The organism is Saccharopolyspora elongata (genome assembly GCF_004348985.1).
GTDB lineage: Bacteria > Actinomycetota > Actinomycetes > Mycobacteriales > Pseudonocardiaceae > Saccharopolyspora > Saccharopolyspora elongata.
The window spans coordinates 57,672-110,885 of record NZ_SMKW01000031.1 but is presented as its reverse complement, the minus strand read 5'-3'; the positions used below and the strand labels follow the sequence as shown (position 1 = coordinate 110,885).

Genomic DNA, 53,214 nt, shown 5'->3' with positions numbered 1-53,214 from the left:
CGGCGGCGCCCCCGACCAGGCCCGGGAGGTGGCCCGCCTGGCCGGAGGCGCCGCCGCGCTCGCCGCCCGTGCACGGGAGCTGGTCGCCGAGGACCTGCGGCTGGCCTGCCACCTCGCAGAGTGGGCTTTCCTGGCTGACCCGCAGGACGAGGCCGCGCAGGAGACCTACCGGGAGGTATTCGCCGCCCGGGCGGACGTCGAACCCTCGCTGATGGCGAAGGTGGCCTTCGGCGAGCCGGAATCGACGGTGGCCGCGGTCCGCGCCGCGGCCACTGCGGAGAAGGGCTGACGGAGTGTCCACGGGTGGCCGGAGCGAACCCGGCGGACAACCCGCGGACCGCCGGCAGCGCAGCGCCGCGCCGGCCACTCCAGACCCGTCTGGGGTTCCGGACGAGGAGCGCCCGCTGGCGAACGCGTCGGTGCGCCGCATGGTCGGGGTCCTGATCCCGCTAGTGCTGTTGAGCGAGATCGTGCCGCTCGAGATGTCGCTGGTCTACCCGGCGCTGGCGAACATCCGGTCGGCATTCGACACCCAAGCGGTGGGCTGGACCGTCACCGTGGTCAGTCTGGTCGCGTTGGCCACCCAGCCGTTGCTGGCCAAGGTCGCCGACATGTTCGGCCGGAAACGCACCATCGCCGTTGCCGCTGCGGTCTTCGCGATCGGCTCGATGATCGCCGCGCTGGCCCCGAACTTCGGGGTTCTGCTCGTCGGCCGTGCGTTGCAGGCGCCGGGCATGGCCATCGTGCCTGCCGCCTACGGACTGATCCGGGACGGCTTCCCACGCCGCTACGTGCCCATCGCGGTCGGAGCGGTCAACACCGGTTTCGGGATGAGCGCCATCATCGGCCCCTTCGTCGGCGGTTTCCTCGTGCAGCGCTTCGACTTCCGCGCGGTGTTCTGGTTCTGCCTGGTCTTCGTCGTGGTGCTCGCACCCCTGGCGCTGTGGCTGGTGCCGGAGCGCCGGAGGCCGGTACGCCGGCGCCTGGACATCACCGGCTCGCTGCTGTTCGGCGCCGGGGTCGGCATCTTGCTACTGGCCATCAGCCAGGCAAGCGCCTGGGGCTTGGTCTCGCTCGGCACGCTGGGCTGCGTACTGGCCGCTGCGCTGCTGCTGTGGTTGTTCATCGTGCACGAAAAGCGCACTGCTGAGCCGCTGATCGCGCCGAAACTGCTGACCGGGCCCGCAGTGCGCTGGACCCTGCTGGCCACCGCCGGCGGCGGCTTCGTGCTCGGTGGCCACGGCTACCTGATGCCACTGCTGGTGCAGGCCCCGCTCGTCGCCGGCGGGCTGGCGTTGGGCCCGATGGCGGTCGCGATGCTGCTGCTGCCGCAGGGTGTGCTCGGCGCGGTCGCGGGTCCGCTCGGTGGCGCGCTGGCGCGCCGTCGTGGACCGCGGCTGACCATGCTGGTCTCGCTCGGCGCGTTCACCGTCGGTACCGCGCTGGCCGCGCTGCTGCACGACCACGCCGGACAGCTCGTGCTCGCCTCGATCGCCATGGGCTGCGGCTTCGGGCTGTACTTCGTCTCCGCGTCCAACCTGATCATCGAGGCGGTGCCGGCGACCCATACTTCGCTGGGAACCGGGTTCATGAGCATCGCCAACAACCTCGGCAACGCGCTGGGTGTGACGGTGCTGGGCGCGGTGCTATCCGCCGGGTTCACCCCGGCCTACCTGGTCGCTGTCGTCGTCGGTCTGCTCTCCCTGGCAGTCGTCCTGGGAATGCAACACGGCCGGTCGCCGATGAGTGGCCCGCCGGCTCCGCACTGACGACTCCGGCGAGCTTCCTCGCCGACCCGAAGGGGGTCCCATGTCCGCCACGCCGATCGACGACCGCGTCTTTCCTGACATCTTCTCCCCGGGCAAGATCGGTCCGCTGACGCTGCGAAACCGCACGATCAAGGCCGCAACGTTCGAGGGACGCAGCGACGGCGCGCTGGTCACCGACTCGCTCATCGAGTTCCACCGGCGTCACGCGGCCGGTGGCGTCGGCATGACGACCGTCGCTTACTGCGCGGTTTCCCCGGAGGGGCGCACCCAATTCGACCAGATCTGGATGCGATCTGAGGCCGTCCCAGGGCTGCGCCGCCTCACCGATGCCGTGCACGCCGAGGGAGCCGCGGTGTCAGCGCAGATCGGGCACGCCGGGCCGGTCGCCAATGGCAGGTCGAACGGGATGCCCGCGCTCGGCCCGAGCCCGCGGTTCAACCCGCTGAGCATGCGGATGACCCGGGCAGCCACCCGCCAGGACATCGACCGGATCGTCGAGGCCTACGGCACGGCCGCCGAGCTCGCCGTGGAGTCAGGTTTCGACGCGGTCGAAGTCCACCTCGGACACAACTACTTCGCCAGTTCGTTCCTCAGCCCGAAGGTCAACAGGCGCAAGGACCGCTTCGGCGGCTCGCTGGAGAACCGCGCAAAGGTCGCGCGCGCCGCCGTCCGGGCGGTCCGCGACGCGGTCGGCGACCGGATCGCGATCCTGGCCAAGCTCAACATGGACGACGGCGTCCCGGGAGGTTTCTGGCTGGACGAGTCGCTCCAGGTCGCCGCCTGGTTGGAGGCGGACGGCGCGGTCGACGCACTGGAGCTGACCGCGGGCAGTTCACTGCTCAACCCGATGTACCTGTTCAAGGGGGACGTCCCGGTCCGGGAGTTCGCGGCGGCCCTGCCGCAGCCACAGCGGTTCGGTGTGCGGATGGCCGGCCGAGCCCTGCTCAAGGATTATCCCTATCGGGACGCCTACCTCATCGAGGACGCCCGCCAGTTCCGCGCCGCCCTCGAACTTCCGCTGGTGCTGCTGGGCGGCATCACCGACCGCCCGAGCATGGATCTGGCCATGTCCGAGGGTTTTCAGTTCGTCGCCATGGCCCGCGCGCTTCTGCGCGAGCCGGACCTGATCAACCGCGTCCAGCAGGAACCCTCGATCCGCTCGTTGTGCATCCATTGCAACAAGTGCATGCCGACGAACTTCACCGGCGCACGCTGCGTCCTGGCGTGATCCCGAACCCCGCACCTCGCCAAGGAGGTTTTCATGACCGCATTCGCTCCCGTCGAGGGCCGCTTCGCCGGCCGGGTCGTCGTGCTCACCGGTGCCGCCTCCGGCATCGGTCGGGCCACGGCGCTGCGGCTGGCCGCCGAGAGCGCCACTGTGCACGGTCTCGACATCAACGCCGCAGGCCTGCAGGAGACCGCTGACCTCGCGGCCGGTCTGCCCGGAACCGTGCGCACCCGGGTCACAGATGTCACCGACCGCACCGACTGCTTCACCGCGGTCGCGGACGCAGTGGCAAGTTCTGGGCGGCTGGACGTGCTCGGCAACGTCGCGGGCATCGCCCGCTACGAGCACGCCACGCAGGTGAGCGAGGCGGACTACCGGACGATGATGGCGGTCAACCTCGACGGACCGTTCTTCATGTGCCAGGCCGCCATCCCGCACCTGGTGCGCAACGACGGGAACATCGTCAACCTGGCCTCCACCGGCGGGCTCATCGGGCAGGCGTACACCGCTGTCTACACCATGAGCAAGGGCGCTCTCGTGCAGCTCACCCGTTCCCTGGCCGTCGAGTTCGTGAAGCAGAGCCTGCGGGTCAACGCCATCGCGCCGGGAGCGGTGGAGACCCCGCTGGTCACCGGCTTCACCATGCCGGCGGGGGTGGACCTGTCGCTGACCGTCAACACCCGTACACCGCGTCCGATGGCCACCGTGGACGACGTCGCGGCCCTGTTCTGCTTCGTCGCCTCACCCGAGGCCCGCAACATCAACGGTGCCGTGCTCTCCACCGACAGCGGCGTCACCGCCGCCTGAACATTCGCCGCCAGGGCGAGCCGACTCCGGCGACGCGCAGGCCGCCGCCGACGAACCGGGGTTGCTGGTCGGGGCGGGACGTTCACAGCGGTGGGCCCATTCCCTTTGCCGGCCATCGTTTCCAGCCTCGGCCCCTGCGCACTGCCCAACACACTCGCTGAGGTCAAGCGGTCGCACAGTGGGCCGGGGCCGGCGGTAGATCAGTGCTCGAGGGCTTTCCTGGACAGTTCGTCCCATTCAGGGCGGACTGCGGTGAAGTCCGGGCCGCAGCCTCGCTTGTAGACCATCAGCGTCCGTTCGAAGATGATGACGACTTCGGAGCGCTGGTTGAAGCCGGTGGTGCGTACCGTCACGATGCCGATCTCGGGCCGGGACTTGGATTCCCGGATGGAGAGGACTTCGGATTCGGAGTAGAGGGTGTCGCCTTCGAAGACCGGGTGCGGCAGGCGGACCTTGTCCCATCCGAGGTTGGCGAACACGTGCTGCGACAGGTCGGTCACCGACTGGCCCGTGATCAGCGCGAGGGTGAACGTCGAGTCGACCAGCGGGCGCTCGAACTCGGTCTGCGCCGCGTAGTGGGCGTCGAAGTGGATGGGGGAGGTGTTCTGCGTGAGCAGGGTGGTCCAGATGTTGTCGGTTCGCGTGATGGTGCGCCCCAAGGGGTGGCGATAGGCGTCCCCGACCTGGAAATCCTCGAAGTAGCGGCCGGTCCAGCCCGGCACGTAGTTCTTGTCAGTCGTCATGGCGGTCAGTTTGCCGGTCCGGAGACGCCACTGACTACTTCGGACCGATGGCCGTTCGTCATGGCTTCCATACGCGTTGCGTATGCATGGCTCAGCGTTTGATCAGCGGGTGATCGTGGACGAACTCGATGAAGCGCGCGACAGGTGGGGACTGCCGGCGGGTGCGCAGCGTGGCGAAACCGGCGGTCCGCACGGCGCCGGAATCCTTGATGAACAACTGCTTCGTCCCTTTCGGCAGGGGGCCGGGGGTCGGCACGGGCAATACCGCTACACCCGCACCGGAGGCGACCAGGCCCCAGAGGGTGGGGATTTCCGTCGCCTCTACGACGATCGCAGGAGCGAAACCGGCCTTCGCGCAGAGCGCATCGAATATCTGGCGCAGGCCGAATTCCGGGCGCAATGCAACGAAGTCCTCATCCGAAACCTGCGCCAGGTCGATCCTCTTCGCGGTCGCCAGCGGGTGCTGGTCGCCGACCACGAGACGCAGCGGTTCCTCAGCGATCGGGTGCCAGTGGATGTCCTCGTCCCGCGGCTTCGGGCTGCAGATGGCCACATCCACCGACCCTTGGCGCAACATCTCCAGCACGGCATCGGCGGGGCCGCCTTCGAGCAGGAACTGAGCGGAGGCGGCTTGCTGCCGGTATTCCTGCATGAGGCGGGGCACCAGCCAGGAGCCGAAGGAGGTGACAAATCCCAGCGACACGACGCCGCTCTGCGGGTCGAGCATCGCGCCGACCCGCTGCTCGGCCGCGTCGATCTCCCCCAGGACGCGCGCGGCGTGGGCCCGGACGACCTCGCCGTACCGGTTGAGCCGGAGGCGCTTGCCGGTGCGGTCGAAGAGGCTGGTGCCGAAGTGCTTCTCCAGCCGGTTGACGGCACGCGACAGGGTGGGCTGCGTGATGTGCAGCCCTTCGGCGGTGCGGGTGACCTGTTCGGTTTCGGCGAGCGCGACGAACCACTCCAGGTCTCGAATCTCCATGCCGGAATGATGCGCGCGACGCATGGTTCTGGCAAGAATCCGTCATTGGACTTGTCCGCGCAGCCTTCCGCAGCATGTTCGTCATGCCACACACCCACTCTTCTGCGCAGGCATCCGGCGTGCTGTCCGGTGTCGTCGTCGTGTCGTTGGAACAAGCAGTCGCCGCGCCGTTCGCCACCCGGCAGCTCGCGGATCTCGGTGCTCGGGTGATCAAGGTCGAGCGCCCCGGAGCGGGCGACCTGGCCCGCGGCTACGACACGACGGTCAAGGGGATGGCCAGTCACTTCGTGTGGCTCAACCGGGGCAAGGAGAGCATCGAACTCGACGTCAAGTCGGCAGCCGGCCGGGAGGTCCTCGGCAAGCTGATCGACCGGGCGGACGTGGTCGTGCAGAACCTCGCGCCCGGAGCGGCCGAACGACTCGGTGTCGGGGCTGCGGACCTGCGGCAGGCGCGACCCGAGCTGATCACCTGCGACATCTCCGGGTACGGGGCGGGCGGACCCTACTCCAAGCAGAAGGCCTACGACCTGCTCATCCAGTGCGAAGCCGGCTTGGTCTCCATCACCGGTACCGAGGAGACCCCGTCCAAGGTCGGCCTCTCCATCGCCGACATCGCGACCGGCATGTACGCCTACACCGGCATCCTCACCGCACTGCTCGAGCGGCAGCGGTCGGGGCGAGGAGCGGCGCTGGAGGTGTCGATGCTGGAGGCGCTGGGGGAGTGGATGGGCTATCCACTGCACTACACGTGCTACGGCGGCACGGCGCCTGCGCGGGCCGGTGCCAGTCACGCCACGATCGCGCCCTACGGTCCGTTCACCGCAGGGGACGGCGTGACCATCAACCTCGGCCTGCAGAACGAGCGCGAGTGGAAGCGGTTCTGCGACGTGGTGCTGGAAAATCCGGATCTGGTTTCTGATCCGCGGTTCGCGGACAACAGCTCCCGCGTGGCCAACCGAGCCGAGCTCGACGGCATCATCGCGGGCATCTTCGCGACCTTCAGCTCGGACGAGGCCCTTCGCCGCTTGGATGCGGCCCCGATCGCCTACGCCCGCCAGCGCACCGTGGCGGAGTTCGCCGAGCATCCGCAGCTGCGCGCCCGCGACCGCTGGCGTCCCGTGCGGACACCGGTCGGCGAGATCGAAGCGCTCGTGCCACCGGTCACCGTCGCTGGCAACGAGGCGTTGATGCGCCCGGTGCCCGCGCTCGGCGAGCACACCGAATCCGTCCTCACCTGGCTCGACGAGCAGTAGCCGACACCGGAACTCAGCCTGGGCGGGCCCGTGCCTGCCTTGCGACAAGGAGGCTCAGCAATGGTGCTGACCACGGCCTTGGCCGGATTGATCATGGTTTTTCTCCTGGGGTCGCTGCGGCCGGTGAACATGGGGGCGATCGCGCTCGTCGCGGCATTCCTGCTGTGTTCGCTGAACGGCATCGCTACCGGCGACGTCCTCGACGAGTTTCCGGTGTCGTTGCTGATCACCCTGGTCGGGGTGACGTTCCTGTTCGGCATCGCCAAGTCCAACGGCACGATCGACTGGCTGGTGAGGCTGGCCATGTCCGCCGTTCGCGGCCGCAAGCAGCTCATGCCCTGGATCGTGTTCCTCACGGCTACCGCGCTCGCCGCGATCGGTGCGGCATCACCGGCCGCCGTGGCGATCGTGGCGCCGATCGGGATCGCCTTCGCCGTCAAACACGGCACCAGCCCCTTGCTCAACGGGCTGATGGCCGTCAACGGCGCGGCGGCCGGCAGCTTCTCCCCGGTCGGAGTGCTCGGCACGATCGCGCTCGGTGCGGCCGCCGCGCACGGGTTGACGATCGATCCGCTCGTGCTTTTCGGCGCTACCTTCGGCTTCAACGCGATCGTCGCGCTCGGCACCGTCGTGGTCTTCCGGAACCACGGGATCAGTGCCCTCGAGCAAACTGATGCTCCCCCGGATGGAGCTGGCATCGGCGGGGCGGTCGCGACGAGGACGCGGCCGGAGACCCGCGTCCGGGTGGAGCAGGTTGTGACGCTGACCGGGATCCTGTCGATGGTCGTTGCCGTCACCGGTTTCGGTGTCGACACGGGCGTGGCTTCATTGAGCGTGGCGGTGCTGCTCGCTTTGCTGTTCGGCAAGACAGCGCAGTCCGGGGCCACCAGCATCGCGTGGCCGGTCGTCCTGCTGGTGTGCGGCATCGTCACCTACATCTCCGTCATGGAGCAGCTCGGCGTGGTGGAAGCGTTGGGGCAGGGTGTGACGGCGGTAGGGGCCCCGCTGGTGGCTGCCTTGGTGCTCTGTCTCATCGGTGGCGTGGTGTCGGCGTTCGCTTCGACCACCGGCATCCTGGGAGCACTCGTACCACTGAGCGCTCCGTTGCTCCTCAGTGGACATATCGATGCGACTGCACTGCTCGCGGCGCTGTGCGTGTCGTCTTCAGTGGTCGACGCAAGCCCGTTCTCCACCAACGGAGCCTTGATCGTGGCCAACGTGCCTGAGCACCAGCGCACCGCGACCTACCGGGTGTTGCTGTTGTGGGGTGCCGCTCTGATCATCGTGGCGCCGCTCGCCGGCTGGGGGATGCTCGTCGTGCTCTTCTGACCGGCCCGTTCGCGATCGCCGGAGCGGATAGCTTCGGCGATCGCCTCGCGCTCGACGAAGATCTGGTCCTCACCGACGGATTCTCCTGCCACGCACACAGATTGCCTCCCAGGGACCGATCACGGACTGAACATGCGCCGGAAGGGGAGGGAGAGGAATTTCGCCATCAGCTCGCCGTGATCGGACGGCTCCACCATCGACTCGAAGATTCCGCGCACCGCCTCCGGGCGTACCTTCTGGAGCAAGCTTGCCGCGTAGAGCGCGCTGGAGTAGGCGGGGGTCCGGCGGTTTCGTTCGATGAAGTCGTCGGCGTCCCCTGCATGTCCCGTGACTTTGGCAGAAGCAACGGCCCATGCCGCACGTTTCGACAGCACGGCCCGCCGATCGATCATCCCGCCTCCGCGCTGCGCTACGTGGTTTCCTCCGTGCCTCCGCGGCGCTCGCTTGAGACGCGCTTGCGCAGCAAGGCGAGGGCGGCAGCTGGGAACAGGAGAACCGACAAGAGACCCGCGCAGATCAGCGCCGCCGCAGTCACCGGAGTCATCAGGCCGAGCGCGACGCCGATCTGTGTTGCGGCAACCAGGAACGGCAGCGACGTCGCCTGCAGTAGCCCGGCCGCGACCGAGGAACGTGTGCCGAGCGAGCGCTGGTAGAGCAGCGCTGGAGCGCCGCGCACGAGCAGCAGCGCGAGCAGGAATAGCGGCACTCGCAGCCATGCGGATGGAGTCGCGATCAATCCTCCGAGGTCTAGCTGCACACCGCTGGCGACGAAGAACACCGGAATCAGGAACCCGTACCCAATCGCCTCCAGCTTCGTCCGGAAATGCGGATGCGTAGCCGAGTCACGATCGACCAAGCCCACGACCGCACCAGCCAGAAACGCGCCCAGGATGCTCTCGAGGCCAAATCCCTCGGCGAGCACAACGAAGGCCACGAGCAGCACGACCGCTGCACGGACCCGGATCTCCGCGGTGGTGTCCTGCAACCGCAGGAAGAGATCTCCCAGACGCATTGACTGCCCTGCTAGAGCCACCGCCATTCCAATGGCGGCCACGAAGGCGACGAAGACGATCAGCGACACGAGCCGGCCTCCGGGGCTGCCGCCGGACGTGGAGAAGAGCAGCGACAGCAGGACCACCGCGGCGAAGTCGGCCACGGAGGACGCTGTGATCGTCGTTTGTCCCATCGCCTGGTCCGCACGCCCCGCGTCCTTGAGCACCGGGACGACCAGACCGAGCGATGTCGCGGACAGCGCCACCGCGATCAGCATCGGGTCACGCACCCAGCCCGCCGCGCCGAACGAGAAGCCCACCGCCACGCCGATCGCCAAGCTCACCACGTAGCCGATCAAGGCCACCCGCAGCAGCGGCCCGCGCAGGCGATGGAAGTCAACCTCGAGCCCCGCGAGAAACAGGAGAAACGCCAGCCCCAGCAACGCGACGACCTGCACCGCCTGATCCACGCGCACGAGTCCCAGTACCGATGGCCCCACGATGACCCCGGCCACGATCTCCAGGACCACCGACGGGATCCGCAGCCGCGGTGCCAGCCCGAGCAACAAGGGCGCCAGCAGGGCGATGATCGTCAGTATCAGAAGGTTCCCGAAGCTCGGCATCGCTCACCCCGTTCCACCGCTGGTCCACCTCGACCAGGCACAGCCATACCTCGCTGCCTCCGGGAAGCGCAGGCACCGCATGCACGAGCTTGCTCGTACAAGTGATCTCCACACCCTGCACTCATGCCCCCGGCCCGGGGCGTCTCCGGCGCAGTATTGACGTCCGGGCAACAGGCCCCTCGAACGCGCCTGGCTTTTCCATCAGACCACGACGCACACCACGGCGCTCCCGTTGCAATCGCCCACCGTGTACAGCCACCCGCCGCCGGCCGGTTTCGGCCAGTGGGTTGTTCTCCCAGATGTCGATCTGGAGGCCGTCGGCGGCGGCGATCCTGCCTTCGCCTCGCATGCGCGCCACGTCCAACTGGCGACCCGGGGCCGTCGCGAGGCCTCACCGGAGTCGTAGAGAACTGGGTGGCCGGAACGGCATGGACGCCGGCACATGGTCATGCCGGTGGGCTGAAGGAGTGATCGGCGGCGGTCAGGGCGAGTGACGACCCGGGAATGCCCTTCCGCGACGGTCCCTCGCCGCCGGTGGGATTTCGTTGCCCACACCGGTGTACGTCGGGGAGTACCCGGTGTGGGGTGCGTCCATCGCCACGTTCACCCGGACCGACGACGGGGAGATTCGGGTCGACGAGCCGCCGGAGCCGGACAGGCAGCGGCAGGCCGAGGCGAACGAGGTGCTCGCCCAAGCCGTGATCGCATACATCTTCCACGGTGACTCGCGGCTCGGCGGGCGCGTGCCGCTGAATCAGGGCCCGAACGGTGCGCTGGCGTTTCTGGGGGCAGGCCCCCGATCGTCTTAGCGCCAGAGGTCGTCACCGAGTTCCAGGCTTGCCTGTGCTGGATGGTCCGAGGCTTGCGGGCCACCAGGAGTGCTCGACGCGTGACCGCGGGCGGGTCGGGTCGACGCGGGTGCTCCGCAGAGCAGTGCGAGGCAGAAGAACAAACCGGATCCCACTAGAGACACGAACAAGCCCTGGGCATACCAGGCCTCGGCCGCCGAGTCGGCCGGCGGTCCGTCGGTCAACGTCAACGTGATCAAGCGGAAGTTGAACCACATGCCTAATCCGAACAGCGCGATGAACGCCGCCCAGAGCGGCAGTCGCATGAGCCACGCTCTGAGATGTGATCGATCCATGCCGGGGGATCCTGTCACCGCTGCGGCTGGTCACAAGTTGCTCAACTCTTCCGGGCGACACCCGCCTGGTCGAAGGGCCCCACCATCGAGCTGTGGTACATCTCCGATCTGGCCATACCTGTTCTTCGTGGACAGCCGTTTGAAAGCGATTACTTGCCGCTGCTCGAGCGGCTCGCCGGCCCGTGCTATTCACCCTGGTCCACCTCCAGCACCGTGGCCAGGGCAGGAATGCTTCCGCGGGAACGGGGTTTGTGGCGGATCTTGTGAGCCATCGCTGTATTTCAGAGGCACATCCACGCTGTTTTGCCGGCGGTGAACACCGGGCCTGCCGGGCTCGACGATCACTACAGTCCAGTCCCATGACGGCAGTTACAACGCGCACGGTCGAGTACCCGGCCGACGGCGTAACGATGATCGGGCATCTCGCGCTCCCGGCCGGTGTCGACCGCCGGCCCGCGGTGCTGCTCGGACCAGAGGGCACGGGGCTCAGCGACGTCGAGCGCCGCCGGGCCGATGCGCTCGCCGAGCTGGGATACGTAGCGCTGGCCTTCGACCTCCACGGCGGGCGCTATTTGGGCGACCCCGAGGAGATGCTGGCCCGTTGCATGCCGCTGCTCGCCGACCCCGACCGGATGCGGGGCATCGGCCACGCGGCGCTCGACGTGTTGCGCGCCGAACCGCGGACCGACCCCGACCGGATCGCCGCTATCGGCTACGGCACCGGGGGCGCAATCGCGCTGGAACTCGGGCGTGACGGCGTCGACCTGCGGGCGATCGGGACGGTCAACGCACTGACCACGGGTCGACCGGGCGAGGCGGCGCGAATCCGTTGCCCCTTGTGGGCCGGGGTCGGATCGGAGGACCCGATCATGCCGCCCGCGCAACGGGACGCCTTCGCCGCCGAGATGCAGGCCGCGGGCGTTGACTGGCGCCTCGTGGTCTACGGCGGCGCCTTGCACGCCTTCCACCACCCGCCGGTCGACCATACTGTGGTTCCCGGCGTCGGCTACCACTCGCAGCACGCGCAGCGAGCCTGGCGCGACGTCGTCGACCTGCTCGCCGAGTGCCTGCCCGTGACGGAGTGATCTGGTCGGCAGCCGCGATTCCGGGCCTTGAACCAGGCGTCCGGCGATGAGTCCGCAGGAGGCGGCCGCGGTGCGTGCCGGGCTCGACCGGGCGCGCCGCGGACCGGCCGCGCTTCCGAGGGCAGCTGACGCGATCTCGGCCCTGCTCGGGCTCGATTCTCGCTCACTTGTCCGAAATGGACGGTGGTGGCTGCGCGAGCCCGGACTTGCGATCACCCCAGGCGGCGTTTTTCGCGGCGGCGCTCTGTGAAGTGCCGCTTCTTCGATGCCGCACCGCAGGTGCCCATGGCGCACCAGGTGCCGGAGCGGTTCTTCGACGAGTCGTAGAAGACCCAGCGGCAGGCCGGATCGCGGCAGGTCTTCAGCCGGGCGAGTGCGCCCGCGGACCGCGCCGTGAAGGTGTCCGCCAGGAGAGTGGCCAGCGCGTGCTCGATCCCCTCCTGGGCGACCGGCCGGAGAGCCAGCTCGTCGCTCTTGGCGGTGCGCACCCGCAGGGGCAGCGTCGTCGCGGCCTCGTCCAGCGCGCGGAGCGCATCGCCGTCGTCCGCCTCGCTCGCGTCGTTGTGCCGCGCGAGCAGAGCGCGAAGGCCCTCGCGGACCACGATGGCGCGCTCCAGGTCGTCCGCGTCGACCCGGGCGCGCGGTTGCAGCAATCCCTGCGCGCTCATCCAGTCTCGCAGTGCAGCGGGCGAGGACAGCTCGTCCCGGAAGTCGCCGGTCTCGCGGAAGTTGATCCGAGTGTTGACGAACTCCTGCACCCGATCCAGCGGGGCGGGCGCGGTCGGCCGGTCCTCGGGGCGCTCGTAGGGGAGGTCCACCCCCCGAAGGTTACCACCGAAGGGCATTGACCGGGCACATGTGACCACCCATAATAGATGAGTGGTCACAAAGACGACGCATTCCCAACAGGTGGATCGCCTCGCGCGCTGGCTGGTGGTCGGCGGGATCGTCGTGACCGCGCTGAGCCTGCGCTCCGCGGTCACCAGCCTGGGCGTGGTGCTCGACCAGGTGCGCGCGGCGCTGGCGATGAGCGCGGCGCTGGCCGGGGTCGTCACCGCCTTGCCCGTGATCTGCTTCGCGGCGTTCGGCGCGCTGGCGCCGGCGCTGTCCCGCCGAATCGGGGAGGCGCAGCTGGTCCTCGGCGGGGTGGCGGCTATCGTCGTCGGCCTCGCGTGGCGGGCGGTCGCGGGCGGTTCGGCGAGCTTCGTGCTCGGCAGCACGCTCGCGCTGGCCGGCATTGCGGTCGCCAACATCATGATGCCGGTGCTGATCAAGCTGTACTTCCCGCACCGTGTCGGCCTGATGACCGGGGTCTACTCCATGGGCGCGGCCGCCAGCGTCGCGCTGCCCGCCGGGGCCACCGTCGGGATCGGCGAGGCGACCGGGTACGGCTGGCGGGGCGGCCTCGGGAGCTGGGCCGTCATCGCGGCGGTCGCGTTGGTGCCGTGGGTGATCTTGCTCCGTCTGCGCCGCGCACCGGCCGGCGAGGAACCGGCCCCGCACCGGGTGCACCCGCCGACGGCCCTGCTTCGCAGCCCCACCGCGCTGGGCCTCGCCGCGTTCTTCGGACTCCAGGCGCTCAGCGCCTACGCCGTAATGGGCTGGCTCCCGGCGATCCTCATCGGCGCCGGGATCGCGGCGGACACCGCGGCCCTGATGCTGTCCGCGTCGGCCCTGGCGGCGATCCCCATCAGCCTGGTGCTTCCGCGGTTCGCCGCGAAGAGCCGCAGCCAGCGACCCTACGTCGCCGGGATCGTCCTCGGTGGACTTGCCGGATACACCGGCCTGCTACTCGCCCCGGCGGCGGCACCCTGGCTCTGGGTCGTGCTGCTGGCGTGCCTGCACGGCGCTTTCCCGCTCGCGATGACGCTCATTTCGCTGCGCACCCGCGAGGCGTCCACCGCCGCTCAGCTCTCCGGTTTCGTGCAGAGCGCCGGGTACGCGCTCGCCGCACTCGGCCCGCTGGCTATCGGTGCCCTCAACGACCTGACGAGCGGCTGGACCGCACCGCTGTTCCTGCTGATCGGCTGCCTGGTCGTCGAGCTGGTCGCCGGGTTCGTCGCCGCGCGGCCGCGGCACGTCGACGACGAGATCGCGACCGCGGCCCGCTGAGCCGGGCTGCCGGGGTGGCGGGATGGGCCCGTTGCGCTCGACCTTCCCGATCTCCTGGTGGGCGCCGTGCTCGACGACGCCACCGAAGCCTTGGCGCGCGCCCGCAATCCACCTCGAGGGCCTTCCCGCTCATCCGGTGCCGCGGGAACTGCGTTGCGCTGAGGTGATCCGCGAGGAGCTGGATGGGAGTCGCATTCGCTGATCAGCAATCCACCTTGCCGGGAAGGGCGTGCGCCCGGCGTTACTGGCGGGTCGTGGTTCGGGGCGAAAGGCGGTGGAGTTCGACGTCGTGGAGGCGGCCGCCGGAGATTTCGGCCGTTTGGTACGTGCAGTGAGGTTGGCTGCGGCGGTCGGTGGGCGAGCCCGGGTTGAGCAGGCGGAGGCCGCCGGGCGTCGTGGTGTCCCACGGGATGTGGCTGTGGCCGAACACGAGCACGTCGGTGTCGGGGAACTGCCGGTCGCACCTGGCCTCGCGGCCCTTGGCCGCCCCGGTTTCGTGGATCACTGCGAGCCGGACACCGACCAGTTCTTCCCGGGCGATCTCGGGCAGGCGCTTCCGCAGCTCCGGGCCGTCGTTGTTGCCGTACACCCCGATTAGCCGGGGGGTGCGCGCCGCCAGCTCGTCCAGCAGCGCGACCTCGACCCAGTCGCCTGCGTGGATCACCACGTCGGCAGCCGCAATCGCGTCCCAAACCTCGTCCGGCAGGGCCTTGGCGCGCTTGGGGAGGTGCGTGTCGGCGATCAGCAGCAGGCGCATGGGACAAGTCTCGACCGGTCCTGCACCGTTTCGCCAGGGCACGGCGCTCGACTGCTGGTTGGTGAAACCGGGGCCACCGTCTCGGCGAAGAGCGCGGCCTGGCCGCTTGGCGCTGCGCGCCGTCGCCGTGTGGGCGCCGGATTGAGAAATTCCAACATGCTCTTTTATCGTCTTGGGAACCGCTTACATTCGTGGGCTTTTGTGCGCCCGCTCACGTGTAGTAGTAAGGCGCGGAATCTAGGCCGATCTGCTTCGCTCCTGGCGCACAAGATCATCGAAAACTCCGGGCTTTGCATGATTCCGATCTCTCCCGTTTTCAACTCGCCTCAAGTTAGGTTAGGCTGCCCGAAATTCAGAGTCGGATCTTGAGGAGATTGGGAGCATCATGTTCCGTCCCCGTCGGCTGCTCACGGCGGTCACCACCGTGCTCGCGCTCGGCACCGCCGCCGCGTGCGGCACGTCGGCCCCCGAGCAGCCCGCCGCCCCGCAAGGTGGCGAGCGAGTCATCGCCCATGCCAAGGGCCAGACCAAGATCACCGGTACCCCGCAGCGGGTGGTCGTGCTCGACACCGGAGAACTCGATGCCGTACTGGCATTGGGCGTCAAGCCGGTCGGCACAACGCTGCCCGACGCCAACAAGTCGCTGCAGCCCTATCTGGCCGAGAAGGCGGGCAACGTCGAGGTCGTCGGCACCATCGGTTCACCGAACCTGGAGAAGATCGCCTCGCTCAAGCCGGATCTGATCCTTTCCAGCAAAGTCCGCGACGACCAGAACTACGACGCGCTGAGCAAGATCGCCCCCACCGTGTTCGCGGAAACCGTCGGCAAGCCGTGGAAGGAGAACTTCCTGCTCAACGCCGACGCGCTGGGCAAGAAAGACGAAGCGCAGCGCATCCTGGATGCCTACCAACAACGGGCCACCGAAATCGGCAAGCAGCTCGGCAACGCCGGCGCCACCCGGGTGAGCACGCTGCGGTTTCTGCCCGGCGACCTTCGGATGTACGGGACCGGCTCCTACATCGGCACAATCCTCGCCGACGTCGGCTTCAACCGGCCCGACAGCCAGCTCGTCGACAAGACGTTCGTCAAGATCAGCCGCGAACAGATCAACCAGGCCGACGGCGACCTCCTCTTCTACGCCGCCTACGGCGACAACACCAAGCAGCAGATGAACGACGTCGTCAACTCGGTGCAGTGGACCACCTTCGATGCTGTCAAGAACGGTAAGGCCATCGAGGTGCACGACGACACCTGGTTCCTCGGCCTCGGCCCGATCGCGGCCAACCTGGTCCTGGACGACCTGCAGAAGTACCTCGCCCAGAAGTAGGCGAGGTAAGGCCCGTGAGTCCGCCCGGACTCACGGGCTTTTCGCTGCCGTGGTCCGCAAACCCGGCGCTGTCGGATACCAGCGCATCCCCAGGGGCGGCGATGTCTTCGCCCTTCTTGTCTTCTCCGCTCTTGCGGTCGCTTCGTCCTTACCTCTGCCTTCCTGAGCCAGATGGATGTGACCGCCATCAGCGGCAGCCATCTTCCGCACTCGTCCACTGTGGTGGCGCTTGCCGAACGTGGGATTCGGGCGATGGCGTGCCGGTTCGTGCGATCAATGATCGGACCTCGCGGATGTGAGTTGATCGCGTTACGCCTCCGAAGAACTTTGTTGGTCCGCTGCAACCAATCTCGCCAATCCGCTCCGGCGCGTGGCTTGCGCGTCTAGGTCAGCGCGCGGTTCCGTGGGTTGCGTACCTGGCTAGACGCGCGCGAAGGTCCATTGTGGACTTGATGGCGTTGTTTCCTGTCGTCCAGGGTGGCAACCAGGTTCCGCGTGTCCACTGGGATCCGTTGCCAGGTTGGGATATTGGTACGTGCGTGCTGGTCTGATGTTCCGTGTGGGCGTTGCGCTGATCGGGTCAACTTCGCCGCTTTCGTGTGATCTGGATCTCTTGGACTCGTTCTATTAAGTTAGCCTAGCCTTTGCTAGCGTTCCGGCTGTCGCTGTGCCCGTTCCGGTCGTCGAGCTGAGGAGAAACGTGGCTGTCGACACCCTGACCGAGTCCGTCGCCGAGTCGATTTTCGAGTGCGTGGGCAACACGCCTGTGGTCGCGCTGAACCGGCTTTTCCCCGAAGCAGATGTCGAGGTGGTCGCCAAGCTCGAGCTGATGAACCCCGGTGGGAGCATGAAGGACCGCTCGGCGCGGTACATCGTCGAATGTGGACTGAGAGAAGGCTCCATCAGACCGGGAAGTCACCTGGTGGAGAGCAGTTCCGGCAACTTCGGGATCGCGCTGGCCATTGCGGCGCGCATCCACGGCCTGCGGTTCACCTGCGTGTTGGACCCGAAGGCGGCCCCGGCCAACGTTGCGATCCTGCGGCATCTGGGTGCCGAGGTCGACCTGGTGAGCGAGCCGGACGATATGGGCGGTTACCTGCACACCCGCATCCGCCGAGTGAAGGAGATCGTGGCCGGCTCGCCCGGGGCGATCTGGATCAACCAGTACGCCAACGACCGCAACTGGCAGGCGCACTACCACGGCACCGGTGCTGAGCTGACGCAGCAGCTGGTGCACCCGCCGTCGTACCTGGTCGGAGCGGTCAGCACCACCGGCAGTCTGCTCGGCTGCTCCCGCCGGTTGCGGGAGAGCTTCCCGGAGCTGCGGGTGGTCGCGGTCGACGCGGTGGGTTCGGTGATCTTCGGCGGCTCGCCCGGACGACGTGACGTCCCAGGCCTCGGCGCCAGTCGGGTGCCGGAGCTCCTGACCTCCGCCGAGATCGACGACGTGGTACACGTCAACGACTTCGAGACGGCCGTGGGCTGCCGGGACTTGCTGGCCGCCGAGGGCATTTTCGCCGGCGGGTCCACCGGTGCGGTGGTCGCGGCGATCCGGCGCATGCTGCCTCGGCTGCCGCGCCCCTGTCGGGTGGTCGCGGTGTTCCCGGACCGCGGCGACCGCTATCTCGACCTGGTGTACGACGACGACTGGTTCGCCGCCGCACGGCAGCGCTGCACGAACTGACGACGAGGAGATCTTGTGTCCACTGAGGAATCCCCGAAGATGCTCTACCTGAGCCGCAGCGATATCGCTGCGGTCGGTGGGGCCGAAGCCGAGCTGTACGTGCAGGCATTGCGCGCCGGGCTGATCGCGCACGCGGAAGGCAAGACGGTGCAGCCGCTCAAGCCGTACCTGCGTGTCACGGGCAAGGAAGGGCACATCGCGGACCGGATCATCGCGATGCCCGCTCACGTCGGCGATCCCGGGCTGTCCGGGATCAAGTGGATCGGCAGCAAGCACGACAATCCGATCCGACGCGGCCGGGAGCGGGCCAGCGCGGTGATCGTGCTCAACGACTCGGAGAGCAACTATCCGGTGGCTGTGCTGGAAGGCAGCCTGATCAGCGCATGGCGAACCGCTGGGGTGACCTGCCTGGCGGCCCAGCACCTGGCGCGCAGCGGCTTCACCGACGTCGCGCTGGTCGGCTGCGGGGTGATCGGTCGCACCCAGATCACCGCGCTGCTGCAGCAGTTCGGGCACATCGAGACGGTCCATCTCTACGACCAACGCCCCGAGGCGGCGCACGCACTCGCCGAGCAGATCAGCAGCGACCACCCGGCGGTCAAGGCGCGGGTCGCCGGCGCCGCGGAGGACGCCGTGCGAGCCGGTGATCTGGTCGTGCCGTGCACGGTCACCAGCCAGCCCTACATCCCGTTCAGCTGGCTCAAGCGCGGTGCGCTGCTGTGCAACGTGTCCATCATGGACGTGCACAAGGAGGTCTTCCTCAACGCCGACAAGGTCGTGGTCGACGACTGGGAGCAGAGCAACCGGGAGAAGAAGATCATCAACCAGCTGGTGCTGGAAGGTTCGTTCTCCCGCGAACGACTGCACGCCGAGCTCGGCGAGATCCTGGCCGGGACCAAGCCCGGGCGCACCGACGACGACGAGATCATCCTGCTCAACCCGATGGGCATGGCGGTCGAGGACATCGCCTGCGCCGGCGCGGTGTACGAGCGGGCGAAGAACCGAGGCATCGGGACCTGGCTGGACCTGTACTGATGGGTGCGGAATCGGCCGAGCTGGTGATGCGCGACCTCGTCGACGTGCTGCTGCAGGAGGACCTGGTCGGGTTCCGCACCCGCGCCGAACCCGACCAGCCGGCGGAGCTCGCGGGTGAACCCCTGGCCGCCGGAGAGCAGTGGTGCCAGGTGAAGCTGGCAACCGGGTGGGTGTGCTTCCGGGTGAGGTCCGGCGGCGCATTGCAGCGCCACCGGTACGCCCGCGGCCCGGTCTGGTTCGGCGGTGACGGCGCGAAGGTGGGGCCGCTTCGGCCGGACGAACTGGTCGTGCTGGCGTGCGGCGAGTTGGCCGGTGCCGCCCAGGTGTCCGAGGACGTGCGGGCAGCGGTGGAGCACGCGGACGTGTTGCTCCGGCAGCGTGCCGATCTCGACCTGGCACCGCAGGACGGCCGGTTGCTCGCCGGGGAACGGTTGGCCGCGACCCGCAACCGCCCGTTCCACCCCGCCGCGCGGGCCATCGCCGGCTGGAGCACCGACGAAGTGGCCCGGTACGGGCCGATGCGCGCCAAGCCGCTTGGCCTGGACTGGGTGGCGGTGCGCCGGGACCGGCTCAGCTACGGCGGTGATCCGGACTCGCAGCGCCTGCCCGAGCTGGTCCTCGACCCGGCCGCGCAGCAGTTGCTCGGCGACGTGCAGGAGTCCACCGGGGCCGTCCGCGACGAGTACCTGGCGATTCCGGTGCATTCGTGGCAGTTCGAGCACGTTCTGCCCGCGCAGTTCGGCGATGAACTGGCCACTCGACTGATGGTCCCGCTGGTGCGCGACCTCGGCCGATTCCACCCGACCTCCTCGATCCGCACCCTGACCGTTGAGCCGGAGACCCGGCACCACGTCAAGCTTCCGCTCGGGGTGGCCACGCTGGGAGCGACGAGGTTGCTTCCCCCGCGCTATCTCGCCAACGCCGAGCGGGCGCAGGAGAGCATGCGCGAGCTCGTCGACCGGGATCCTGTGCTGCGTCGCCGGGTGGCGTTGTGCGACGAGCGGATCTGGTGCGGTTGGCACGACCCGGCCGACGAGTTCGGCGACCGGCCCGGCCAGCTGGCGGCTCAGGTGCGGGTCTATCCCGAACTGGACGGTGTGATGCTGCCGATGGCCGCGTTGGCCGCGCACGAGTGGGACGTGCTCGCCCCGGCGATTTCGGACCGGTTCGAGCCGGTCGAGTTCTTCGGGGAGTTGGCGCGGTCGTTCTGCGAGTTCGGGTTCGGTTTCCTGCGCTGCGGGGTCCTGCCGGAGCTGCACGGCCAGAACGTCGTGGTCCAGCTCCGCGACGGACAGGTGGACCGGTTCGTGCTCCGCGACCACGACACGTTGCGGGTGTACCCGGGATGGATGGCGAGGGCGGGCACCCGTGATCCGGAGTACGTGATCAAGCCCGGAGCGTCGCAGTCCCTCCGGTTGGAGTCGGCCGAAGCGCTGATCGGCTACCTCCAGACGCTCGGGTTCCAGGTGAACCTCTACGGCATCGCCGATGCGTTGTGCCGCCATTTCGGCCTGGACGAAGGCGTGTTGTGGGCGCAGTTGCGCGATGCGGTGCGCGAGTGTCTGGAACCGTTGCCGACTGCGGTCGCCGAGGTCCTGCGTGCCCAGTTGCTGCACGCGGAGACGTGGACGAGCCGCGAGGTGCTGGGGCCGCTGCTGCACCAGGGCCGGTCCAGCGGTGTGAGCATGCCCGCTGGAGTCGGCGCCGTCCCGAATCCGTTCGCCTGCGGGGCGGTGGGTTGATGCGATCGTCCGTCCGGACGTTCGCCGTCCTGTGCTCGGGGCAGTTCGCGGCGACCGCGGGCCTCACGATCGTGGTGCCGCTGCTGCCCTTCTACCTGGCCCGCCTGGGTACCCCGGAATCCGAAATTCCCTGGTGGACAGCGGTTTCGCTGGCCGCCCCGGCGGTGGTGCAGCTGATCAGCGGACCGCTGTGGGGGTGGGTCGGCGACCGTTTCGGCCGCAAGGCGATGGTGGTGCGCGCGCACGTCGGCCTGGGTCTGGCCATCGGGCTCATGGCCTTGGCGAGCACCCCGGGTGAGTTCCTGGCGTGCCGACTGCTGCAGGGCGCGTGCGGCGGTGTGGTCAGCGCGACTGCCGCGTATGCGAACACCGTGGCAGCGACCAACCGCCGTGGCCGTGCACTTGGTGCCTTGTTCGGTGCGACCGCGGCAGGGTCGCTGCTCGGACCGCTGGTGGGCGGACTGCTCGCCGGACGGTTCGGGTTCGGCCCGTTGTTCGCGGTGGTAGCCGGCATGCTCGTGCTGTCCAGCGTGCTCGCTGCCGTTTTGCTGACCGAACCACCGGGCGACGCCCCGCAACGCCGATCCGCACTGGTCGTGGGTGGGATCTTGCTGCGATCGGGGGAGAGTCGTTCGATGTTGCTGGCCGGGCTCGCCGCCCAGTCCGCGATCTACGCACTGGTGGTGGTGTTCGCGCCGCACGTCGAGCGCGTGACCGGTTCGGTGGCCGGCGCGACGACCTGGGTCGGCGTGCTGCAGGCCGTGACCTGGCTGGCGTCGTGCGTCGGAAGCCCTTGGTGGGGGCGCCGCAACGACGTCCGCCCCGCTCACTCGGGTTTCGCCGCAGCTGCGGCGGTTTGCGGGCTCGCGGTGGCAGTGCAGGCGGTGGCGAGCGTGGAAATGCTGGTACCGCTGCGGGTGGTGCAGGGCTTCTGCTTCGCCGCGCTCGTGCAGTCGGTCCTGCACGTGAGCGCCCGCCAGGTCCCGGACCGGTGGTCCGGCACCGCCTTCGGCTTCAGCACCGGGTTGCTCGACCTCGGCCAGGTGCTCGGACCGCTCGCGGGCGCGGCCTTGGCGGTCCTGCTGCCGCCCGCGGCGGTGTTCTCCCTGATCGGTGCGCTGCTGGGAGTGGCCGCGCTGCTGGCCGTGGTGGGTCGTCCGAAATCCGGTGCGGAATACGTCCGGCAGTATGGAACTCGCGAAAAGGTGTTGCAGTGAACGAAGTTCTGGCACGCGCTGCAGCGCGACAGCGCCTGCTCAACGCGCTGGTGCGGGAAATCGGCGGCGAGGTGGGTCCTGAGGCGTTGCGGGTGCCCCTGCGCAGCGCCGACGGCGTGCTGCGGACCGAGGTGCGGTACCGCTCCGAAGCCGGCCACCACGCCTACGGGCCCGAGGTGTTCCGGGAACTCGCCGACGGCAGTCTCGTTCCGGTCGACCACGAGGAGCTCGTGTCGTTGATCGCCGGGGAACTCACCCAGCACGGCGTCGAGACACCACCTGGCGCGGCGGAGAAATTCTGCCGCCAGGTCGCCAACAGCGTCGCGAGGGCGGCGCGCTACCTGGCCCGTGAGCAGCGCCCGAGCCCCGTCTCCCCGGCGGAGATCACCCGAGACGCCGAGCAGTCGCTACTGCTGGGGCACCCGTTCCATCCGACGCCCAAGAGCGCGGAGGGCTTCAGCGACGACGAACTGGCCCGTTACGGTCCGGAACTCGGTGCGCGGTTCCAGCTGCACCACTGGGCGGTAGCGCCTGATCTGCTGCTGGAGGACCGGGTGGCAGACGGGCCCTGGATCCCGGCAGAGGTGGAGGAGAAGTCCCGCGCCGCGCTGGGCACCGACCAGTCCGACTACGAACTGCTCCCGGTGCACCCGTGGCAGGCGGACTACCTCCAGCGGCAGCCGCAGGTCGCCGCGCTGGTGGACGCAGGACGGATCGTGCCACTCGGCCCGCTGGGGGAGGAGGTGTACGCGACGTCCTCGGTGCGCACGGTGTGCGCACCGGGTTTCGCGACGGCGTGGAAGCTGCCGCTGCACGTGCGCATCACCAACTTCGTCCGCAACAACCCGGTCGAGCACCTGCGCCGCGCTGCCGACGCCGGTCGCCTGCTCTGCGACGCGGCGAGCCGTTGGCGGCACGAGGGGTTCGAGGTGCTACCGGAGACCGGCTACCGAACCGTCGACCCCGGGGCCGTCGGTGACCTGGCCGCGGATTTCGCGGTGCTGTTCCGGCGAAATCCGCTCGCCGGTTCGGAGGTCGCCCCGAGGGTGCTCGCCGCACTCCTGGAAGACCGGCTCGACGGGCGCGCTCCCGCGCTGGTAGATCTCGTAGCAAAGGCAGGACCACTGTCGCCCGAGCACGTCGCGGACTGGCTCCGGGAGTACCTGCGGATCTCCCTGGGGCCGCTGCTCGCGGTGTTCACCGACCACGGCATCAGTTTCGAGGCGCACGTGCAGAACACCCTGCTGCACGTCGAGGACGGCTGGCCGCGGTGGTTCTTCGTGCGCGACATGGAAGGCACCAGCGCCAGCCGCGACCGGGTGCGGGCAGGGATCGTGCCGCCGGACAGCCCGGTTCTCTACGACGATGCCGAAGCGTGGATGCGCCTGCGCTACCACTTCGTCACCAACCACCTCGGCCACCTGGTCGCGGTGCTGGGCCGCTTCACGCCAGCAGGCGAGCGGCTGTTGTGGTCGGTGGTGCGGGACTTCTTGCGCCAGTGCCCCGGCCGGTATGCCGCTGAGCTGCTGGAAGCCCCGGTGCTGCCGGCCAAGGCGAACCTGCTCAGCCGGTTCGCCGAGCGCGGCGAACGCCCGCTCTTCGTCGACGTCCCCAACCCGATTCACGAGGTGAGCTGATGACTGCGGAGCTGGTGCAGGCGGCACTGACCGCGCCGAGCTTCCGGACCGTGCGGCGCCGGGTGTTCCGCCAGCTGGTGGAGTCCCTGGTGTACGAAGGCGCGCTGAAGACCCGGCAGGACGGCGACGATCACTTCGTCGACGGCGTGGACGCGACCGGTGCCGAGGTCCGCTATTCCTTCCGCACGGTGCGCCGGTTCGGTTTCGGCCGCGTGGGCCTCGTCGCGCCGGTTCGGCGTGGCGACTGCGAGGCAGAGTCGATCACGCTGTTCCTGACCGAAGTGCGCGACTCACTGGACGCAGACGCCGAATACCTCACGGGATTCGCGCGCGAGCTGGAAGAAACCCTGTTCAAGGACGCGCTGTCGGAATACGTCCGCACCGAGCGGCGAACTGATCTGTCCACTGCGGACTACGACACCCTGGAGTCGGCCATCACCGATGGCCACCGCTACCACCCGACGTACAAGTCGCGGCTCGGGTTCGACGCGGCGGACAACATCGCCTTCGGGCCGGAGTTCGCCAATCCGGTGCGCCCGCTGTGGTTGGCCGCGCACCGCAGCATCACCGAAGTCAGCGCGTCCGCATCGGTCGACGACCAGTACGTGCCCAGGCACCTCGGTTCGGCGGCAGCGGAATTCCACCACCGCATCGAGGAGACCGGGCACGATCCGGGCGACTACGTGCTGGTCCCGGTGCACCCGTGGCAGTGGCGGGAGCGGATCGCCCGGGCATTCGCCGAACAGCTCAGCCGCGGCGACCTGATCCCGCTCGGCACCGATCCGCACGACTTCGGTGCGCAGCAGTCGATCCGCACCTTGGCCTGCTGGGACGATCCGCAGCGGCCTTACCTGAAGCTGTCGATGTCCATCGTGAACACCTCGACGAGCCGCGGGTTGGCCGCGCACACCGTGCGCAACGCGCCGCGCATCACCGACTGGCTGCGGGAGGTCGTCGCCGATGATGACTTCCTGCGCGAGGAGCTGCGCCCGATCTTGCTCGGAGAAGAGCTCGGCGTGGCGGTGATCCCGGAATCAGGGCTGCTGCAGGCGGACACCTACGGAGCATTGGCCTGCATCTGGCGGGAGAGCCTGCACTCGCACCTGGAGCCGGGGGAGCGCGCGGTGCCCTTCACCGGACTGACCGCGTGCCAAGTCGACGGCACGCCACTGATCGATCCGTGGGTACGCGCCCTCGGTGTCGAGGAATGGGTTCGGCGGATGGTCAAGGTGAGCGTCCTGCCCCTGGTACACCTGCTGTGCAGGCACGGCATCGCACTGGAATCCCACGCTCAGAACATGGTGCTGGTGCACGACAACGGTGTGCCCACCAGAGTGGCGCTGAAGGACTTCCACGACGGAGTGCGGTTCTCCCGCGCCCACCTCGCCGAGCCGCAGCGGTGCCCGGAACTGGCTGGAACACCGGCGCACCACCAGAACCGCAACTCGTTCGTCGAAACCGACGAGCTCGGCCTGGTCACCGACTTCCTGCTCGACGCGTTCTTCTTCATCAACCTCGGCGAACTCGCCATCTTCCTCGCGGACCGCTGCGAGCTCCCAGAGCGGCGCTTCTGGCAACTGGTGTGCGACGAGATCCGCGCCTACCAGCAGCGGTTCGCCGAGCTGGCCGACCGCTTCGCGCTGTTCGACGTGTTCACCCCGACCATCGAGGTGGAGAAGCTGACCACCCGCCGGCTGCTGCCGGACACCGAACTCCGGCTGCACACCGTGCCGAACCCGCTCGCGGAGGTGGACCGGTGCTGAAGCGCAACACGTTCAAGGAACGGCTCGCCGGGAGCGACCAGAGCTACGGACTGTTCTGCTCGATCCCGTCGCCGACGATGGTGGAGATGATCGGCTGCGCCGGGTACGACTTCGTCATCCTCGACACCGAGCACAGCCTCGTCGACCCGCAGCAGCTGGAGAACCTCATCCGCGCCGCCGAAGCCGTCGACCTGGTCGCCGTCGTCCGCGTCCCGGAAGCCGATCCAGGCGCGATCCTGCGCGCACTCGACGCGGGCGCGCTGGGGGTGGTCGTGCCACACGTCCGGAGCAGAGCCGACGTCGACGTGGCGATCCGCGCCGCCCGCTATGCACCGGAGGGCATGCGCAGTCTCAACGGCGGGCGGGTGCCTGGTTTCGGGCGCATCGAGCTGACCGAGTACGTCCGTCACGCCAACGAGGAGATCATGGTCATCGCGATGATCGAAGACGCCGAAGGCGTCGATGAGCTGTCCTCGATCCTCGCCGGCGGGGGAGTCGATCTGGTGCTGGAAGGCGCCGCCGACCTGTCCCAGTCCTACGGTGTGCCGTGGCAAACCCGGCACCCGAAGGTCCGCGACGCGCTCGAACGGGTGCATGCCACGTGCGAGGCGCAGGGCGTGCCGTTCTGCGCGATCCCGCGGACCCGCGAGGATCACGAGCAGTGGCAAGTCGCCGGTGTGCGCGCCTTCGTGCTCGGCGAAGAACGCGGCCTGGCCGCTCGGACGCTGCGCGCGCACCTCGATCAGCACCGGGGGAGCTCATGACTGACCAACTGGCGAAACTCGTGCAGGACCGCGTCGGTGGTGAACCGGTGTGCCTGTTCGCCTACGACCTCGATCGACTCACCGAACACGTCCGGATCGTCGTGGAATCGCTGCCGCCGCGGTGCCGGATGTTCTACGCGATGAAGGCCAACAGCGCTGCCCGGCTGTTGCGCGCCCTGGCGCCGCTGGTCGCCGGGTTCGAGGTCGCGTCCGGCGGTGAACTGGGCAAAGCGCGTGCGATCGGCTCGGAGATCCCGGTGATCTTCGGTGGCCCGGCCAAGACACCGGTGGAGATCGAGCAAGCCCTCGTCCATGACGTCACCCGCCTGCACGCGGAGAGCGTGCTGGAACTGCACCGGATCTCAGAAGCCGCAACCCGGCTCGGGCTGACCGCGGACGTGCTGCTGCGGGTCAACCTCGCCGGCCCGTTCCCGAACGCGACGCTGGCGATGGCCGGACGCCCCACCCAGTTCGGGATCTCCGAAGAGGACCTGCCCGACGCCATCGCGACGGCGCGGGCCCTACCCGGGGTGCGGATGGTCGGCTTCCACCTGCACTCGCTGTCCAACAACCTGTCCGCACCAGCACATCTGGAACTCCTGCAGTACTACCGGCGCACGGTGTCGGGGTGGGAGCGCGAGTTCGGGATGCGGTGCGAGGTGCTCAACGTCGGTGGCGGGATCGGGGTGAACTACGCCGACCTGGACGGCCAGTTCGACTGGCCGCACTTCGCCCGCGAACTGCCCGCCGTGGTCGCCGGGTTCCCGGACCACCTGCGAGAGATCGACTTCGAATGCGGCCGCTACCTGGTCGCTGAATCCGGTCGGTACGCGGTCGAAGTGCTCGACGTGAAGCGCAACCACGGCGTGGACTACGTGCTGGTGCGCGGCGGCACCCACCACTTCCGGCTCCCGGTGTCCTGGCAGCACAGCCACCCGTTCACCGTGCTGCCGGTGGAGCAGTGGTCGTCGAGCGCCCCACGCCCGGAGCTGCGTGATGCACGGGTCACCGTGGTCGGTGAGCTGTGCACCCCCAAGGACGTGCTCGCTCGCGACGTACCGGTGCCGCGAGTTCGGGTCGGCGACGTGTTGGCGTTCAGCCACGCCGGTGCGTACGGCTGGGAGATCTCGCACCACGACTTCCTCAGCCACCCGCACCCGGAACACGTCTTCTACGGCGACATCTCCTGAAACCGACGGCGCTGGCTGCACCTATTCGGCCAGCAGATCGCCGAAGATCCTCTGGCCGAGCAGTTCGGCCTCCGCGGGCGTCAGGACCTCGCCTGGAACGTGGGGGTGCGCTTGGATCCACGTGTTGGCTTGGTGTCGGTCAATGAACACGTTGAGGTAGTCGCAGCAGGTCTCGGCGGATGGGCCGTCAGCTCGCGCGCCGACGAATACCACTGCGGTGACCGGGTTCCACCGGCTGGGGAGTCAGCCCACGTCGCTCGTAGTACCGCAGGGTCTGCACGTTCACCCCGGCCACCTCTCCGCTGCGCATACCCCATCCTCAACCCTGTACCCGACTACGGGGTCAGGTCTCCTCGCGCCTGTCACGGCTTGCCGGTTTCGTTCAGCCGGGTTTGGTCGAGGTCAGCTGTCGTCGCAGGCGCGGCGGCGTTCCAGGAAGACGGAGTCGCGCCACACGCCGTGGCCCTGGTGCTGGGGTTGATCGCCGTGGTCCTCGGGGGGGTCAGGCCCGCTCCCGCCGCACCGTCTGACCGGTTCACCGCAGCGCGGTTTCTGGGGGCTGCCCGGGCTCACGGGGTGAGTTTGAGGTGGAGGCGGCAGACGGCCGCATTGGTGTGGCGGTTGACGGATCTGGCGATGACCGCGCCGCGGTGATTCGTGAGAACCCGTTGCCACCGGGGGTGGGGTCGGAGTTCGCCGATGAGCACGATGATGCGCTCTTCGTCGCGGGAGAGCACGTAGTCGACGATGCTCGGGCCGAGCTCCCGGCGCCGGGATTCCAGCACACCAACGGGACTTCGGGGCGCCACGCGTGCCATTTGCGCAGGATTTCCCGCGCTTCGTCGAGTTCGTCCGGGAAGGTCACGTGGACGGCGACGACATCGCGGCCCATGGACAGCGCGGTGGTGAGGCATTCCGAAGTCAGCCGGGACATCCCGGTGACGGGCACGATCACTGCGCTTCCGGCGCGTTGGGGCCGTTCCGGCAGGGTGTTCGTGCCGATCTTCTCGCCGATGCGGTCGTAGCCGCGGTGCACCGCGCTGAAGCCCAGCACCAGCAGGGGAATGATGAGCACGATCAACCAGGCACCGTCGAAGAACTTCTCCGCGGTGATCACGAGTGCGGCCGCAGCGGTCAGCGTCGCGCCGATCGCGGCCAGCGCGAGCCTGGCCTGCCAGCCGCGACCCTTTTCCCGCAGCCAGTGCCGCACCATTCCGGCTTGGGACAGGGTGAATCCGACGAACACGCCGATGGCGAACAGCGGAACCAGGGTGGTCACCTGCCCGCCGGAGAACACCAGCAACACCCCGGCGACCACGGACAGCGCGAGGATGCCCTGGCGGTAGACCTGTCGGTCGGCGCGCAGGCCGAAGATGTGCGGGAGCAGGCTGTCGGAGGACAACCTGGCCAGCAGGACCGGAAGCCCGCCGTAGGAGGTGTTGGCGGCCAGCGCCAGCAGCACGACGGTGAGCAACTGCACCGCGACGTACCCGAATCCGGTGCCCAGCGCGCCTTCGGTGAGCAACGACAGCAGGGTCCGCCCGTCGGTGGGCCGGGCGTCGAAGCGCTCGACCAGCGCGGCCAGCCCGATGAGCAGGATTCCAAGTACCGCTCCGAGGGCCGCTTCGGCGCGGCGGGCGCGTTTCGCCCGAGGCGCGCGGAAGGACGGGGTGGCGTTGGCGATCGCTTCGATGCCGGTCAGCGCCGCGCAGCCGTTGGCGAAGGCGGCGAGGATGAGCAGCACACCGACGGACTCGGTGATCTCCGGCTGGCTCGGGGCTGGCATTGGTGAGAGGGGCTCGCCGCGCAGGAGGCCGGCGACGATCACCGCGCCGACCGCGAGCACGAACAGCGCTGCCGGTATCGCGAAGACCCGGCCGCCGGTGGCCACCCCGCGCAGGTTCACCACGGTCACGAGCGCGAGCACGGCGAGGCCGACCTCTACCGTCCACGGCAGCAGTGCGGGAAAGGCGGACGTCAGCGCGGCGACGCCGGCGGCGACGGACACCGCGACGTTGAGGACGTAGTCGACGACGAGGGAGGCGGCGGCGATCCGGCCGGCGCGCGGACCGAGGTTGTGGGTCGCGACGGTGTACGCGCCGCCACCGTCGGGGTAGGCCCGGATCACCTGGCGGTAGCAGATCACCAGGACCACGAGCAGACCGACGATGGCGAGCGTGACCGGCAGCGTGAACCCGATGCCCGCGGCGTCGGCCACGGCCAGCGCCAACACGATCGCCTCGGGGCCGTAGGCGGTGGAAGCGAGTGCGTCCAGGCCGAGCGCGGCGATGCCGGTCGGGGCGGTCAAGCGGTGGCGGTCCGCGGCATCCTGGACGGGCGCGAGATCATCGGGTGGGCGGGACAACGTCGTGGTCACGACCGGCACTCTGCGCGCGCGATCAGGCGAGATGGACGGCCGTTGACGGTTTATTGACCCCGAACCGGGCAGCATCGACGCCGCCCATACGGCCAGTGTCCTGCATCACGCCTGGTCAGGAAGTTGTTCTGTGCTCTGACGCGTCTTCCGGTTGCTCGAACCTGACCATCCCGGTGGTAGCGCGCCGTGTCCCGTCACCACACGGCTGACGGCGGCGAGCAGGGCGGTGAGCGGTACCAAGCCCGAGGCCGGCCGAGGTGAGTACGACGCGCTGTTCCCGCTGTTCATCACAATGACCACACTGGACAAGAGGGCCCGAGGTACGCCGCGGTGCGCGACGAGTTGGTCACCGGGCACTTACCGGTCGCCGAGCACATCGCTCAGAGGTTTCGCCAGCGAGGCGGGTCCTACGAAGATCTCGTCCAGGTTGCCACCGTCGGTCTGATCCACGCCGGCCGTGTGCGGTCGCCGCGCGGTTTCTCCCGCTGCCGTGACCGGGTAGCCGAAAACGAGCTCCTACATGTGCAGAGGAGGGATCAGTGATGGCGACCCGCCATGTGGCTCCGCATCCGGACGGTGGCTGGCAGGTGACCGACCCGGCTGGGAGTGATTCGCCGGCGCGTACCACCACCCAGGACGAAGCGGTCTCGACGGCGCACGAGCAACTCGTCCGCGACGGCGGCGGTGAACTGGTCATCCACGGTACCGATGGCACCATTCGCGACAAGCGCACCGTGCCGCCAGGTCACGACCCCTACCCGCCACCCGGCTGAGAATCCGATCCAGGGCGGTGGTTCGGCGGTCCATCACACCGCGAAGGGTCTCCGGGGCCCGGTCGGGTGACGCGACTTCCTTCTGGCGATGGCACCGGTAGCTCGTTCGTACCACGATATGTCCGGCATATGCCGATCACGCGGTCGAAGCCGCACCATGGCACTCCTGTCCCCTCCGCAGACCAGTGCGGCGCGGGGACAGCGGCGGGTGGGTGACCGTGAAACGACGTGGGGGGCGCGTCATCCACCCGTCTTCAACGTGTCTGCCCGGCCCACCTCGTGCGCGGGTTTCGCGTCCCCGGCGCGCGGCCTCAAGTACAGGCCGCCTGACTGCCGATGGGGCAGGTATGAGGTACGGCGGGCAACCACGCGGGACGGTGCCGGATCCGGAACTGCTGGCGCAGGTCCGCAACCTGGCGGAGGTGGCGGCCGGTCTCGCTCCGGCGGCGGCCGCGGCCGCGTTCGAGGTGCTGGTGAACGTGCACGGAAGGGCGGACGTCGAGGCGGCTGTGCGCCAGGTGGCCGGCCTCGAGCGCGCCGATCTTGCCCTGTCGGCAGGTGAGGTGGTGGAGGGCTGCGTCGTGGCCAGCACCGACATTTCCCGTGCCTCCGCTGCCCCTGGTCAGCAGCGTGCAGGCCGGTAAGCCCGCAATATTACTATCCATAGTGGACGGTCCTGGTCGACGGGCGCGTTCCGGGGTGGCGTGCCAGCCTGGGTGGCATGGTGCGATTCGGATGCACGCTGTTGACCGAGCAGTCCGGGCCTCGGGAACTGGTGGCGCACTCCGCGGCAGCCGAGCGCGCGGGCTTCGACTTCGAGGTGATCAGCGACCACTACTTCCCCTGGCTGGACGAGCAGGGGCATTCGCCGTACGCCTGGAGCGTTCTCGGGGCGATCACGCAGGCCACCGAGCGGGTCGAGTTGATGACCTTCGTGACCGCGCCGATCATCCGCTACCACCCGGCGGTCGTCGCGCAGAAGAGCGCCACCGTCGGGCTGTTGTCCGACAACCGGTTCGTGCTCGGCGTCGGCGCCGGGGAGAACCTCAACGAGCACGTCGTCGGGCGCGGCTGGCCACCGGCCAACGTGCGGCACGAGATGCTCACCGAGGCGCTGCACATCATCGGCGCGCTCTTCGACGGTGGTTACGTCAACCACGCCGGTACGCATTACCGGGTCGATTCGGCCAAGCTGTGGGACTTGCCGTCGCAGCGGGTTCCGGTGGCCACCGCGATCTCGGGGACGCAGTCGATCCAGCAGTTCGCGCCGTTGTCCGATGCGATGATCGCCGTCGAACCGAGCAGCCGGTTGTGCCAGGAGTGGGATTCCGCCGCACCGAACGGCGCGTCCCGCAAGATCGGGCAGATTCCGGTCGCGTGGGGACCTGACCGCGACGCGGCCGTTGCGCGCGCCTGGGAGCAGTTCCGCTGGTTCGCCGGGGGTTGGAAGGTCAACGCCGAGCTGCCCGGCCCGGCCGCGTTCGCCGCCGCCACCCAGTTCGTGCGCGCCGAGGACATCACGGCCAGCATCCCGTGCGGTCCCGAGGTCGCTCCGATCGTCGAGTCCGCGGCGGCTTTCTGGGAGGCCGGCTTCACCGACATTGCGCTGGTCCAGATCGACATCGACGCGGACCCGTCCGGGTTCTTCGACTTCGCGCAGCGTCAACTCCTCCCCGCGCTGCGTGAAGCCGCGCCTTGAGCATCGGCTCGGTTCGACTGTCCTCATGGGACACATAAACGTCTCGTGCGTGGCGATTGGCGCTCGTGATTGCCGGGGTACCCGGTGCGGACAACGTGTTCGGCGCGCTGAGCAGGTGCGTTTCCGCGAGCAGGAGCCGACGGTGCCCGTGCTGCCCCTGACAGCCCTGGCGGGATACGTGCTGACGCCGCTGGTGCTGCTGCTCGGCGCGGACATGCTCGTGCACGGCCACCTCACGCCAGGCGGCGGCTTCCAGAGCGGAGTCGTGCTCGCCACCGGCGTGCACCTGCTCTACATCGCCGGTGATCTGCCCGCGCTGCGCCGGCTGCGCCCCCTGGCCTGGTGCTATTACGCCGAGGCGCTCGCGACGGCCTTCCCCGATGTCGCGGGCGCATTTGCCCTCGCTGCCGAGCAAATGCGCAACGGCGCCGCTTACTCCGCACAGGTGCTGGGCGATGGCGGAAGCGCCGTGATCCCGGTCGCGGCACCACATTGGACCGCTACCGGGATCGGGTTGTCGTTGCTGTCGACCGGATTGGCCGTCGTCCTCGCCGCAATGGCGGTTCGCCCGCCGCCCGTGCCTCGCGTGCTGCGCCCGCTCGGGCCGATTTCGCGGCGCTGCATCGACGTCCTGCACGAGGTGCACTCCGGACACGCCGGCGACTACGTCGCCTGGCTGCTGCTCGGCGTCACGGTCCTCGCTGCGCTCGTCGCCGTGCCCGTCGTGCTCGGCTGAGCACATCGACCGAAGTGTGGGCGAAAACGAAGCGGGGTAGTTCAACGAAGACGACTCCCGGCGGCTCCGGTGTGGGCGGAGCGGGGAGTTTCCCGTTCAGTGGGGGTGTACGAGGCAGGAGGGCCGCTCGCGACGGTCTACCTGGAGGCCCGGATCCTGCGCTTCCCGGTGCAGCAGTGAGCCGTTGATGCGGGTGGGGGCTTGGTATGGAGGCGTCCGGCGGACGGCCTGATCGGCACGGCAGCCGTCGTGGCGAGCCGAAAGCGACCATTGTGGACGAGCGGCAGGCGAAGCGGGCCGTCGCCGCGGCCGCCATCGGCAACACGATGGAATGGTTCGACTTCGGCGTCTACAGCTACATCGCCGTCGTCATCAGCCAGGTCTTCTTCCCGCCCACCAGCTCGACCGCACAACTGCTGTCCACCTTCGCCACGTTCGCGGTGGCGTTCCTGGTCCGGCCGCTGGGCGGGTTCTTCTTCGGGCCGCTCGGCGACCGCATCGGCCGCCGGAAGGTGCTGGCCACCACCATGGTCACGATGGCGTTGGGGACGCTGGCGATCGGGCTGATCCCGAGCTACGCCACGATCGGCATCTGGTCGCCGGCGCTGCTGCTGGTGGCCCGGCTCGTGCAGGGCTTCTCCACCGGCGGCGAGTACGGCGGCGCGGCCACGTTCGTCTCGGAGTACTCGCCGGACCGGCGGCGCGGATTCATGGCCAGCTGGCTGGAGTTCGGCACGCTCGCCGGTTATTCGCTGGGCGCCGCGCTCGTCACGGTGCTCACCGTCGCGATGACCCCGCAGGACCTCACGACCTGGGGGTGGCGGATCCCGTTCCTGGTGGCCGGCCCGCTCGGGATCATCGGGCTGTACCTGCGCTTCCGGCTGGAGGAGACGCCCGCGTACCGCAAGACCTCCGGCGACGAGCAGCCGCAGACGGCGGCGACCTGGCGCAGCCTGCGCACCATCTTCGGCGGCCACTGGCGGTCGATGCTGAAGTGCATCGGGCTGGTGTTGGTGTTCAACGTGACCAACTACCTGCTCACCGCTTACATGCCGACGTACCTCTCGGCCGTGCTCGGCTTCCAGCACACCAGCTCGTTGACCCTGGTGCTGGTGGCGATGGTGCTGGTGATGGGTCTGATCGTGGCGCTGGGCCGGTTCTCCGACCGCATTGGCCGGCTGCCCATCGCCGGGTTCGGCAGCGTCGCGCTGATCGTGCTGTCGTTCCCGGCGTTCCTGCTGATCGGCGTGGGCAGCGTGGCGGCGGTGCTGGGCGGCTTGCTGATCATCGGCCTGACGCTGGTCTGCTTCAGCAGCACGATGCCTTCGACGCTGCCTGCGCTGTTCCCGACCGAGATCCGCTATGGCGCCGTGTCGGTCGGCTTCAACATCGCGGTCGCGCTGTTCGGCGGCACCACACCGCTGGTCGCCGAAGCGCTCGTCGCGGCGACCGGCATGAAGTCCGTTCCGGCGTTCCTGCTTGTCGCCGCCGGAGCGGTGGGCCTGGTCGCGGTGCTCTTCACGCGCGAACCCGCCGGGCGCGCGCTGCCGGGGGCGCGGCCGACCGCGACCGATCGCGAGGAGGCGGAGCAGCGTTTCCGGGAGAAGCGCGACCAGGAGTGAGGTTGACCTCGCGGCTGATTCGGGCAGGCAGCAGCTGCGGCATGGCCGCGATGCGTTCCTGACTGCCGCGCGGGCGGACGGATTCAGCCAGGGTCTGTGTTTGTGTTCCCGATCTCAACGGCCGCGCCGGTGCGCTCAAATCGTCCCTGTCTCCCGCAGCGGGCCCGGATTCCTCGTCTGCGCAGGACAGGGCATGCCGAGCCTTGACGTGGGGTAGCCCCAGCAGATGGAGATGGAGCAGGAGTTCACCGACATCGGAGGAACCGTGCTGGCGTCGTGGCGCGTTGCCGGCGAATCGCCACCACTCGTGTGCCTTCATGGGGCTGGGGTGTCCAGCAGGGAGATGCTCCCCCTCCTCTCAGCACTGCACGGCAAGCGTGCGGCGTGGTCGGTGGACCTGCCAGGCTACGGGGCTAGCGAGCCGGTGCGCGCACCGATTGAGATCGGCGCGTTCGCCGACGCTCTTGTCCTGTTCCTCGGCTCCACTTTCGCTTCTGCTGTCCACCTGGTGGGTTGTTCCTCGGGCTGTCAGGTCGCCGTTGATCTGGCCGTGCGATATCCCGAACACGTTCGCGGCTTGGTGCTGGTAGGCCCCACGGTCGATGCCAGGGCCCGATCGTTCCCGCGTCAGCTTTGGCGTTGGGTGCGCAACGGCGTCCACGAGCCGCGTGGACTGGGAGCCCTGGTCCGCCGCGACTACCGGGATGCCGGGCCACGACGGGTAGCAGCAGCGTTTCGGGCAGCCCTGTGCGATCCGATCGAGGACAAGCTGCCGAAGGTTCAACAGCCAACGTTGGTCGTGCGCGGCGAGTACGACAGGATGGTTCCGAACGACTGGGCGGAGGAAGTCACCCGCCTGCTTCCCCACGGGAGACTGCGGACCTGGCCAGGAGCCGCTCACATGGTTCCCTTCGCCGACCCGTCCGGTCTGGCCGGCGCACTCGATGAATTCGTCTCGGAGGTGCAGCGGTGAAACCTGGGCGAGCGGTGGCCTCCTTCGACTCGACCACGGGTCTCCTCCGAGGTCTGTCCCACTACCTAGCCGGTAGCGATGCGCCGTTGCTCGGCCAGCTACCGGGTGCGCTCGAGCCGGTGATGAGTGCTCTGATGTCGGGCGTCAACCGGATGCCGCGTGGGATGGCTGATCGCGTGTACGCCTTGAGCGGCATTTCGGAGGCGATACCGCAGCGGCGGCTGAGCGAGGTGAGCTCTGATGCGCTGGCCGAGTGGATCGCCGAGCACTACCCCAAGCGCCAGTACCCGGTCATCTTCCTCGGATCCTCCAACGGAGCTGCGGTACATCTGGCTGCCGCGCTCGATGCTCCGTGGCTTCCGCAAACGGTCTTGCTTCCGGTGCGCAGGAGTGGGGTCGACCGAGACGCGCCCCGTGCGGAAATGGCGGCGGGCCGTGAAGCGGGGCGGCAACTGCTCGATGCGAATCCCCATCTGGGGCTGCACCACATGCACGACCCCAACCAGGACCGGCTCATGATCACCGGCATGTCCTACTTTCGCGTGAAGTGGCTGCGACTACCGGACGCGTACCGGCGCTTCATTCGCGAACGGCTAGCACCCGGCGGAGTGGTCGTCAGCGTCGAGTGCGGCCTGCAGTGGCCAGTAACCGAAGTCGCAGCACGCCACCACTTCCAGTTCGGCGCCCTCGGTGGTGCCACCGAAGACGAATACCATCACGGCGGACCGCGGGTCGCGGACTTGCTCCGGCGTTACGGTGCCGTCCGTCGTCGCTGGGCTCCGCCTCCGTGGGACGCCTACCAGCCCGAAGCCGAGTGGGGTTTCGAGGAGTCCTGGCTCGCGGACCTGGAAGGCGTGGTGCCAGAACCGCTGCGCCGGGTGCGTTTCGATCACCCCGAGCGGATGAGCCCGGTGGTCGCCGAGGTGTACCGCGCCTGGTACGAACAGAACGGGATACCTACCGAGCGGCTGTTGTTCGACTGCTTCCTCCTGGTCGAGCCGTGGTGGACGGTGCGAACGGGATCGATACCCTTCTGGCTTGCCTTCAACTCGGAGAACTCGCTCAGCGCAGCGCACTCCTACTTGGACCGAACAGGGGTACCCGACGAAATTCGCCTGATGCTCTTCTCCCACGGGACGGAGTCGATCGGACTCGCGCCGATCGACAGCTGGGAGAAGCTGAGCGCGCGCGCCCGCAAAGTCGGCGCACTCGTCGGAGTGGACCGCAAGGCATTTCCCAGGGATTTCGCGGTGTTCGCCCGAGCCCACCGTGAGCTCGCACGGACGCGACACCTGTACCCGATCCCCGCGCCGATGCCGTGGGAACGCGCTGAAGACGTGATGCGCCGGCACGTCGACCACACCTTCTCCGTCGAGCCTTAGCTCAGCGCCTTCTTCTCGCCACACAGGCTTGATCTCGCCGGGTGCGGGGAAGGACCGGTGAGGCGTGAACCCCGCGACGGTCACCCGCGGTTCAGGTGCGGCGAGAGGCCAGCAGCGGGATCACGCCGCCGGCGAGCACGGCTTCGACCTGTTGCGGCGAGAGCCGGTGGCGCACTCGGAAGGATCGGTTGCGCGTGGTGTTGCGCACGGTGATCTCGTCGCCGGACGGTAGCGCGCTGCGCAAGTCGTCGAGGCGGAGCACGTCGTCGACTCCGATGTCCGCGTAGTCGCCGGGATCGGTGAACTCCAGCGGCACGATCCCGAAGTTGGCCAGGTTCTGCCAGTGGATTCGCGCGAAGGACTTCGCGATCACGACTCGCAGGCCGAGGTAGCGGGGCGTGATCGCGGCGTGTTCTCGCGATGAACCCTGGCCGTAGTTCTGCCCCGCGATCACGATGTGGCCGTCGGGGTGCTCTCGGGCGTGGCGGGGGTACGCGGTGTCGAGTCGCGCGAACGTGTGCTCGGCGAGCGCCGGGATGTTCGAGCGCAGCGGCAGGGCGCTGGCACCCGCCGGGGAGATCTCGTCCGTCGAGACGTTGTCCCCCGCTTTGAGCAGGACCGGTGCCGCCAACTCGTCGGACATCGGCGGGAAGTCCGGTAGCGCCGAGATGTTGGTTCCCTTGATCAGCTCCACTGCCTCCGCTCGTTCCCGGGGGAGGGGCGGAACGAGCATCGCGGTGTTGACCGAAGCCCGCTCCGGCAACTCGAGCTCCGGGTAGCTCTGGCCGAGGTCGCGGGGGTCGGTGATCACGCCGGTGAGCGCCGATGCAGCCGCTGTTTCGGGGGAGCACAGCCACACCGAGTCCTCGCGCGTACCTGACCGGCCCGGGAAGTTCCGCGGGAACGTGCGCAGCGAGTTCTTGCCCACCGCGGGCGCCTGCCCCATGCCGATGCAACCCATGCAGCCGGACTGGTGGATGCGCGCCCCGGCCGCGATCAGGTCGAACGTGGCGCCCGTGCGGGTCATGTCTTCGAGGATCTCCCGGGAGGTGGGGTTGATGTCGAAGCTGACCGAGTGGTCGGTCTGGCGGCCGCGGACGATCGCGGCGGCGATGGCGAAATCTCGCAGGCCGGGATTGGCGGACGAGCCGATGACGACCTGGCTGACTTCGGTGCCGGCGACCTCGCGCACGGGCACCACGTTGTCCGGCGCCGAGGGCCGGGCGATCAGCGGCTCCAGATCGCTCAGGTCGATGTGCTCCTCGACGTCGTAGGCGGCGTCGGGGTCGGCGGCCAGGGGTGTGAAGTCGTCCTCGCGGCCTTCGGCGCGCAGGAAGGCCCGGACCGCCGAGTCGGCGGGGAACACCGTGGTGGTCGCGCCGAGTTCGGCGCCCATGTTGGCGATGACGTGCCGGTCCATCGCGGAGAGACCGGCCAGCCCGGGGCCGTAGTACTCGATGATGCGGTTGACGCCACCAGCGACCCCGTGCCGGCGCAACATCTCCAGGATCACGTCCTTCGCCGATACCCATGGCGGCAGCTCCCCGGTCAGCCGCACGCCCCAGATCTCGGGCATCCGGATCCGCAGCGGCTCGCCGGCGATCGCCAATGCCACTTCCAGGCCCCCGACGCCGATGGCGAGCATCCCCATCGAACCGGCAGCGCAGGTGTGGGAGTCGGAGCCGGCCATAGTCTTCCCCGGCACACCGAAGCGCTGCATGTGCGTGGGGTGCGAAACTCCGTTGCCGGGCTTGGAGAACCAGAGGCCGTAGCGTCGGCTGGCGGACCGGAGGAACTCGTGGTCCTCGGCGTTCTTCTCGTCCGCCTGCAGCAGGTTGTGATCCACGTACTGCACGCTGACCTCGGTGCGGGCGCGCGTCAGCCCGAGAGCTTCGAGCTCCTGCATGACCAGCGTGCCCGTGGCGTCCTGGGTCAACGTCTGGTCGACGGCGATCGCCACGTTCGATCCGGGCGACAGATCGCCGTCGACCAGGTGCGAGGCGATGAGCTTCTGGGCGAGGTTGCGGGCCACTCGACGACTCCTTCCCAGCACGGATGGGCGCAACGAACTACCCGGCGCGTCGATCTGCGAAACAACGGCTGTCGACCAGGGCTTTTCGCCCTCAGTTTGTGGTCTGTCCTCCACGGGCAGCCCTGTAGTGCGTTTCCCGGAGAGCGGACGATCGATGGCGAGGGCTTCGCGATGGCGGAATTGCCGAAGACAGCACGAGCGCAGCAGCAGCGCCCTCCCGGCACCACGCAGGCGATGCGGCCGCATCCCAGGGATGAGATGCGGGATTACGTGGGCGCGCAACACCTGATCGGCAAGCGCGCCCTCATCACCGGCGGTGATTCGGGGATCGGGCGGGCGGTGGCGATCGCGTTCGCGAAGGAAGGCGCGGATGTCGCGATCTCGTACCTCGACGAGATGGAGGACGAGGATGCCGAGCACACGGCCGAACTCGTGCGGGAACAGGGCCGGTCCTGCTACCTCCACCGGGGCGACGTCGGCAGCGAGCGGTACTGCAACGAACTGGTCGAGGACGTCGTCGCGCAGCTGGGTGGGCTGGACGTGCTGGTGAACCACGCGGGCACGCAAGCGCCGCAGGACGACCTGACCGAGATCAGCAACGACCAGTTCGACAGGACCTTCAAGGTCAACGTCTACGCGATCTTCTGGCTGTGCAAAGCCGCGTTGCGGCATCTCCCGGACGGTGCGGCGATCATCAACACCGGCTCGGTGAACGGGCTGCGCGGGAACAAGGACCTGATGGACTACTCGGCGACGAAGGGCGCCGTCCACGTGTTCACGCAGTCGCTCGCGCAGTCGCTGGTCGGCCGGCGCATCCGCGTCAACTGCGTGGCCCCCGGGCCGGTGTGGACGCCGCTCATCCCGGCGACGCTGACCGAGGACAAGGTGGAGGGGTTCGGCAAGCAGACCCCGATGGGGCGCATGGCCCATCCCGACGAGATCGCGCCATCGTACGTCTTCTTCGCAGCAGAGCGGCTTTCGAGCTACTACACCGGTGAAGTGCTGGCACCCGTCGGCGGCGAGACCCACCCCGGGTGACGCCGAATGTGGCCTGTTGAGGTGCCCGGAAGGTGTTCTTCGTGCCGTCTGCGGGTAGTCGACGTGGGTGGAAACCCTGTGAGGGGGTGCGAACGATGCCGCAGCAGGCCTGGAACAAGAAGCAAGAGCGGCAGTACGAGCACATCAAGGAACAGGCTCAGGAACGCGGGTCGAGTGCCGGGCGTGCGAAGGAGATCGCTGCGCGGACCGTGAACAAGGACCGGGCGCAGCAGGGGCAGGCGCGGCAGCGGAGCGAGACGTCGACCCAGGACATGTCGCCGCAGCGGCGAGGTGGGAAGAGGTCGGGCAAGCGGGAGGGCCCCGGTGGCCGGACCAAGCAGCAGCTGTACGACGACGCCCGCCGCCAGAACATCAAGGGCCGCTCGAAGATGACCAAGGAACAGTTGGAGCGCGCTCTCAGCCGCAGCTGACCCGGGAAGTAGGACTTGTCCGCAGGAGGGCGCGGATCACGCTTCCTCGGGGTAAGTCGACTCATAGTTGGGCCGAAGCGGGAATCTGTTTCAGAGTTTGTCGTAGTTGCATTTCGCAAGCTGCGTGCTAGTTGTTCCGCAGGAGTTCGATGCGTTCGCTGATGCGAAAGTGTCGTCGTGCGCCGTCCGATTGCCGGCGGGAATTCGACAAGCGTTTCGGCATGTCGGGGTTCGGGTAGAAAAAGCGCAGGAACTCCGGCGAAGAGCCAAGAATGTCTACATAGGACAAGGATCGCAACGAGGAGACTGTCGGCTGGACGATGAGATAGGCAGCAGTGTGACTTCCGGTGGTAGAAGGTGATCCGATGACTGTGGCGAACAGACAAGGCGGCGGGGGTTCACAGGTCCAGCGGGCCCCGGCGAGCAGCCTGTCCGAAGTGGTCGGGCAGATCTTGGACAAGGGTCTGGTCATCGACGCGTTCGTCCGCGTGTCCCTGGTCGGGATCGAGTTGGCCACGATCGACGCCCGGGTCGTAGTGGCCGGTGTCGACACTTATCTCCGGTTCGCCGAAGCGACCAACCGGCTCGACCTGTACGAGAAGGGCGGCAAGGACCTGACGGAGCTGACCCCCCAGGGCGCGACGCAGAGCGGTGTCGAGGGGAAGGCCAAGGAAATGATCGAACCCGCCAAGGACAAGTTCGACGAATTCCGCGAGGGCGGTGACCAGGAGGAGCGGGAGAAGCAACCCGCTCGGCACCGTGAATCGCGCGACCGGGGGCGTGAACGACGATGACAACGCAGGCGGAACGAGACCGGAACGCCGACGCGGCGCCTCCCGAAAGCACCCACGGGATCTACGTCTACGGAATCCTCGGGTCGTCGTACGCCCTCCCTGACGACCTCGCTTCGATCGGAGATGACGAGACACCGGTCCGCTTGGTTTCGCACGAGGGCCTCGCCGCCGCCATCAGTGAGGTGAACCTGAACCGTCCGTTGGGAACACCGGACGACTTGCGCAGCCACGAGGAAGTCCTCGACACAATCGCAGCGGAGAGGACCGTTCTCCCCATGCGGTTCGGGGCCGTCGTGAGCTCGGTCGACGCAGTCGTCGACGAGCTGCTGGCTCAACATCACGAACTCTTCGAGGCGGCGCTCGCGGAACTCGACGGAACGGTGCAGTTCACCGTTGGCGGACGCTACTTGGACTCCGCGCACATCCGTGAAGTCGTCGCGGAACAGCCGGAGGTCAGAGAGCTCAGGGAGTCGCTGCAAGGGGTGCCGCCGGAGGCCGGGTACGACGAACGGCTGCGGCTGGGGGAGATGGTCAGCAATGCCGTTGTGGCGAAACGGGAAGCGGACGCGAATCAGCTGATCGAAGCCATGTCGCCCTACGTCGCCGGGACAGCCGTGCACGAGGTGGGGGGCGAGGACGATGCGTTCGACGTGGCGATGCTCGTCGAACGCGGGCGTCGCGACGATTTCGAGAACGCGTTGGACGGACTGGGAGAACAGTGGAGCGGACGCATCCAGCTCCGCCTGGTGGGTCCGCTAGCTCCCTACGACTTCTTGCCCGAGCGGTGATCGGCCTCCACGCCGAGAGGGAGTACCGAGAACGCGCCTTGATCCGAAGGTATCCGGCGGAGATCGATTAGGAGCGCGGGCACGAAGCCCACCGGGTCCCCAACACCACGGACATCTCTCAACCTTGATCTCGGCCCGCACGGCCGCTGCTGCCGCGTGACTGATCCGCTGTTGTTCAGCCGGAGTGGCTGATCGCGAGGAGTGCGACGTCGTCGGTCGGAGGTTCGGTGCCGACGAGTTTGTTCATCACCGTGGTGCACACGGTGCCTGCCGGGGCGGGGTGGATGGCCTCGCAGAGCTGTTCCAACCCGAGGTCGATCGATCGGTGGCGGCGTTCGACCAGGCCGTCGGTGAAGAAGCAGACGACTCCGTTGGTGGGTAGCGTGAGCATGCTGGTCCGCCGTTTGCGGCGGGCGACGCCGAGGCCGACGGGGGGATCCACCGGCACTTCGGCGAGGTGGCTGCCGGAGGAGGGTGTGCCGATCACCGGCGGCAGGTGTCCGGCCATCGAGATGTGCAACGTGGTCGCGGCCGGGTCGTAGATCGAGTACGCGACGGTGGCCATGGCGTTCGGTTCGAAGTGGGTGACCTTGCGGTCCAGTTTGTGGAGGACTTGTGCGGGGTCTTCGGTTTCGAGGGCGTAGGCGCGCAGGGCGCTGCGCAGCCGGCCCATGATGATCGCCGCGGCCAGGCCGCTGCCGACCACGTCGCCGATCACGATGCCGATGTGCCCGGACGGCAGGGTGAAGACGTCGTACCAGTCGCCGCCGACACCCGGATCGACGCCGGAAACGTATCGTGCGTCGAGGGTGATCCCCGGGACCGTTGGGAGTCGCGTGGGCAGCAGGCTGCGTTGGAGTGCCTTCGTCGCGGCGCGTTCGGCGTGTGTCGTGCTGGCGTGGATCGCCAGCGCGATGCGATCGGCGACGAGCTGGAGCAGGTGCACGTCGTGTTCGGTGAAGCGGCGGGTTTCGTAAGTGCCGATGTAGAGCACGCCGATGATCTCGCCGCCGGCCAGCATCGGGGTGCCTATGAGTGTGTCGATCCCGTGCTCTTGGAAGACCGGGCGGAGGACCGAGGGGTCTTCCTGGCTGTCCAGGATCGGCGGACGGCGTCCGGAGGCGACCGCGTCGGCGAAGGCGGGGCCCACGTGAACTCGGACGTTCTGGCGGACCTCGTCCTCGATCCCGACGGCGGCGGTCGCGACCAGCAGCTCGCCGGCGGGTTCGTAGCGCATCACCGTGGCGGTGTCGACGTTGAGCAGTTTGCTGACCCGGTGCAGCATTTCGCGCAGCAGGTCGTCGGATTCGAGGTGTGCCAGCGCTGTGTCGGTGACGAGCTCGATCTGCCGTAACCGCTCCGCTGCGTCGTCGGGCGAGTTGACCGCGGGCCGCATGGGGCCATGGTAGCCTCGCCGATCCTTGATCATCTTTGCGTTCGGGCGCGGTGACGACCACCATGGGGGCATGTCCATGTCTACCGGTTCAAGTGACCCGGCAGCACCGTTGACCGTGGTGACCCGATGGTCCGATCGCGTGTTGCTGATGGAAGTCGCGGGTGAAGTCGAGCTGCTCAACGCCCCGCGGGTCGAGTCGGCGATCATGAACGCGTTCGACACGCGGCCCGAGGTCCTGATCCTGGACTTCAGTGGGGTGACGTTCCTGTCCTCGGCGGGGCTCGCCGTCCTGGTCCGCGCTCGGAACCGCGCCGGTACCGACATCGGGTTCCGGGTGGTCGTCGACGGTCCGGCGACGGTGCGGCCGGTGCAGCTGACGGGGCTCGACCAGGAGATCGCCTTCTTCTCCTCCCAGGACGAGGCGATGGCCGCCGCCGCAGGCGCTTGAGTTCCGCGGTCCGCGCCACGGATGGGGCTGGAAATGACAGGTCGTGCGCTCGGTGCCGCCGGGGATGGTGGCGTCCCGGTGCCTGCGCTGCGTTACCGGATGGTTTCGGTGTCTCCGGGGGAGTTGCCCGGGCTGCGCGATGAGCTGGCGGGGTGGAGCCGCTGCGCGGGCCTCGGGCGCGACGCAGTGGAAGCGCTCGCGCTGGCGTGCTACGAGGCGATGGCGAATGTCGTCGAGCACGCCTATGCGCGTGCGGGTGCGATGGATGTGGAAGCGGTGCACTTCGCCGCCGAGCGCCGTGTGCAGGTCACGGTCACCGATCGCGGCAGCTGGGTGCCGCTGGACTGGGGGTCCGACGTCGATCGGGGCCGGGGACTGCCGTTGATCCGCCGCCTCGCCGACGAGGCCGTGGTGACTCCTGGCGATGCCGGCACGGAAGTGCGGATGAGCTGGTCAACGCCCGGCGCATGACGTACTGCCGCAATTTCAATGGAAATCGCGGCCTTCGGTTTCCGTTCGTGAGCGTCTCTTGGAGTGGGGAGCTCGGCCGGCCGCATCGTCGTGGGCACGATGCGGTGCGTGGCCATGCCGGTCGTTTCCGGGTGCGTTGACCGAGTGTGTGACGGGTACTTCTACGAGCAGGCCCGTGGTGACGTGGCGCACGGCGTCGCCGAAGTACCGTGGAAGAGGCGATTTGCGTGGCGAAGGACATGGAAGGCACGCCCACTCCGGGAGAACAAGCCCGGGAAGAAAGGGAGATCTACCGCGGCGAGCGCCTGCGCCCATTGGGCGGTTACGTCGTGCTGATGGCCGCTTTCGCCGGTCTGATCGCCGGGGCCGGAGGACTGGTGGCCGCGAGGGGGAACCGACTGCCTTCCGGCGTGCGGGTGCTCGACGTGCTTTTCTTGACGGCCGGCACGCACAAGCTGTCTCGCTTGATCTCCAAGGACGCGGTCACGAGCCCTCTGCGCGTGCCGTTCACCCGCTACAAGGAGACGGGCGGGCCGGCGGAGGTCGAGGAGGAGGCGCGGCGGGGCAGCCAAACCCGGCGCGCCATCGGGGAACTGATCACGTGCCCGTTCTGCATGGACCTGTGGATCGCCACCGGTTTCACGCTCGGGATGATCTTCGCGCCGCGCTTCACCCGGCTCATCGCCATGACGTTGTCCGTCCTGGCCGGTGCCGACTTCCTCCAGCTCGCCTACGCGAGGCTGCAGCAATGAGCCACTGTTGGGGGCCCACGTCGACCAGTGATCGAGCTCCTCTCGTGGGCGCGCAGCCACGCCAGGCAGAGGACATGGCTCATCCCGGCTGACCACTGCCGCCCACGATGATCCGTTCGCGCGAGTTTGAGGCTTGCCAGCGCGGGAAGCCCAAGAACCCGAAGAGAAGCCGACATGTGGAGCACGCGCCATGGCTGAGAAGCCGAGCAGTCCTGTCAAGGACAAGAACTACAACCTGATCACCATTCTGCAGGAGTCGCTCCAGCACGCCTGGATGATGGAGACCTACATCAAGGACGCCGAAGAACAGGGAGATGAGGAATTGGCCAAGTGGTTCCGCAAGATCCAGCGCAACAACGTGAAAGCTGGTGAGCAGGCGAAGGAAATGCTGCAGAAGCGCCTAGCGCCTGAACAGTGATCCATTGGGATGTTGCGGCAGACGTGGGCGTCGCTGCGTTTAGGGACCGGCAGCGGGGGAAGGCAGAGCGGGGAGCAACGACCGACTTCTCATGGAAGGACTGCACGATGGAGCGCGAAACGAGGCATTCGGGCGGCATGGTCGACGTGTTGGTGACCGATCATCGCGAGGTGGAGAAGGCGTTCGCCGACTACGAGCGCGGTGGCCTGTCCGACGAACAGCGTCGCGAACTCGTGGACCACATCATCACCGAACTCGTGCGGCATTCGGTGGCGGAGGAGCAGTACCTCTACCCCGCGGCGCGGGAAGCACTGCCGAACGGCGACGAGGTGGCCGACAAGGAGCTCGCCGAGCACGCCGAGGCCGAAGAGGTGATGAAGCGGCTGGAGAGCATGAACGTCAGCGACGCCGGGTTCGACGACCTGGTGGGCCAGCTGACCCGCGCCATCCGCCAGCACGTCGAGGAGGAGGAGCGAGACCTCTTCCCGCGCCTCGAGCAGGCTTGCAACGCCGACGAGCTGATGGACCTCGGGAAGAAGATCCAGGCCACGAAGAAGAGCGCTCCGACCAGGCCGCACCCTTCGATGCCGGACCGGCCACCGGCCAACATGATCCTGGATCCGGGCATCGGGATGGTCGACCGCATGCGGGATGCCCTGTCGGGGCGGAATCGTTGATCGCACTGCGAGGTGATCGCCGACGGCGTTGACGCGCCACGGAAAGCACCGCAGGAGGCTGATCTGCTCAGGCGGCGTTGGAGGTGTCGACGTCCAAGGCTTCGCGGAGCCGGTCGCGGTGCAGGTCCGCCACCGGGGCCAGCAGGTCCGGGTGGCGCAGGAGGGCCGCAGCGCCCAGCTCCCGGTCGCCCGGCTCGGTGAGGCGGCGGAACTGGTCCGGAGACGCGGAGCGGTGGTCGGCGACCAGCGCGTCAACCGCCGTCGCCGCCAGCGCCGGGTTGCCGAGCAAGCACGCTGCCCAGCTGGCGACCACCTCGTCGACCCAGGTCCGCCACGCCTGGTCCTCGTCCTCGGGCGCCGTCGCGACGCCGCCGACCAGCGTGTCCAAGCGGCCCGCCCCGCCGGGACCGGCGATCAGGACGAGGTCGGCATCGACGGTGGTCGGATAGCGCAGCAGAGCGGCGGCAGTCACGGCCTGCGTGGCCTGGACCTCCACAAGCGCGCGGCTGAGAGCGCCTTCGTTGGACGAGGGGTAGGCGGTCGTCAGCCAGCGGGCAGTGGCCGTGATCATTGGGGCAAGGGCCGAGGACAAGTCGGGTCTCGCTTCCTCGCTGCTCGGGGCGGCTCCCAGCACGGTATCCGGCGCGCGCGGTCGTCTGAAGGCTCCGGGCGCAGGTGAGGCGAAGCGCACGGCAGAGGTTGACCCGACCGGCACGACAGTCCGAAACTTCCCAACCACTCGTGCCGAGCAGAAGCCGGGGCAGGGGGTTACGCCGCTGCTGAGCTCATTCGGGCTACAAGCGCGGCTTGGACGGATCCAGATCGCGCCGGGGCAGCAGCGAGGACTTGTTGTCGGCCCATCGGTCGAGCAGCAGCGCTTCGAGTTTGCCGGCCAGGTGGGTGCTGGCGCGGATGCCGAAGACGACATCGGAGGCGAGTTCTGGCTCGGCTTCCAGCAAGGGGGCGAGGACGCTCCGTCTGACCAGTTGTTCGTGGACAGCGTCGGCTTCGACGTGCTCGGCGTAGAACTCAATGGCGTCCGGGCCGCAGCCGAGCCGTCGCATCGCCTGGACGAGCCGATCGGATCCGGGCGACGAGGTGAGCTCGACGGTGGCGAACTGCCCCAGCAACGCGCCTCGAAGACCGCGGTGCAGCCCGCACATCGACATCAGATTGACCTCGGCGAGCGTCTCCGCTGGGGCGGAATCGAGGTAGGCCCCGTACCGGTCGTCCAAGCCGAGAGCGCGCATCATCCTGGCGAACAGGTGGGAATGCATGCGTTCGGGGTTACCGGCACCGTATTCGTCGTGTTCGATCGTGACGAAAGCGGATTTGGCCGCCCCGGAGAGCCGGGGGATCACCCAGGCTTGTGGGTCCGCTTCCTTGAGGTGGTACAGCGACCGGTGCGCTACGTACTCGCGCAACTGCCACAACTGCCCGTCGCGACGGAGGTGGTGCGTGACCCCCCACGCATCGGCTGGCTCGACTAGGACGTTCTGCAGTTCGGCCTCCACGTCATCGCCGGCCGGGACGTCATCGCGCAAAGCGGCGAGGAACACCTGCTCAAGCCTTTGGCGAAACGCCAGCAGCGTGGTGTCCCATTCCCACTCCGGTTCGACACCGCGAAAGCCGCGGTAGTGCAGTTCATGAAGGCAGTAGAGGGCGAGTTGCAGGTCTTGCCCGTAGGGGTCGGCCCTGTTCAGGGGCGTCGGCGGAGTCGGGTTGCCGCGGAGCGTTTCGAGGACTGCGGATGACAGCGGGCCGCGGGGGAACGGCAGCTCCGGTGTCTCAGCACTGCCGGTCGTCTTCGAAGGTCTCGTTCTGGTCGTCATCGGTCTTCCTCCGGCGGCTTCGGGCGCAGCGGCGGTGGCTGGTGTCGCACATCGGGTAGCGGCGACTCCGGCGGCACGTGCACAGGGCGGTCACCGCACGTTCGGAACACACGCGACGTCCGTCCGGAGTGATCAGTTCGACCGGGCCGTGCACGAGCACGGGCCCCTCGCCGGTGATCTCGATGCGCGTGGGGTAGCGGTCAGTCACGGCAACCCTCCACGACGACGAGTTCCTCTTCGCGGCGGCCCGATTTCAGCAGTCCGCGACCTTCGACGAGCGCGGTGCGGGTTCGCATCACCGGACCGAACGGCACGCGAAATCGCGCGACCACCTGCGACCGAATACCGGCTCCTTCCAGCCGCACCAGGGTCGCGCGTTCATCGCACACCTCGGACTGCACGATCAAGACCGTGCCGCCGCTGGAGAGCGCATCGGCAGACCCGAGGCAGATCCGGTCGAGCACTTGCCTGCCATCAATGCCCGCATCCCAGCAGCGAGCAATCCGGTGGCGGGGGAGCAGCGAAGTGGGTGCGGGCACATAGGGAGGATTGGCCAGCAGGAGATCGAATCGTTCGCCCCGCACCGGCTCGAAGAGGTCACCGCGACGAACATCGACCGGGGCTCGGTGAACCCGGGCGTTGAGCCACGTCGCGGCTGCGGACCGCAGTGACAGGTCGACCGCCGTGACCGATGCCGCCCCGGCCCGCACCGCCTCGATGGCGAGCGCACCCGTTCCGCATCCGATGTCCAACACGCGCCGCCCGCGGGCGTACTCGCCTTGGCGCATGACGTTTGCCAGCAACGCCGTGTCGTCGGCTGCTCGGTAGACACCGGGTAGTCGCATGAGGAGCACCCTGCCCTCATACCCGGTATCCATCGAGCGAAACATCGGACTCCGGTTGTTCCGGTGACGCCGACGTTCAACGGCGGGAGAAGAGGAAGAGCCCGTACTGCCAGCGCTCGTCCATCCAATGCCGGTGGGGGAGCAGGCCGAAGTCGCGCATCTCATCGATGAAGTGCGTCGGATCGAACTTCGCGGAGAATCCGACGTTGATCGAATCGCCTACCTTGAACTCCAGCCGGATGTCCAGTGCGCGCAGTTCCGCCATGTGCTCCGTGGTGGCGTAGAGGTGGCCTTCGACCGTGCGGGTGTGCTCGTTGTAATGGGCCCGCGCCTGGAAGCGGTCGAGCAGGAAATCACCGTCGAAGCAACGGTTGAGGTGGGCCAGGTGGTTCAGGCGGAAACGCACGAACGCGGAACCGCCCGGCGGATCGTTGTAGCAGGCTTCGAGGACGTGCTTGGGTTTGACCAGGTCTGCTGAAACGAGAAAGCGGTCGCCAGGTGCGAGTGTGCGCTCGATCTCCGCGAGCAGCGCGTGGCGTTCGGCGGTGGTCGTGTTTCCCAACGTGCTCCCCAAGAACATCATCGTGACCGGCGCGCGACGTTGTCGGCGGATCCAGCGAAGCCCCGCTTCGTACCGGCCCCACAACCCGCGCACGGTCACCTCGCGGCAGTCGGCGGCCAGCGCATCGCCGCTGGAGACGAGCATTTCGCGGCTGACATCGATGGGAAGGAACGTCGTTCGACGCCGGGCAGCGCACGCTGTGAGCAGTACTCGTGTCTTCTTCGCGCTGCCGCTGCCCAGTTCGGCGACCCACGGTGTTCCGAGTTCGTCCGCGATCGCCCCGGCATGCCGCTGCAGCAAAGCGTCTTCCACGCGGGTCAAGTAGTAGTCCGGTAGCTCGGTGATCTCCTCGAAGAGTTCTGACCCGAGCGCGTCGTAGCCGAAGTGCGCCGGAATCCGAGGCGGTCTCTCGCGCAGACAGGCCTCCAGCGCGTCGCCATCAGTCCAAAAGCCGGTGTCGCCATCTATGGCTTCGACGCTGGTTCGCCCTTCCAACTCATCCACCAACGTTCGTTCGTCTTGGAATGTGTCTCCGTGAGACGGTCGCCCTCACCGTCCAGCAGCCGTTCGCGAAAGAGACGTCGCGAACTCGCATCAGAGCTCGCAGCTCCTCGCGAATCGCCTCCATTCGACGCGGTCCGTCAGCGTACTGCGAAGACAAGACATTCAGCGTGACGATGCGTATCCAGGGCGGCGCCGGCGATCCACTCATAGGATTCGAGTACCCCTCTTGGTCGCCTACGTCACCGCGTGCCTATTCGCGCCTTATCCGCAGCGCTGTAGAGCACCCCGGAAGAGCGAGACGCAAACCGCCGATTCAGTCGGAGGAAAGTGTGTCCACCAGCTCTCCCACCTCCGTGTGGGGTAGCGATCGTGCGATGTCGCTCAAGCTGACCATGCCAACCAGTTGATCGCCGTCGATGACGGGCAATCGCCGGACTTTGTGCTGGCTCATCGTCCGCAGGATCTCGTCGGCGGGATCGTCCGCGCCGATGGTGACGGCCTCCGCCTGGCCCAGGTCGCCGGCCGGGAACGTGCCGGCATCCCGGCCCTTGGCGATGACCTTGGTGACCAGGTCGCGATCGGTCACGACTCCTTTGATCTTGTTGTCTGGTCCGCAGATCGGCAGGCCGCCGACGCCGAGTTCGGCCATGATCCGTGCGGCGTCGGCCGCCGTCTGGTCGGTTTGAACGCACTGTGCGCCGCTGGTCATGATCTCCCGTGCCGTCGTCATGGCTCGGATGTCCTTTCCGGTTGATGCGGTGCGGAGCTGGCCGTTCATAGAACGCAGCCTGCCATTCGGCTACCCGAGCGCTCCTCGGTGCATGCGTGGTGCACACGATCAATGGATCAGGATTTCCGCATGACGCCGTTCGGCCTGTAGAAGCGCGTTGCTCGTGGCCGTGGACGACATGGCTTCCGCAGGGCCACCCGGCGCGCGCCGGTCGCGCGATTCTGCTCGTCTCGTCCGCGGGCCTTCACCCAACCGAGCTCGGCGCCCATAGGAGCCTGGCCGACGATTGTTTCCGGCCCGGCGCCGAGGTTCAGTCGATGCACGTGCATCCCGAGGCGAACAGTGGAGCACCAGGAGCTTGTCGTTTCGGCAACGACGGTGCGGGTAGCCACTAGGCATGTCCACACGAGGGTCCCACGAGCCTCCTGATCCTGACCCGGATCGCACGCCAGGCTTGGAGCAGGGCGGCTCGGTACCGCCTGGGGAGACACCGCCGGAGTCGGCATCGGCCACCGAAGGCCTCTCGTACAAGACCAAGCCTTCGGCACGTCCGACCAAGTGGATCTGGCTGATCGCGATCGCTGTCGTCGTCGTGCTGGTAGCCGCGTTCTTCATTTCATTCGGAGCGGGTCTCCTCGGCTACTGACCACCAATCCGATTCGGCCTGTGCAGCAGCGTGAAGAGGAACAGTCCGATCAGCCTGCTGTGAGCGGGGACGAATCGGCGAAGAGGGGAGCAGTCGAACAGGAGGAGGAACCAAAGAGGCCGCCGCGTCAGTAGCCACGGTCCGCTGCTCGGGGTGCCCTGGAAGCTCGGTTGCGGAGCCTGAGATGTCGGGCCTTTGTGGGTGTGCTGCAGGTGGTCTTGACGCTCGTGGGTACGAGAGCCTGCCGACCGCTTCGACGGCCCCGGCGGGGCCGTTTCTCATCGCCCGCCGGGGCTTCTACTCGGAGACGCCGCCACTGGCGCCGCCTTCACGGTAAGTCTTTCCGAACTTCAGCTCCTGGTGATCAAGGGTAGTTGACTCATATGGATGAGTCATTACTTGTCTTCATAGAGTCTGCTGTGGACGTCCGCGAAACAGCTTTGCTCATGGCTGATTCGGCCGGACGGAATGTCAATCCGGCTCGTCACTGGCCGTTGCGCCTTGGTTCCGGCGCCGTCGATTCCGTATGCGCGCCGATGCTTGCGCCAGTACTGATCAACACCGCGCCGAACGAGCTCATCGACGCGAGCTCGCCAAGCACTCTGCCGTGCATAGGCGTCGCGGGCTCGGTGTCGGCACGGGTACTCCAGGGAAGTGATCTGCGGTGCAGGACAGCCGACGGCCACCTGGGGTGGTTGCTGTGGGAGGGGAGGCCTCAGTTCGGTTGGCGGGTGCGCAGCATGCCACCGTAGGCAGGCGGACTTCGAGCAGCGAGGGCGGCAATGCAGAAGGTCGTGCGCAGAACAGTCCAGTGGTCCGTGCTGGTCGCGGGAGTCGGCGTCCTGGCATGGCAGCTGCCTGCGTTGACCGGCGAGTCGGGCCGGTTGCGTGCCGCCCTCGCGGGCTTGCGCTGGGAGTGGGTCGTCGTCGCGGCTTTGCTCGGTCTCGGCAGCTTGGTGGCGTACGGGGAACTGCACCGGCGCCTGCTGATAGCTGGTGGGGTGCACTTGGGGGTGCGGGCCGTCCAAGCGATTCACTTCGCCGAGAACGCCCTGTCGACCACGTTGCCCGCGCTCGGAGACCCGGCCGGCTTCGCGTATGCGACTTACCAGCTGCGCCAACGGGACGTAGGTGTCGCCTTGGCCGTGTGGTCGACAGTGCTGAGCGGGGTGGTGGCGACGGTGGTGTTGATGGTGCTGGGCGTTGTCGGCTTGGGAACGTCCGGCAGCATTCCGACGTTCATCGCAGTCGTCCTCGTCCTGGGCATCGCCTCTGCATCGTGGGCGTGTTGGCGGGTCGTGACGCATGCAGAACTGTTGCACCGTGGCCTGCGAGGACTGACCAGGCTTGCTCGACGGATTCCGCTGCTCGAACGAGGAAGCTGGGCGGCGGATCCCGATGCGGCCGCGCGCCGCATGTCGGAACGGGTGCGGTTGCTCCGGCCGAGCCGGTCCCAATGGGCGGTCATTCTGGCGATCGCTGCGCTGAGTTGGGTGTTCGACTTCCTGAGCTTGATGGCCACCGTCGTCGCCTTGGGCGCCCCGGTGTCGTGGTCGGCATTCGTGATGGGTTTCCTGGTCGTGCAGGCGAGCATCGCATTGCAGATCATGCCCGGGGGCGCGGGCCTGGCGGAGGCCGGGCTGCTCGGCGTGCTGGTGTCCTCCGGAGCACCGGTCGCGCAAGCAATGGCCATCGTCCTGGTGTACCGCGGGATCAACTGGGTCGGCCTGGCGGTGGTGGGCTGGTTGGTCTACGCGGTCCAGATACACGCGTCGCCGCGCCGGAGCGACCGATCGTGAGCCCGCGGTGCGCCGAGTATCGGGGGAGCTGTCGCCAAGCGCCTGATTGTTCAACTGCCGGGAGATCTTGCGCCGGTACGCCGGATCTGACAGGTACCGGGCGGCGTTGATCGTGCGGCGCAGTGTCCCGTACTCCTTCAACGCCGCCAGGGCGTTCTGCCGGCTCGACGCCGTGGGGAACCGCTGACCGTCCGAAGAGGACAACCACCCCTGCCGTACCGGCTCACCCGCTTGACGCGAGTGAGGGTGTCGTCGCAGCCGCACCCCGAACCGGAGGTGGTCGCCGGCCTTGGGGCTGCGCAGGTTCGG

General features: G+C 68.1%; 54 protein-coding genes and 2 pseudogenes. 37 read left to right on the top strand and 19 right to left on the bottom strand.

Annotated elements, in window-relative coordinates:
- From E1288_RS23140 to E1288_RS23125, 4 genes are all read left to right on the top strand, one after another.
- Positions 1–289, top strand: a 289-nt coding sequence (locus E1288_RS23140) for an alkyl sulfatase dimerization domain-containing protein (RefSeq protein ID WP_207954499.1), incomplete at its 5' end; no start/stop codon positions are given.
- A gap of 4 nt (positions 290–293) precedes the next feature.
- The gene (locus E1288_RS23135; RefSeq protein WP_132488368.1) at positions 294–1,769 is read left to right on the top strand and encodes an MFS transporter; all 1,476 of its coding nucleotides are present in this window, start codon (positions 294–296) and stop codon (positions 1,767–1,769) included.
- Between the two features lie 40 nt (positions 1,770–1,809).
- Positions 1,810–2,997, top strand: coding sequence for an NADH:flavin oxidoreductase (locus tag E1288_RS23130; protein ID WP_132488366.1), 1,188 nt, complete (start codon positions 1,810–1,812; stop codon positions 2,995–2,997).
- Positions 2,998–3,030: 33 nt separating this feature from the next.
- Positions 3,031–3,804 (top strand): SDR family NAD(P)-dependent oxidoreductase, encoded by a 774-nt coding sequence (locus tag E1288_RS23125; protein WP_132488364.1) that lies wholly within the window; start codon positions 3,031–3,033, stop codon positions 3,802–3,804.
- 200 nt (positions 3,805–4,004) lie between these two features.
- Here the strand turns inward: E1288_RS23125 and E1288_RS23120 are convergent, their stop codons facing one another.
- On the bottom strand, positions 4,005–4,547 hold the full coding sequence (locus tag E1288_RS23120) for a MaoC family dehydratase (RefSeq protein ID WP_132488362.1): 543 nt from the start codon (positions 4,545–4,547) through the stop codon (positions 4,005–4,007).
- Positions 4,548–4,638: 91 nt separating this feature from the next.
- Positions 4,639–5,526 carry a LysR family transcriptional regulator gene (locus E1288_RS23115; RefSeq protein WP_235883750.1) on the bottom strand — a complete coding sequence of 296 codons (888 nt, stop codon included), beginning with the start codon at positions 5,524–5,526 and terminating at the stop codon, positions 4,639–4,641.
- Between the two features lie 83 nt (positions 5,527–5,609).
- Here E1288_RS23115 and E1288_RS23110 point away from each other — a divergent pair, with 83 nt between their 5' ends.
- Both E1288_RS23110 and E1288_RS23105 read left to right on the top strand, forming a co-directional pair.
- A complete protein-coding gene (locus tag E1288_RS23110; RefSeq protein WP_132488358.1) occupies positions 5,610–6,779 on the top strand; it encodes a CaiB/BaiF CoA transferase family protein in 1,170 nt (389 codons plus the stop codon).
- Positions 6,780–6,839: 60 nt separating this feature from the next.
- Positions 6,840–8,108: an SLC13 family permease gene (locus E1288_RS23105; protein WP_132488356.1), complete on the top strand. Its 1,269-nt coding sequence runs from the start codon at positions 6,840–6,842 to the stop codon at positions 8,106–8,108.
- A 119-nt stretch (positions 8,109–8,227) separates the two neighbouring features.
- Here E1288_RS23105 and E1288_RS48115 read toward each other — a convergent pair whose 3' ends face one another.
- Together E1288_RS48115 and E1288_RS23095 are read right to left on the bottom strand one after the other, a co-directional pair.
- On the bottom strand, positions 8,228–8,500 hold the full coding sequence (locus E1288_RS48115) for a hypothetical protein (RefSeq protein WP_207954498.1): 273 nt from the start codon (positions 8,498–8,500) through the stop codon (positions 8,228–8,230).
- Between the two features lie 17 nt (positions 8,501–8,517).
- Positions 8,518–9,723, bottom strand: a complete 1,206-nt coding sequence (locus E1288_RS23095; RefSeq protein ID WP_132488354.1) for a cation:proton antiporter — start codon at positions 9,721–9,723, stop codon at positions 8,518–8,520.
- A gap of 545 nt (positions 9,724–10,268) precedes the next feature.
- Between E1288_RS23095 and E1288_RS23090 the strand changes: the two genes are divergently transcribed.
- Positions 10,269–10,532: a hypothetical protein gene (locus E1288_RS23090; RefSeq protein WP_132488352.1), complete on the top strand. Its 264-nt coding sequence runs from the start codon at positions 10,269–10,271 to the stop codon at positions 10,530–10,532.
- Here the strand turns inward: E1288_RS23090 and E1288_RS23085 are convergent.
- Complete coding sequence (locus E1288_RS23085; RefSeq protein WP_132488350.1) at positions 10,529–10,837, bottom strand: hypothetical protein; 309 nt, start codon at positions 10,835–10,837, stop codon at positions 10,529–10,531. The genes E1288_RS23090 and E1288_RS23085 overlap by 4 nt on opposite strands.
- A gap of 389 nt (positions 10,838–11,226) precedes the next feature.
- Between E1288_RS23085 and E1288_RS23080 the strand changes: the two genes are divergently transcribed.
- Positions 11,227–11,952 (top strand): dienelactone hydrolase family protein, encoded by a 726-nt coding sequence (locus tag E1288_RS23080; RefSeq protein ID WP_132488348.1) that lies wholly within the window; start codon positions 11,227–11,229, stop codon positions 11,950–11,952.
- 212 nt (positions 11,953–12,164) lie between these two features.
- Here the strand turns inward: E1288_RS23080 and E1288_RS23075 are convergent, their stop codons facing one another.
- On the bottom strand, positions 12,165–12,770 hold the full coding sequence (locus tag E1288_RS23075; protein ID WP_165968219.1) for a CGNR zinc finger domain-containing protein: 606 nt from the start codon (positions 12,768–12,770) through the stop codon (positions 12,165–12,167).
- A 61-nt stretch (positions 12,771–12,831) separates the two neighbouring features.
- On the opposite strand from E1288_RS23075, the gene E1288_RS23070 reads away from it, so the two are divergent.
- Positions 12,832–14,064, top strand: a complete 1,233-nt coding sequence (locus E1288_RS23070; protein WP_132488344.1) for a CynX/NimT family MFS transporter — start codon at positions 12,832–12,834, stop codon at positions 14,062–14,064.
- 241 nt (positions 14,065–14,305) lie between these two features.
- On the opposite strand, the gene E1288_RS23065 is transcribed toward E1288_RS23070, so the two are convergent.
- Positions 14,306–14,821, bottom strand: coding sequence for a metallophosphoesterase family protein (locus tag E1288_RS23065; RefSeq protein WP_132488342.1), 516 nt, complete (start codon positions 14,819–14,821; stop codon positions 14,306–14,308).
- 385 nt (positions 14,822–15,206) lie between these two features.
- On the opposite strand from E1288_RS23065, the gene E1288_RS23060 reads away from it, so the two are divergent.
- The 9 genes from E1288_RS23060 (at position 15,207) to E1288_RS23020 (ending at position 27,180) form a co-directional block, all read left to right on the top strand.
- A complete protein-coding gene (locus tag E1288_RS23060; protein WP_132488340.1) occupies positions 15,207–16,148 on the top strand; it encodes an ABC transporter substrate-binding protein in 942 nt (313 codons plus the stop codon).
- Between the two features lie 700 nt (positions 16,149–16,848).
- Complete coding sequence (sbnA, locus tag E1288_RS23055) at positions 16,849–17,832, top strand: 2,3-diaminopropionate biosynthesis protein SbnA (protein ID WP_132488338.1); 984 nt, start codon at positions 16,849–16,851, stop codon at positions 17,830–17,832.
- Between the two features lie 15 nt (positions 17,833–17,847).
- Positions 17,848–18,867: a 2,3-diaminopropionate biosynthesis protein SbnB gene (sbnB, locus tag E1288_RS23050; RefSeq protein ID WP_328592476.1), complete on the top strand. Its 1,020-nt coding sequence runs from the start codon at positions 17,848–17,850 to the stop codon at positions 18,865–18,867.
- Complete coding sequence (locus tag E1288_RS23045; RefSeq protein ID WP_132488336.1) at positions 18,867–20,609, top strand: IucA/IucC family protein; 1,743 nt, start codon at positions 18,867–18,869, stop codon at positions 20,607–20,609. The genes sbnB and E1288_RS23045 overlap by 1 nt, the downstream gene beginning before the upstream one ends.
- Positions 20,609–21,826 (top strand): MFS transporter, encoded by a 1,218-nt coding sequence (locus E1288_RS23040; RefSeq protein WP_132488334.1) that lies wholly within the window; start codon positions 20,609–20,611, stop codon positions 21,824–21,826. Before E1288_RS23045 ends, E1288_RS23040 begins: the two co-directional genes overlap by 1 nt.
- Complete coding sequence (locus E1288_RS23035) at positions 21,823–23,463, top strand: IucA/IucC family protein (RefSeq protein WP_165968218.1); 1,641 nt, start codon at positions 21,823–21,825, stop codon at positions 23,461–23,463. The genes E1288_RS23040 and E1288_RS23035 overlap by 4 nt, the downstream gene beginning before the upstream one ends.
- Positions 23,463–25,226: an IucA/IucC family protein gene (locus E1288_RS23030; RefSeq protein WP_132488330.1), complete on the top strand. Its 1,764-nt coding sequence runs from the start codon at positions 23,463–23,465 to the stop codon at positions 25,224–25,226. The genes E1288_RS23035 and E1288_RS23030 overlap by 1 nt, the downstream gene beginning before the upstream one ends.
- On the top strand, positions 25,220–25,990 hold the full coding sequence (locus tag E1288_RS23025) for an HpcH/HpaI aldolase family protein (RefSeq protein ID WP_132488328.1): 771 nt from the start codon (positions 25,220–25,222) through the stop codon (positions 25,988–25,990). The genes E1288_RS23030 and E1288_RS23025 overlap by 7 nt, the downstream gene beginning before the upstream one ends.
- Positions 25,987–27,180 carry a type III PLP-dependent enzyme gene (locus E1288_RS23020; RefSeq protein ID WP_132488326.1) on the top strand — a complete coding sequence of 398 codons (1,194 nt, stop codon included), beginning with the start codon at positions 25,987–25,989 and terminating at the stop codon, positions 27,178–27,180. Before E1288_RS23025 ends, E1288_RS23020 begins: the two co-directional genes overlap by 4 nt.
- Positions 27,181–27,201: 21 nt before the next feature.
- On the opposite strand, the pseudogene merB reads toward E1288_RS23020, so the two are convergent.
- The 3 genes and pseudogenes from merB to E1288_RS23005 all read right to left on the bottom strand — a co-directional run.
- Positions 27,202–27,402: pseudogene (gene merB, locus E1288_RS23015) on the bottom strand (organomercurial lyase); the annotation flags it as partial.
- Entirely contained in the window at positions 27,368–27,490 is a 123-nt protein-coding gene (locus E1288_RS50420; protein ID WP_165968217.1) for a MerR family DNA-binding transcriptional regulator, read from the bottom strand. The gene E1288_RS50420 and the pseudogene merB, both read right to left, overlap by 35 nt.
- Before the next feature lie 225 nt (positions 27,491–27,715).
- Complete coding sequence (locus E1288_RS23005) at positions 27,716–29,557, bottom strand: APC family permease (RefSeq protein WP_235883749.1); 1,842 nt, start codon at positions 29,555–29,557, stop codon at positions 27,716–27,718.
- Between the two features lie 330 nt (positions 29,558–29,887).
- Here E1288_RS23005 and E1288_RS50415 point away from each other — a divergent pair, with 330 nt between their 5' ends.
- From E1288_RS50415 to E1288_RS22965, 8 genes are all read left to right on the top strand, one after another.
- Entirely contained in the window at positions 29,888–30,100 is a 213-nt protein-coding gene (locus E1288_RS50415; protein ID WP_132488322.1) for a sigma factor, read from the top strand.
- Complete coding sequence (locus E1288_RS22995) at positions 30,100–30,330, top strand: DUF2188 domain-containing protein (protein WP_132488390.1); 231 nt, start codon at positions 30,100–30,102, stop codon at positions 30,328–30,330. Before E1288_RS50415 ends, E1288_RS22995 begins: the two co-directional genes overlap by 1 nt.
- Positions 30,331–30,677: 347 nt before the next feature.
- On the top strand, positions 30,678–30,974 hold the full coding sequence (locus E1288_RS22990; RefSeq protein WP_132488320.1) for a hypothetical protein: 297 nt from the start codon (positions 30,678–30,680) through the stop codon (positions 30,972–30,974).
- 80 nt (positions 30,975–31,054) lie between these two features.
- Entirely contained in the window at positions 31,055–32,029 is a 975-nt protein-coding gene (locus E1288_RS22985) for a TIGR03557 family F420-dependent LLM class oxidoreductase (RefSeq protein WP_165968220.1), read from the top strand.
- A gap of 142 nt (positions 32,030–32,171) precedes the next feature.
- On the top strand, positions 32,172–32,765 hold the full coding sequence (locus tag E1288_RS22980; RefSeq protein ID WP_235883748.1) for an MnhB domain-containing protein: 594 nt from the start codon (positions 32,172–32,174) through the stop codon (positions 32,763–32,765).
- 206 nt (positions 32,766–32,971) lie between these two features.
- Entirely contained in the window at positions 32,972–34,387 is a 1,416-nt protein-coding gene (locus E1288_RS22975; protein ID WP_132488314.1) for an MFS transporter, read from the top strand.
- Positions 34,388–34,613: 226 nt separating this feature from the next.
- Positions 34,614–35,360 carry an alpha/beta fold hydrolase gene (locus E1288_RS22970; protein WP_132488312.1) on the top strand — a complete coding sequence of 249 codons (747 nt, stop codon included), beginning with the start codon at positions 34,614–34,616 and terminating at the stop codon, positions 35,358–35,360.
- A 164-nt stretch (positions 35,361–35,524) separates the two neighbouring features.
- On the top strand, positions 35,525–36,742 hold the full coding sequence (locus E1288_RS22965; RefSeq protein ID WP_235883746.1) for a hypothetical protein: 1,218 nt from the start codon (positions 35,525–35,527) through the stop codon (positions 36,740–36,742).
- A 91-nt stretch (positions 36,743–36,833) separates the two neighbouring features.
- On the opposite strand, the gene E1288_RS22960 is transcribed toward E1288_RS22965, so the two are convergent.
- Positions 36,834–38,774, bottom strand: coding sequence for an aconitate hydratase (locus tag E1288_RS22960; RefSeq protein ID WP_132488308.1), 1,941 nt, complete (start codon positions 38,772–38,774; stop codon positions 36,834–36,836).
- A gap of 171 nt (positions 38,775–38,945) precedes the next feature.
- On the opposite strand from E1288_RS22960, the gene E1288_RS22955 reads away from it, so the two are divergent.
- The 4 genes from E1288_RS22955 (at position 38,946) to E1288_RS22940 (ending at position 41,825) form a co-directional block, all read left to right on the top strand.
- Complete coding sequence (locus E1288_RS22955) at positions 38,946–39,812, top strand: SDR family oxidoreductase (RefSeq protein WP_132488306.1); 867 nt, start codon at positions 38,946–38,948, stop codon at positions 39,810–39,812.
- Between the two features lie 95 nt (positions 39,813–39,907).
- Complete coding sequence (locus E1288_RS22950) at positions 39,908–40,243, top strand: plasmid stabilization protein (RefSeq protein WP_132486609.1); 336 nt, start codon at positions 39,908–39,910, stop codon at positions 40,241–40,243.
- A 365-nt stretch (positions 40,244–40,608) separates the two neighbouring features.
- A complete protein-coding gene (gene gvpJ, locus E1288_RS22945) occupies positions 40,609–41,037 on the top strand; it encodes a gas vesicle protein GvpJ (protein ID WP_132488304.1) in 429 nt (142 codons plus the stop codon).
- The gene (locus tag E1288_RS22940) at positions 41,034–41,825 is read left to right on the top strand and encodes a GvpL/GvpF family gas vesicle protein (protein WP_132488302.1); all 792 of its coding nucleotides are present in this window, start codon (positions 41,034–41,036) and stop codon (positions 41,823–41,825) included. Before gvpJ ends, E1288_RS22940 begins: the two co-directional genes overlap by 4 nt.
- A 175-nt stretch (positions 41,826–42,000) precedes the next feature.
- Here the strand turns inward: E1288_RS22940 and E1288_RS22935 are convergent, their stop codons facing one another.
- Complete coding sequence (locus tag E1288_RS22935; protein WP_132488300.1) at positions 42,001–43,221, bottom strand: PP2C family protein-serine/threonine phosphatase; 1,221 nt, start codon at positions 43,219–43,221, stop codon at positions 42,001–42,003.
- A 70-nt stretch (positions 43,222–43,291) separates the two neighbouring features.
- On the opposite strand from E1288_RS22935, the gene E1288_RS22930 reads away from it, so the two are divergent.
- The 5 genes from E1288_RS22930 (at position 43,292) to E1288_RS22910 (ending at position 45,987) form a co-directional block, all read left to right on the top strand.
- Positions 43,292–43,669, top strand: coding sequence for an STAS domain-containing protein (locus E1288_RS22930; protein ID WP_132488298.1), 378 nt, complete (start codon positions 43,292–43,294; stop codon positions 43,667–43,669).
- A 33-nt stretch (positions 43,670–43,702) separates the two neighbouring features.
- On the top strand, positions 43,703–44,140 hold the full coding sequence (locus E1288_RS22925; RefSeq protein ID WP_165968214.1) for an ATP-binding protein: 438 nt from the start codon (positions 43,703–43,705) through the stop codon (positions 44,138–44,140).
- A gap of 227 nt (positions 44,141–44,367) precedes the next feature.
- Positions 44,368–44,892, top strand: a complete 525-nt coding sequence (locus E1288_RS22920; RefSeq protein WP_235883745.1) for a DUF1360 domain-containing protein — start codon at positions 44,368–44,370, stop codon at positions 44,890–44,892.
- A 190-nt stretch (positions 44,893–45,082) separates the two neighbouring features.
- Entirely contained in the window at positions 45,083–45,310 is a 228-nt protein-coding gene (locus E1288_RS22915; RefSeq protein ID WP_132488294.1) for a hypothetical protein, read from the top strand.
- A 107-nt stretch (positions 45,311–45,417) separates the two neighbouring features.
- Positions 45,418–45,987 (top strand): hemerythrin domain-containing protein, encoded by a 570-nt coding sequence (locus E1288_RS22910; protein ID WP_132488292.1) that lies wholly within the window; start codon positions 45,418–45,420, stop codon positions 45,985–45,987.
- A gap of 67 nt (positions 45,988–46,054) precedes the next feature.
- Here the strand turns inward: E1288_RS22910 and E1288_RS22905 are convergent, their stop codons facing one another.
- From E1288_RS22905 to E1288_RS22880, 6 genes are all read right to left on the bottom strand, one after another.
- The gene (locus E1288_RS22905; RefSeq protein WP_235883744.1) at positions 46,055–46,558 is read right to left on the bottom strand and encodes a hypothetical protein; all 504 of its coding nucleotides are present in this window, start codon (positions 46,556–46,558) and stop codon (positions 46,055–46,057) included.
- Between the two features lie 223 nt (positions 46,559–46,781).
- Positions 46,782–47,819, bottom strand: a complete 1,038-nt coding sequence (locus tag E1288_RS22900) for an iron-containing redox enzyme family protein (protein ID WP_132488288.1) — start codon at positions 47,817–47,819, stop codon at positions 46,782–46,784.
- Positions 47,776–48,027: a CDGSH iron-sulfur domain-containing protein gene (locus E1288_RS22895; protein WP_132488286.1), complete on the bottom strand. Its 252-nt coding sequence runs from the start codon at positions 48,025–48,027 to the stop codon at positions 47,776–47,778. Before E1288_RS22895 ends, E1288_RS22900 begins: the two co-directional genes overlap by 44 nt.
- The gene (locus tag E1288_RS22890) at positions 48,020–48,664 is read right to left on the bottom strand and encodes a HemK2/MTQ2 family protein methyltransferase (RefSeq protein ID WP_132488284.1); all 645 of its coding nucleotides are present in this window, start codon (positions 48,662–48,664) and stop codon (positions 48,020–48,022) included. Before E1288_RS22890 ends, E1288_RS22895 begins: the two co-directional genes overlap by 8 nt.
- A gap of 76 nt (positions 48,665–48,740) precedes the next feature.
- Complete coding sequence (locus E1288_RS22885; protein ID WP_235883743.1) at positions 48,741–49,730, bottom strand: L-histidine N(alpha)-methyltransferase; 990 nt, start codon at positions 49,728–49,730, stop codon at positions 48,741–48,743.
- A 313-nt stretch (positions 49,731–50,043) separates the two neighbouring features.
- Positions 50,044–50,460 (bottom strand): CBS domain-containing protein, encoded by a 417-nt coding sequence (locus E1288_RS22880; protein WP_132488384.1) that lies wholly within the window; start codon positions 50,458–50,460, stop codon positions 50,044–50,046.
- 397 nt (positions 50,461–50,857) lie between these two features.
- Here E1288_RS22880 and E1288_RS22875 point away from each other — a divergent pair, with 397 nt between their 5' ends.
- Both E1288_RS22875 and E1288_RS22870 read left to right on the top strand, forming a co-directional pair.
- Positions 50,858–51,106 carry a DUF6480 family protein gene (locus E1288_RS22875; RefSeq protein WP_132488282.1) on the top strand — a complete coding sequence of 83 codons (249 nt, stop codon included), beginning with the start codon at positions 50,858–50,860 and terminating at the stop codon, positions 51,104–51,106.
- 794 nt (positions 51,107–51,900) lie between these two features.
- Entirely contained in the window at positions 51,901–52,905 is a 1,005-nt protein-coding gene (locus E1288_RS22870; RefSeq protein WP_165968213.1) for a lysylphosphatidylglycerol synthase transmembrane domain-containing protein, read from the top strand.
- 48 nt (positions 52,906–52,953) lie between these two features.
- Here E1288_RS22870 and E1288_RS50410 read toward each other — a convergent pair.
- Positions 52,954–53,079 (bottom strand): annotated as a pseudogene (locus tag E1288_RS50410) (Tn3 family transposase); the annotation flags it as partial.
- Between the last annotated feature and the right edge of the window lie 135 nt (positions 53,080–53,214).

Coding starts and splice junctions, on each gene's coding strand:
- E1288_RS23130 (WP_132488366.1), top strand. CDS start 1,810: ATGTCCGCCACGCCGATCGACGACCGCGTCTTTCCTGACATCTTCTCC.
- E1288_RS23125 (WP_132488364.1), top strand. CDS start 3,031: ATGACCGCATTCGCTCCCGTCGAGGGCCGCTTCGCCGGCCGGGTCGTC.
- E1288_RS23120 (WP_132488362.1), bottom strand. CDS start 4,547: ATGACGACTGACAAGAACTACGTGCCGGGCTGGACCGGCCGCTACTTC.
- E1288_RS23115 (WP_235883750.1), bottom strand. CDS start 5,526: ATGGAGATTCGAGACCTGGAGTGGTTCGTCGCGCTCGCCGAAACCGAA.
- E1288_RS23110 (WP_132488358.1), top strand. CDS start 5,610: ATGCCACACACCCACTCTTCTGCGCAGGCATCCGGCGTGCTGTCCGGT.
- E1288_RS23105 (WP_132488356.1), top strand. CDS start 6,840: ATGGTGCTGACCACGGCCTTGGCCGGATTGATCATGGTTTTTCTCCTG.
- E1288_RS48115 (WP_207954498.1), bottom strand. CDS start 8,500: ATGATCGATCGGCGGGCCGTGCTGTCGAAACGTGCGGCATGGGCCGTT.
- E1288_RS23095 (WP_132488354.1), bottom strand. CDS start 9,723: ATGCCGAGCTTCGGGAACCTTCTGATACTGACGATCATCGCCCTGCTG.
- E1288_RS23085 (WP_132488350.1), bottom strand. CDS start 10,837: ATGCGACTGCCGCTCTGGGCGGCGTTCATCGCGCTGTTCGGATTAGGC.
- E1288_RS23080 (WP_132488348.1), top strand. CDS start 11,227: ATGACGGCAGTTACAACGCGCACGGTCGAGTACCCGGCCGACGGCGTA.
- E1288_RS23065 (WP_132488342.1), bottom strand. CDS start 14,821: ATGCGCCTGCTGCTGATCGCCGACACGCACCTCCCCAAGCGCGCCAAG.
- E1288_RS23060 (WP_132488340.1), top strand. CDS start 15,207: ATGTTCCGTCCCCGTCGGCTGCTCACGGCGGTCACCACCGTGCTCGCG.
- E1288_RS23045 (WP_132488336.1), top strand. CDS start 18,867: ATGGGTGCGGAATCGGCCGAGCTGGTGATGCGCGACCTCGTCGACGTG.
- E1288_RS23040 (WP_132488334.1), top strand. CDS start 20,609: ATGCGATCGTCCGTCCGGACGTTCGCCGTCCTGTGCTCGGGGCAGTTC.
- E1288_RS23030 (WP_132488330.1), top strand. CDS start 23,463: ATGACTGCGGAGCTGGTGCAGGCGGCACTGACCGCGCCGAGCTTCCGG.
- E1288_RS23020 (WP_132488326.1), top strand. CDS start 25,987: ATGACTGACCAACTGGCGAAACTCGTGCAGGACCGCGTCGGTGGTGAA.
- E1288_RS50420 (WP_165968217.1), bottom strand. CDS start 27,490: ATGCGCAGCGGAGAGGTGGCCGGGGTGAACGTGCAGACCCTGCGGTAC.
- E1288_RS22995 (WP_132488390.1), top strand. CDS start 30,100: ATGGCGACCCGCCATGTGGCTCCGCATCCGGACGGTGGCTGGCAGGTG.
- E1288_RS22990 (WP_132488320.1), top strand. CDS start 30,678: ATGAGGTACGGCGGGCAACCACGCGGGACGGTGCCGGATCCGGAACTG.
- E1288_RS22975 (WP_132488314.1), top strand. CDS start 32,972: ATGGAGGCGTCCGGCGGACGGCCTGATCGGCACGGCAGCCGTCGTGGC.
- E1288_RS22970 (WP_132488312.1), top strand. CDS start 34,614: ATGGAGATGGAGCAGGAGTTCACCGACATCGGAGGAACCGTGCTGGCG.
- E1288_RS22965 (WP_235883746.1), top strand. CDS start 35,525: ATGGCTGATCGCGTGTACGCCTTGAGCGGCATTTCGGAGGCGATACCG.
- E1288_RS22955 (WP_132488306.1), top strand. CDS start 38,946: ATGGCGGAATTGCCGAAGACAGCACGAGCGCAGCAGCAGCGCCCTCCC.
- E1288_RS22950 (WP_132486609.1), top strand. CDS start 39,908: ATGCCGCAGCAGGCCTGGAACAAGAAGCAAGAGCGGCAGTACGAGCAC.
- gvpJ (WP_132488304.1), top strand. CDS start 40,609: ATGACTGTGGCGAACAGACAAGGCGGCGGGGGTTCACAGGTCCAGCGG.
- E1288_RS22940 (WP_132488302.1), top strand. CDS start 41,034: ATGACAACGCAGGCGGAACGAGACCGGAACGCCGACGCGGCGCCTCCC.
- E1288_RS22935 (WP_132488300.1), bottom strand. CDS start 43,221: ATGCGGCCCGCGGTCAACTCGCCCGACGACGCAGCGGAGCGGTTACGG.
- E1288_RS22930 (WP_132488298.1), top strand. CDS start 43,292: ATGTCCATGTCTACCGGTTCAAGTGACCCGGCAGCACCGTTGACCGTG.
- E1288_RS22925 (WP_165968214.1), top strand. CDS start 43,703: ATGACAGGTCGTGCGCTCGGTGCCGCCGGGGATGGTGGCGTCCCGGTG.
- E1288_RS22915 (WP_132488294.1), top strand. CDS start 45,083: ATGGCTGAGAAGCCGAGCAGTCCTGTCAAGGACAAGAACTACAACCTG.
- E1288_RS22910 (WP_132488292.1), top strand. CDS start 45,418: ATGGAGCGCGAAACGAGGCATTCGGGCGGCATGGTCGACGTGTTGGTG.
- E1288_RS22905 (WP_235883744.1), bottom strand. CDS start 46,558: ATGATCACGGCCACTGCCCGCTGGCTGACGACCGCCTACCCCTCGTCC.
- E1288_RS22900 (WP_132488288.1), bottom strand. CDS start 47,819: ATGACGACCAGAACGAGACCTTCGAAGACGACCGGCAGTGCTGAGACA.
- E1288_RS22890 (WP_132488284.1), bottom strand. CDS start 48,664: ATGCGACTACCCGGTGTCTACCGAGCAGCCGACGACACGGCGTTGCTG.
- E1288_RS22880 (WP_132488384.1), bottom strand. CDS start 50,460: ATGACGACGGCACGGGAGATCATGACCAGCGGCGCACAGTGCGTTCAA.
- E1288_RS22875 (WP_132488282.1), top strand. CDS start 50,858: ATGTCCACACGAGGGTCCCACGAGCCTCCTGATCCTGACCCGGATCGC.